Source organism: Aeromonas sp. 25-248, from assembly GCF_053005425.1.
Map to the genome: position 1 here is coordinate 1 of NZ_JBRKTB010000017.1, position 56,265 is coordinate 56,265.

The following is a 56,265-nucleotide window of genomic DNA, read 5'->3' on the forward strand; positions in this document are numbered from 1 at the left end:
AGAATACCGGCCTGTCACGCCGGGGGTCGCGGGTTCGAGTCCCGTCCGCTCCGCCACTAAATTGAAAGGCCTTCCCTATCGGGAAGGCCTTTTTGCTTTCTGGCGTCGGGATAAGAGCTCAGGGAACAAGAGGCAACCACCAGGGCTGCGATTTGCCACTGGCAACTTTGTCCCGCTCCTGTTGTCCCTTGTACTTGAGTTGGACTTTGTCCGTCTCTGCGTCCGTTATGCCACTAACAAGAAGCCCAGTCGACAGACTGGGCTTTTTTTCGTCTCCACGCTCTCCTCTTCGATCTTCACAGCAGAAGCCATGGCCTTCTGGAGTCGTAAGCTTGCTAGTAATAGACGCAGAGCCAGATGGTTGTCTCGGTCGGATGGGTCCACTCCACCCTGTGCTGAAGGTGCGCCGGGATGTTGATGTAATCCCCCGGCCCCAGATGGACGCGTTCCTGTACCCCGGTATCCGGTGTGATGAAGACCAGGATGGCCTCTCCCTGCACCAGCAATACCCATTCGTGTTCATCCTGATCGAACCACTCTCCGGTAGGGGTCTGCTGCCCCTGGGAGAGGATGCGCTCGATACGAACATTGTTGGTACTGACCAGATCCGCGAACACTTCACTGGGCAGGGGGGAGGGGATCTGGCCAAGCAGGTTGCCTGTGTGCATGGGCTTCTCTCCGGTAGATGGGAACGTGGCTAGCTAAGAGTGTAGAAGCTTGGGATGGGCCGCTCTCATGGAAAATGAGGCCTCCAATGAGCCCTTTTATGAAAAACTTCGGGGAAATGGGGGCTTATCCGCTGCAATCTCGCCAAATTCTTGCTATTTTGCGCGCCAGCAAGCAAACGATTTCCTTCACACTTTCAGGATGAACTATGGCAACGCAACAAACGACGGCCCGCGCCGGCAATGGCGGGTTTCTGGATTCCTATTTCTCCATCAGCCAGCGTGGCAGCACGGTGCGACAGGAGCTGCTGGCCGGGTTGACCACCTTCCTGGCGATGGTCTACAGCATCATCGTCGTGCCGAACATGCTGGGCGCAGCCGGTTTTGAGCAGGGCCCGGTGTTTGTGGCGACCTGTCTGATCGCCGCCTTCGGCTCCCTGCTGATGGGGCTCTGGGCCAAGCTGCCGATGGCCATCGGTTGTGCCATCTCTCTCACCGCCTTTACCGCCTTCAGCCTGGTGCTGGGTCAGGGGCTGAGCATTCCGGTTGCCCTTGGCGCCATCTTCCTGATGGGGGTGCTGTTCACCCTGATCAGTGTCACCGGCGTGCGCCAGTGGATCCTGGACAACCTCCCCTCCGGCATCGCCCACGGTACCGGCATCGGTATCGGCCTGTTCCTGCTGCTGATCGCCACCAACGGGGTCGGCATGGTGATCAAGAATGAAGGGGCTGGCCTGCCGGTGCAGCTCGGCGAGATCACCGCCTTCCCGGTCATCATGACGGTGCTGGGTCTGGCTGCCATCTTCGGCCTGGAGCGCCGCAAGGTGCCGGGCGGCATCCTGATGGTGATCATCGCCATCTCCATCCTCGGCCTTATCTTCGATCCGAAAGTGACCTGGCAGGGCTTCTTCGCCATGCCGAGCCTGAGTGGCGAGAATGGCTCCCTGGTGGGCAGCATGGATCTGCTGGGCGCCCTCAATCCGGTGGTGATTCCGACCGTGTTGGCCCTGGTGATGACCGCCGTGTTTGACGCCACCGGCACCATCCGTGCCGTGGCCGGTCAGGCTGGCCTCATCAACGAGCGTGGTCACATCATCAGCGGTGGCAAGGCCCTGACTGCGGACTCCGTCAGCAGCATGGTGGCGGGCGTGGTAGGTGGTGCTCCGGCAGCCGTCTACATCGAATCCGCCGCAGGGACCGCTGCCGGCGGCAAGACAGGTCTGACCGCCACCCTGGTCGGCGTGCTCTTCCTGCTGATGATCTTCCTCTCCCCGCTGAGCTATCTGGTACCGGCCTACGCCACCGCACCGGCCCTGATGTATGTGGGCCTGCTGATGCTGGGCAACGTCACCAAGCTGGACTTCAACGACTCGGTCGATGCCCTCTCCGGCATGCTGTGCGCCGTCTTCATCGTGCTCACCTGCAACATCGTCACCGGCATCATGCTGGGCTTCGTGGCCCTGGTGGTCGGCCGCCTGTTTGCCGCCGAGTGGAAGAAGCTCAACATCGGTACCGTCATCATCGCCGTGGCCCTGGTGATCTTCTACGCCGGTGGCTGGGCCATCTAATCTTCATACTATCGAGAAGGGCCCTGCGGGGCCCTTTTTCATGGCTGTGAGGCGGCTAACACTTTCCTGGATCTTCCCCATCCGCTCGTTTCAGATTGAAACGTCAGGCTTTGTTTGCTGTTTCAGATCCGAACCGAAACCCCTGTCATTTTTATCCCCCTATGGCTCGCTAGACTGGCTCCATCAACCATCTGTCCACCCGTGTGGTGGCAAGCCAAGGAGTGAGCCATGAAGAAGCTGATCAACGCCGTCGATGCCGTGGTCCGTGAACAACTGATGGGGATGGCCGCTGCCCACCCCGAGCTCAAGGTGCGAATCGAACCCCACTACATCACCCGCGCCGATTCCCCCGTGACGGGCAAGGTGGCGCTGGTCTCCGGTGGCGGCAGCGGCCACGAGCCCATGCACGGTGGCCTGGTGGGCAAAGGAATGCTGGATGGTGCCTGCCCCGGCGAGATCTTCACGTCCCCGACCCCGGATCAGATGTACGAGTGCGGTCAGGCCGTCGACGGCGGCGCCGGTGTGCTGTTTCTGGTGAAGAACTACACCGGCGACGTGCTCAACTTCGAGACCGCGGTCGAGCTGCTGCACGGTGACGGGGTCAAGGTGGGCTTCGCCCTCATCGATGACGACGTGGCGGTGAAGGACAGCCTCTACACCGCAGGCCGCCGCGGGGTTGCCACGACAGTGCTGTGCGAGAAGCTGGTCGGTGCCGCCGCCGAGGCGGGCTACGATCTGGCGCGCTGCGAGGCGTTGGCCCGTCGCATCAACAACCAGAGCCGCACCATAGGCGTGGCCATGCACGCCTGCACCGTGCCTGCTGCCGGCAAGCCCTCCTTCACCCTGGCTGACAACGAGGTGGAGTTCGGCGTTGGCATCCACGGCGAGCCGGGCATCGAGCGCCGTCCCTTCACCGACCTCAACGCCCTGGTGGACGACATGTTCAAGGAGCTGACCGACAACAGCCCCTATGGCCGCACCCTGCGCCACTGGGACAGAGCCACCGGCAGCTGGCAGGAGGAGCACACCTTTATCGAGCCGCTCAATGGGGGTGACAGGGTCATCGTCCTGGTCAACAGCCTCGGCGGCACCCCCATCTCCGAGCTCTACGGCGTCTATGGCCGCCTCGCCACCCTGTGCGAAGAGGCGGGCATCCACCTGGTGCGCAACCTCATCGGCCCCTACTGTACCTCCCTCGACATGACCGGCATCTCCATCACCCTGCTCAAGGTGGATGACGAGCTGATGACCCTGTGGGATGCCCCCGTTCACACCCCCGCCCTGCGGCGCGGCTGCTGAGGAATATTCATGTTAAGCAAGCATCAGATCGTCAACTGGCTGCTCGACTGCGAGCACATCTTCACCGAGCAGCGTGACTACCTCACGGCGCTGGATACCGACATCGGCGACGGCGACCACGGCCTCAACATGCAGCGTGGCTTTACCAAGGTGGCGGAGAAGCTGCCCGCGGTGGCGGACAAAGACATCGGCCAGGTGCTCAAAACCACCGGTATGACATTGCTCTCCTCGGTCGGCGGCGCCAGCGGACCCCTCTACGGCACCTTCTTCATCCGGGCGGCAGCCAGCAGCGATGCCTGCCAGAGCCTGACCCTCGGCCAGCTCGGCAAGATGCTGAGCGACGGGGTGGAGGGGATCGTCTCCCGTGGCCGTGCCGAGCCGGGTGACAAGACCATGTGCGACGCCTGGTGGCCCGCTTTGGCCGCCCTGCAGCAGGCTGAACAACAGGGCCTGCCGCTCCCCGAGGCGCTGGACAAGGCGGTGGCTGCCGCCGCAGCCGGCACCGAGGCCACCATCCAGATGCAGGCCCGCAAGGGGCGCGCCAGCTATCTTGGTGAGCGCAGCATCGGTCATCAGGATGCGGGGGCCACCTCGACCCTGCTGCTGCTGACTGCCCTGCGTGACAGAGCGAGGTTGTGACATGATCGGCATCGTAGTGGTCTCTCACAGCGCCATGCTTGCGGCCGGTTTGAAAGCCCTGGCCGATCAGCTCGGCAGCCCGGCGAAACTGTTGCTGGCGGCCGGGGTCGATGACCCCGCCCATCCCATCGGCACTGACGCCATCGCCGTGATGAGTGCGATGGAAGAGGCGGATGACGGCAGCGGCGTGCTGGTGCTGATGGACTTGGGCAGCGCCCTCCTGAGTGCGGAGACCGCCCTCGAGCTGCTGCCCCCCGAGCTGAGCGCCCGGGTGCGGCTCAGCCCCGCCCCGCTGGTCGAGGGCACTCTGGCGGCGGTGGTGGCCGCTGGCGCAGGCCTGACGCTGGACGAGGTAGCCGCCGAGGCGCTTGGCGCCCTGGGCCCGAAACAGGGAATGCTGCCTGCCAGTGCGGCGCAGGCCACCACGGAGGCAGCCCCCGTTGCCGACGACGGCTGGTTGCGCTGCGAGGTGGTAGTCGATAACCCCCACGGCCTGCATGTGCGCCCCGCCGCCCGGCTGGTCGCGGCACTCAAGCCCTTTGCCGCTGAACTCAGGCTGCAAAAGGGGGAGAAAGAGGCGAATCCCCGCAGCCTGAGCCGGCTCGCCATGCTCGATGTGCGCCAGGGGGACAGGCTCATCCTGCTGGCGCGAGGGGAGGATGCCGGGGCGGCGCTGAGCTGCTTCCAGCAACTGGCGCGAGATCGCTTCGGCGACTGAAACATTCCCCCATCCGGGCCCCGTCACGACGGGGCCCGCTTTTTTTGAGGGGCGTTCTGGTCAGTGGTGGTAGTCGGCGGGATCGATGTCGAGCAGTTTGAGTCGCCGCCAGAGGGTGGTGCGGCTGATCCCGAGCTGGCGCGCCATCTGGCTGACCTGGCCCTTGCTGGCACGGGCGGCCCGCAGGATTGCCTGATGCTCCAGCTCCGCCAGGGTGAGCAGCGGCTGTCCCACCACCTCGTCCGCCAGCAGGCAATGACCCTGGCGGATGGCGGCCGGGAGCGCCCGGGGCGGGATCTGTGCCTCACTGCAATGCAGCAGGGCGTACTCGATGGCGCTGCGCAGCTCCCCCAGGTTGCCGGGCCAGGGGTAGGCCAGCAGGCAGTCGAGGGCGTCAGGGGTGAACTGGCGCCCCGATTCGCCCCCCTGCACCGTCAGGTGCTGGCGGATGAGGCCAGGCAGATCAGCGCTGCGCTCCCGCAGGCTCGGCAGCCAGAGTTCGCACCCTTGCAGCGCATAGAGCAGCTGGCGCCCGAATCCCCCCTCCTGCACCCGCTGCTCCAGCGGGGCGCTGCTGGTCGCGATGATCCTCACCCTGAGGGGCAGGATGCGGGCGGAGTCGAAGCGCTGGATGCGCCCCGTCTTGAGCAGTTGCAGCAGGGCGGCCTGCATGGGGGCGGGCAGGCACTCCACCTGCTCCAGCACTAGCGTGCCACCGTGAGCCAGCTCGAACTTGCCTGCCCGCTCCTGCCCCGCCTCGTCGGACCCCATGAGTTCCAGCGCCATCCGCTCCCTCGGCCATGCCTGGCAGTTGAAGATGACCAGGGGGCCGGCGGCTCGCTCGCTGCCAAAGTGGATGGCCTCCGCCAGCTGGGCCTTGCCCACCTCCTCTTCCCCTCGCAGCAGGACGGGGCCCTGTCCCCTGGCTGCCTGGCGGGCGTGGCGCAGCAGTTTGCGCATGGCGCTCGACTCCCCCACCAGGGCGGAGAGCTCGGGCACCGTCTGGCGCAATTGATGAATGGCGCGCAGCCGATCGGTGGGATGGAGCAGGACGATGAAGCTAACCCCGTCCGGCCCCGGCAGGGGCTTGAGGCTCACCAGGGCGTCGATGAAGGCCTCGCCCCGGGTCTCCCGCCGCTCCAGCGTCACCTCCACATGGCTCAGGGGGGTCATCTCCGCGATGGCCAGACGCAGGCGCTGGGGCATCAGCAGATGGTGATCGAGGGGCTGGCCCAGGCAGACAGCCGGGTCGAGTTGCAGCCGACTGGCCGCCAGGGCGTTGAGGTAGCGCAGCCGCCCCTGGGGATCCCAGGCCAGCACGCCGTCTTCCATGCCATCCAACAGGGCATAGAGCTCGCTCAAATGGTGCTGGGACTCCTGCATCAGGCGCTCCATCTGCAGCAGATTGGCCAGCTCACGGCCGGCGCTGACGGTGAGCGCGAGATCCCCCGGCGCGGCCTCTTCCACCCGGCAGATCAGGGCCACGATCGCCACCTGGCGACCGGTGCTGTTGTAGACGGGGCTGGCACAGCAGTGCCAGGGGTGGAGACGCTGGTTGAAGTGCTGGGGGCCGCTGACGCAGAGCGGCACCCCCTCCAGGGCCGCCAGGTTGACGGCATTGGTGCCGATGCGTCCCTCGCTGAAAAACGCGCCTGGGCCAAAACCGAGTGCCGCCAGCGCCTGCAGGGTATCGGGGTGGCCGGTCCGGGCCAGCAGGCAACCGCTCTCGTCGGTGAGCAGCAGGGCGCAGGGGCGCCCCTCCATGAACTCGTAGAGATCCTCCAGCGCCATCTCGCCGGTAGTGAGCAGGTCCCGTTTGCGCTGGCGCAGGCTCTCCAGGGTCTGCCCTCTGGCACAGTGGGGAGGATGCCAGAGGGACGCGCTGGTCTGGTGGGCACAGCGCAGCCAGGAGGCCTGCAGGTGCTCGGGCCAGGACGAGAGGGGCTGGGGAACGGATGGCATGGTCACGGCGATATCCGGCAAAAGGGAAGGGGCCATTTAATCACCCTTGCCGCCCCGATTCAGTGACCGCTCTCAGAGTGTCGCGTCCTGGTCCCGGGTGGCAGCCTCTGCGGCAAACTGCTGCTGGAGCCATTGGCTCACCGCCCGGCACTGGGGGCTGCCTTCGCTCTCCTGATGGATCAGCATGTTCCAGTTCGGCCCGGCCACCCGGTGGGACGAGAGGGGCAGCAGCAACCCCTGTCGGCGTGCGTCGCGAGAGAGCAGCTCGCTCGCCAGCGCCACCCCGAGCCCGGCGCTGGCCGCATCCTGCAACAAGCCGGGATCGGAGAAGTTGAGCCCCTGGGTCTGCAGGTGCAGATCGTCGCCGCCCTTGAGGGTCCAGTGGTGCCAGTCCATCTCCCGCTCCCCGTGCAGGGTGGTGCGCTCCTGCGCGGGCTGTGACAGCACGGCCGGGCTCGCCACCGGCAGCAGCCGATCCGCCAGCAGCGGCTGATGGCGGCATTCCGCCTGGGGAGCCAGCCCCCAGCGCAGCGAAATGTCGATGGTCTGCTCGGCCATGTTCGGCGTGTCGTCGCTGGTGAACAGCCAGAGATCGATGCCCGGATGCTGGGTGTGAAGGTCGGCCAGCCGGGGCAGCAGCCAGAGGCGGGCGATGGCGGTACTGGTGTTGAGCACCAGCTGGTTCGGCTTGCGGTACTGCTCGAGGCGCTGTATTCCCACCGCCAGTTGCAGCAGCACCTGCTGGGTCGTCTCCAGCAGATCCTGGCCCGCGTCGGTCAGGGCGACGGAACGTCCCTGGCGGTGAAACAGAGGCTGGCCAAGCAGCTCCTCCAGCGAGCGGATCTGCTGACTGATGGCAGACTGGGTGAGGTGCAGCTCCTGGGCCGCCTGATGAAAGCTGCCGAGCCTGGCCGCCGCCTCGAAGCCGCGCAGCACGTTGAGAGGGGGCCAGTGTTTGAACATCATTGATTAGCTCCGCTTATCACTTTTATCAAAAATCGATCGTTTGTTACCCATCAACGGGGAGAATAGTCTATTCCCATCGTCAATAACCTTAATAGTACCTAATCAGAGAGGCTGAGATGCGCGAGCAGGGAATGAGGGCTGTGGGCTGGTTCATGCCAGCGGAGTGGTGCCGGCACGCGGCGACCTGGATGGTCTGGCCGCACAACAAGGCGCTGTGGGAAAACGGTTGGGGCGTAACCCTGTCCCAGGTCCAGCAGGACTTCGCCCGGGTGGTCAATGCCATCGCCCGCTTCGAACCGGTGAACCTGGTGGTGGATCCCGCCGCACAGGCCGAGGCTCGCGCCCTGTGCGGCGACGGGGTGCGCTTCATTCCCCTGCCGGTGGATGACAGCTGGTGCCGTGACTCCGGCCCCACCTTCATCTGCCATCCCGAGCTTGGCACCGCCGGGATCAGCTGGCGTTTCAACGCCTGGGGCGGCAAGTCGGCCCACGGTCTGGACGAGGGGCTGGCGCGGCGCGTTCTCAACAGCCTGGAGCTGGAGTGCATCGGCAGCTTCCTCGCCAACGAAGGGGGCGCCATCCATGTGGATGGGGAGGGCACCCTGATCACCACGGAGTCGGTGCTGCTCAACAGCAACCGCAACCCCGGCATGACCAAAGTGGAGATCGAACGGATCTTCAGCCGCCTGCTCGGCATCGAGAAGACTATCTGGCTGCCGGGGGATCCGGACCACGTCACCGGCGACATGACGGACGGTCATGTGGACGGGGTCTGCGCCTTCAGCCGCCCCGGCCACCTGCTGGTGGACGCCACCCTGGACGGGCACTCCACCTATGACCGCGTGGTGCGGGAGAACCGCCGAGCCCTGGCCCTGGCCACCGATGCGAGAGGTCGCTCCTTCGAGTGCCTCGAGCTGTTCGAGGCGAGCGAGGCGGTGGACGCCGAGGCGGAGGTGTTCTGCGCCTCCTACACCAACTTCTACATCGCCAACGGCGCCATCATCATGCCCGCCTACGGCGTAGGCGCGGACGAGGCGGCGGGGGAAGTGCTGAGGCGCGCCTTCCCGAACAGGCAGCTGGTGCCGGTGCGCATCAACCAGTTGGCCCACGGCGGGGGTGGCATTCACTGCATCACCCAGCAGCAGCCGGCCTGGCCGGTGCAGGGGTAAGCGTTTGGAGCGGCCTCGTCAGGCGTCTGCGAGGCCTCATGACGGGATCAGGGAGAAGAGATTCATGAACAAGGTCGTCGCAACCATGCAGTTTGCCTGTCAGGGGGAACGCGTGTCAGGGAGGGTATCCGGATGAGCAAGATCGTCGTCGCCACCACACAATTCGCTTGCAACTGGGAGCTGGAGCGCAATCTGGACACAGCGGAGAGCCTGGTACGGGACGCCGCCGCCAGGGGGGCCAACCTGGTGCTGTTGCAGGAGCTCTTCGCCACCCCCTATTTCTGCATCGAGCAATACCACGGCCATCTGGCGCTGGCGGAGTCGTTCGAGCAGAGCCGGGTGCTGCGCCGCTTCTCGGCCCTGGCGCGGGAGCTGGGGGTGGTGTTGCCCATCAGCTGGTTCGAGCGTGCGGGCAACGCCTGCTTCAACTCCCTGGCGATGGCGGATGCGGATGGTCGCCTGCTCGGGGTCTATCGCAAGACCCATATCCCGAACGCCATCGGCTATCAGGAGAAGGAGTATTTCAGCCCGGGGGATACGGGGTTTCGGGTCTGGGACACGGCCGCTGGCCGCATCGGGGTCGGCATCTGCTGGGATCAGTGGTTCCCGGAGGCGGCCCGCGCCATGGCGCTGCAGGGGGCCGAGCTGCTGCTCTATCCCACCGCCATCGGCTCGGAGCCGGGGGCAGAGGGGCTCGATTCCCGGGATCACTGGCAGCTGACCCAGCGCGGCCACGCCGCCGCCAACATCATGCCGGTGATCGCCGCCAACCGCATCGGACGCGAGGTGGCGACCCGGGATCCCGAGTTGCAGATGCGCTTCTATGGCTCCTCCTTCATCACGGATCACAAGGGGGTCCTGCTGGCCGAGGCGGACAGGGATACCCCGGGCGTGCTGGTGCGGGAGCTGGATCTCGCCGCCATGGCCGAGGAGCGGCTGACCTGGGGCATCTACCGGGATCGCCGCCCCGAGATGTATGGCGCCTTGCTGAGCCTGGATGGGCAGGGCCAGCGGGGAGGGCGTCCATCATGAGCGCCTTGACCAAGATAGCCACGGCACTGGCCCTGCTGCTGGGTCTGGGGGCCCAGGCCGCAGAAGGGGCGGGGGAGGCGACAGAGGAGAAGGTGCTGCGCCTCTACAACTGGTCCGATTATTTCGCCCCCGATACCCTGAGCGAATTCACCCGGGAGACCGGGATCCGGGTCATCTACGACGTGATGGACAGCAGCGAGACCCTGGAGGCCAAGCTGATGGCGGGTCGCAGCGGGTATGACCTCATCTTCCCGGGGGACACGGTGGCGGAGCGGCTGATGCGGGCGGGCAGCCTGCAGCCCCTCGACAAGGGCAAGCTGCAACTCCTGGGGGACATAGACCCCGGCCTGGCGCGGTTGCAGCAGGCCTATCCCCATGCGAAGGAGGCCGTGGTGCCCTACACCTGGGGCACCATAGGGCTCACCTACAATGCGGACGCTATCAAGCAGCGGATGCCGGATGCCCCGGTCAGCAGCCTGGACATGCTGTTCAAGCCCGAGCTGGCGGCGAAATTTGCAGATTGCGGCATCTCGGTCATCGACTCCCCGGACGAGGTGCTGGCGGTGGTGCTGCACTATCTTGGGCGGGATCCCCGCAGCGGCAAGGCGGACGATCTGGAGGCGGCCCTGGCCCTGCTCAAGGGGATCAAGCCCTATATCCGCAAGTTCCAGTCCCAGCCGGTGACTCAGCTGGTGAACGGGGATCTCTGCCTCTCCCTGGGCTACAGCGGCGACATGACCCAGGCCAGGCGCGCCGCCGCCGAGGCGGGCAAGCGGGTCGACTTCGAATACCGATTGCCGAAGGAGGGGAGCACCATCTGGATGGACACCATGGCGATCCCGGCGGATGCCCCCCATCCTGACTATGCCTATGCCTTTATCAACTTCGTGATGCGCCCGGCCAACATGGCGGCCATCACCAACAGCACCGGTTATCCGACTGCCAGTGCCAAGGCCAGACCCATGGTGGATGCCACCATGACGGCCAACCCGGATATCTACCTGGACGAGGCCAGCTACCAGCGGCTCATTCCGGGTCAGGATATAGCACAATCCCAGATGCGTGCCCGCATGCGAGCCTGGACTCGCTTCAAGAGCAGCCTCTGAACCCAGGAGTAGAACGATGTTTTCCCGACGCCACGTATTGAAACAACTGGTCGCCCTCGGCGCCATTGCCGGGTTTGGCAGCCTGCCCGGTGCCCGCGCGGCCTTCGCCGCCGGCGAACCCGGCGCCGCTGCTCGCTACCACATGCCGGAGGAGTCCTCCCCCCAGGCCCTGGTGTGGGTGGCCTTCGGGGCCACCAGCGAGATCTGGGGTCGCCACTACAAGGAGGTGCAGGCCACCATAGGGCGGCTGGTGCAGGCCATGGTGCCCTACACCCGGGTCAACGTGCTCTGCCATGAGGATGACGAGGCGCTGGCGCGCCAGTTGTGCGGCGAGCGCAACACCCACTTCGTCCACGCCGAGATGGATGACATCTGGCTGCGGGATACCGGCGGCGTCTTCGTGCAGGACGAGCAGGGGGCGCTCGGGCTGGTGGACTTCAACTTCAACGGCTGGGGTGACAAGCAGGAGCACAGCCATGACGCCAGGGTCGCCGCCCTGGTGGGCCGGCAGACCGATGCCTATTACCTGCAGAGCGAGCTCATCGGTGAGGGGGGCGGCATCGAGGTGGATGGCAACGGCACCGCCATCATGACCGAGAGCAGCTGGATCAACAGCAACCGCAACCCCGGCCTCACCAAGGCGCAGGTGGAGGCGGAGCTCAAGGCCAACCTGGGGCTGCGCAAGATCATCTGGCTGCCGGGGATCAAGGGCCGCGACATCACGGATGCCCACGTGGACTTCTACGCCCGCTTCGTGCGCCCCGGGGTGGTGGTGATCAACATGGACAACGATCCCGACTCCTACGACTACAAGGTGACCCGCCAGCACCTCGCCATCCTGCAGCAGGCGACGGACGCCGACGGCAACAAGCTGGAGCTGCATCAGCTGCCGCCGCCTCTGGGCGGGCGGGACAACAAGTTCAGCCGCAGCCCGGACTTTGCCGCCGGTTACATCAACTACCTGCCCATCAACGGCGCCGTCATCGCCCCCCAGTTCGGCGATGCCAAGGCCGATCGTCATTGCCGGGATCTGCTGGCCCGCCTCTATCCGGGCCGCAAGGTGGTGCAGATAGACATAGACCCGGTGGCCGCCGGGGGCGGCGGCATTCACTGCATCACATTGCATCAGCCTGCCTGACCATTATCTACAGACTCATGACCTGGGGCGTTGCGACGCCCCGGGTTATATCACCATGCCAATCCCCCCTCTGACCTGCTGCAGCCCTGTATCTTGACCAGCGATGCCATATTGTGTGTCACATCACTCACACTCCTGAGTTATTCAAGAAGAGGAGGTTGGGTGGTGCTTTCCATTGACGTTCCTTAAGTGTATTTTCCTCGGTAGTAAAAATAGAGCCAAAAGATGATATTGAGATAATACGTTCAGCACCAGAGGCAGGCCGGTAACATTGTGATTTAAAATAAATTTTTCGTGACAGTGATCAGGGCGGTCCGGAGTGATATGGAAGGTTCTATTATTGGATTAGTACCACCTTCCATCTAATCACTCTTATAAACTTCACTAGCATATTGTTCCATCAAGAAGGTAGTTGGATATGGTTATAGATATTCCAAGTAAGGACGATTTTTTCAACATGGGTGATTCGTTGTTGAATTCTGCATGGGACAATTTAATTGCTTTACTGAAAGATTACAGCGAGTACGAATTTGTAGGTTGTGAAGATGGGTTTGAAAAAGTCTTCTTTTTACATGCTAAACCCAAGCTAATGTCATCATTTACACTTGTTCAGCAAGCTGTCGAGTTTTACCTAAAAGGAAAAATCGCAGAAGTTTCACCTTATATACTAATTTCGAATGACTCACGGAATTGGCCAAAAGCCGCTGACAAATCTGATATTGATTTTTCAGAATTTAGGACAATAGATGCTCAAGATTTAGTGAAGATACATAATACATTTTCAGAAACCAAACTAAATGAACCATTCAAGGAATGGTTTAACGAAATGCGAAGTATCCGTAACAAGATCATGCATTCCGTCAGTTCACAAGAATTTATCAAGCCTACTAATCTGGCCGAAGCGATTTTAACTGCTCACAGTCATTTTTTCGGTGCAAAGCAATGGATAAGGTCTCGTTTTATCTACCACCTAAACTCTCCAAGTAATCGAATAGAGTTTATGACAGAGCATGAGAAAGAAGGCTACAGGTATTTCGAAATTCACGAAGAGATATCTATCGCAGTAAAAGCCCTAAAGCCAAGCGCAGTTGAAAAGTTTTTTGGCTTTAACAAAAAAGCTAAAGCCATGGAGTGTAATTTTTGTGAGGAACACTTCGAAAACATTGCGTTTTATGATCATGGGCGCTGGCGAACTCACTTAATTGATACGCTGATACAATCTGACATCAATAAACATTCATATACCTGTATTATTTGCGAAAATACTCTGGATGTTTTTGATGCGCAGTGTGTCGAATGTAGGAATACAAAAATTAATGTTGAAAGCGGACTTTGTGTCTGGTGTAAAAACGATCTTTGAAATAGGACTGCAAGATTAATTACAGCCCGTAGGTTCGATTAGCCGTAAGGGGTAATCGGACGTTCGCGTAAATCAATTCTCCCGCTATAACAGCCATCCAGATTTCCCTGCTGACAGATGCCGATGATTCATGGACACACCGGACAGCGGCATCTCGATCGTCCGATTACGCTTCGCTAATCGAACCTGCATGGGACGGTAATAAACAAAAGAGCCGCCCTGGGGCGGCTCTTTGCATCGGGGATGAATGAATCGTCACGGCGCCTTGGGAGGCTCCACCAGAGCGCTCGCCGGTTGGTCATCTTCCTTGATCCAGGCATCCAGCAGGGTGTAACCCACCGCCAGCACCACGGGGCCGATGAAGAGCCCGATGATCCCCATGGCCAGCAGGCCGCCGATGACCCCCACCAGAATGAGGATGAGGGGGAGGTCGGCCCCGCGCTTGATGAGGAAGGGGCGCAGGAAGTTGTCCATGGTGCCCGCCAGCAGGGACCAGACCAGCAGGAAGGTGCCCCAGGTGGTGTCCCCGCTCCAGTAGAGGTAGCCGACGCTGGCCAGCAGCACCGGGAAGGGGCCTATCTGGGCGACGATCAGCAGGAACATCAGCACCACCAGCACCATGACATAGGGAATGCCGGCGATGAGCAGGCCCAGGCCCGCCACCGAGGATTGCACCAGGGCGGTCACCACCACCCCCATGGCGACGGCACGGATGGCCTGGGAGGCGAGCACCACCGCATTGTCACCGCGCTGGCCCGCCAGACGGTGGGCGAAGCGGCGAATGCCTTCTGCCGCCTTCTCCCCCGAGTGGTAGAGCAGGCCGCAGATGGCCACGGTCAGCAGGAAGTGGACGAACAGCAGGCCGAGGTTGCCCGCCTGGGCCGCCAGCCAGCGGGCGGTCTGGCCGAAGTAGGGGGCCAGCTTGGTGAACAGTACCTGGCCGCCGCTCGCCAGGATCTGCTGCCAGAAGTCGTAGAGTTTGTCGCCCACCAGGGGCACTTGTTGCAACCAGAGCAGCTCGGGGGGCGGGGATTGGCTGAGCTCGGTGCCCAGCTCGATGAGCATGGGGGCCTTCTCCGCCACGTTGGCCAGCGTCATGAAGAGGGGAATGACAAAGATGAGCAGCAAGATGCTGGTCATCAGCAACGCCGCCAGGGTGCGCTTGCCCCACAGCAGGCGCTGGGCCATCTGCATCAGGGGCCAGGTGGCGATGGTGATCATGGTGGACCACACCAGGGCGGGCAGGAAGGGGCGCAAGACCATGAAGCACGAGATGATGAGCAGGCTGAGGAACAGCAAGCCCAGGGTGATCTTGGCCAAATCCACTTTTTTCATATTCATGGCATTCCCTTAACGAGGGGTTGAGCGCCCGGTTCGGGCACCGTGACGGATAGCGGACAACGACCACCAGAGCCCGGCGCTGAGCCAGAACCCCAGGCAGCCAAAGAGCCACCCTTGTCCCGCGAGGATCAGCAGAGAGCTGCTGGTGAGCGCGGGCACCAGGAACAGGAGCCCTGCCACGACCAGCCCCCCTGCCAGGGTCAGCAGCGCGGCGGGCAGGGCGGGGGTGGGGCTCCGTTCGAGTGATAGCAGATTACCCGATACCAGCCCCAGGGTGAACATGGCAAGCCCGGCCAGGGCGGTGGACTGGGTGAGCCAGGCCGAGAGGGCGCTGGCGATGAGCACCCCGGCCCAGGGGATCGGGCGTGCCGCCAGCTTCGCCAGCGGGGCGCGCAGTGCCAGCAGCAGGGCCCCCAGGGCAAGGCCGGCCACCACATCCGAGAGGAAGTGGACCCCCAGCCAGACTCGGGCCAGCCCGGCCACGCCGGCCAGCAACAGGGCCAGCAGGGCCCCCTGCCAAACCCGCAGTGCCGGCAGCCAGCCAAGCAGCAGGCCCCAGTAGAGCAGGGTCGAGGCGGCGTGGCCGCTCGGCATGCCGAAGCCCTGGGCACTCTGGCGGGCCAGCTCGGGTTGCAGGTGGAAGGGCCTGGGCCAGCCGATGCCCGCCTTGAGCAGGTTCACCACCAGGGTGAGCAGCACCATGGCAAACAGCAGGTGGCGCAGCCTGGACCAGCCGAGCAGGGGCAGCAGCAAGGGCAGCAGCGCCAGCTGGAAGGGGGCCGAGCCCAGCAGATTGCCCGCCCTGGGCCAGAGCGCATCCGGCCCTAGCCACCGTTGCAGGCGCTGGTTCAGTGGCAACTCGGCGCGGTGCAGCGCACTGGCCGCGTCGCTGAAATCCGTCACCCACAGCACCTGGCTCTCGGGCACCTCAGCCAGCCTCGGGGCTATCCAGTCGAGCTGCGCCGGGAAGCGACGCTGGTCAGGGGGCAGGTCGGCGGCCGCGATCAGCCTGGCGTTCAGGATCTCGCCACCGAGATCCGGGGCCTGGAGCAGGGAGACAAACCCCGTCCCCCGCTGGACCCGCAGGGGCTCCAGGGTCTGGCAGGCGAACACCCTGGCCCGTTGCCAGCGCCCCAGCTCGCCGGTGACGCGACCCTGCAGGCCGGTCTCCTCGAACAGCTCGCGCAGGGCCGCCTGCTCCGGGGTCTCCCCCCTGTCGATGTAACCGCCGCTCAGGCTGTAGCGCGAGGAGAGCCTGTCCTGCACCAGCAGGATCCCTTGCTGGTGGCGGATCACGCAGGCGGCCGCAGAGGGAGGGGATTCGGCGCGGGAGGTGGGCAGGGCACCGCCCAGCAACAGCAGCAGGCAGAAGACGACTCGAAACATGATGACACCCAGGGGCAAGGAGTGGGGACAAGGGTCACAGAAATCAGACGGCCGGGCAATGGCTTGCAGGGGGCACCGACCCTGTGGGGGACGCAAGGATTGCCGTCTGCGCGGGCAGTCCCTAGTATTGGCGGCTATTGTTCTTCTCATTCACTACATTGTGGGGCTCTTCATGCGACAGTTCGGTTTCTTTCTGGGGATTGCCATCGGCGTCATCCTGATACTGTTTGGCAGCATCGTCATCTTCCAGGCCCTGCCTGCGGCGCTGGACGTGCTGGAGATGCCGAGCCGGATCCCCTTCGTGCGCGAGGTGTACACCTGGCTGATGAGCAGCGCCAACGGGCTAACCGCCCAGCTGGAGCAGAACTTCCTGGAGGCCTTCCAGACGGTGCTCAAGCTGATCCTGCTCATCACCTTCATGTGGGTCTGCGTCAAGCTGGTCAACATGGGGGTGCTGATCATCCGGGCCGGCGTCGACCTTATCCGCACCGCCATCGAGCACAGCGAAGAGAAGGGTGCCAAGCCCACCGAGCAGGACCGCCATTTCTGATCTTCCCCTGCCACGGGTCAGATAAACAACAGGCCATCATGTGATGGCCTGTTTTTATGGTGGCATGACGCTTAAATAAGTCAGTTAAGCAGTTTTTCCAGCTCCGCTTCGGCATCCGCCCTGGCCTGATCGCTCAGGGTGCCGGAGGTCGCTTCCCGCTTCTCGCCCTGTTGCTGCACCGCCTTTTCGGCTTGCTGCTGTGCACTGGTCACGGTACTGATGGTTTCGGCGCTGCTGGCGGCCTGTTTGGCGCTGTCGCTCACCGCCTTGGCGGCTTGCTGCTGCGCCGTGGTGGCGGCACTGATGGTCGCTGCGCTGCTGACGGCCTGCTTGGCGCTGTCTCTCACCGCCTTGGCGGCTTGTTGCTGCGCCGTGGTTGCGGCACTGATGGCGGCGGCGCTGCTGGCGGCCTGTTTGGCGCTGTCACTCACCGCCTTGGCGGCTTGCTGCTGCGCCGTGGTGGCGGCGCTGATGGTGGTGGCGCTGCTGGCAGCCTGCTTGGCGCTGTCGCTCACCGCCTTGGTGGCTTGTTGCTGCGCCGTGGTGGCGGCACTGCCGATCACCTGTCTGGTGGAGTCGGACAGGGCCTTGCTGGCGCTCTGTTGCAGGCCCCCCATCATGGTGCCCAGCAGAGAACTGCCAGCGCCCGTGAGCCCCTGACCGGCACCGGTCAGGGCCGTGGCGGCCGGGGTGGCCTGGGACTGCCAGCCCTGCATGGCGCTGGGCCAGGTCGGGGTGGCGGCCGTCAGGTTTTCCCCGAAGACCTGGGTCGCCCCGTCACCTTTTTGCACCATGACGGCGAGCTGGTTGGTGTCGGCGTTCCAGACCATGCCGGCCTGTTTGGCCACGTCCGGCACGGGGGCGTAGCGGGAGACCACGTAAAAGAGCGGTCCCTCCTGTTGCAGCTCGTCGGCGGTCTTGAGCAGTTGCATGGTGCTCTCGTAGTTGGGCCCCAGCATGGCGGTCATTCTGTCCTTGATCAGCGGCTGCTCGAACAGGTTGGCCTCGTTCGGATCGAAACCGACCAGCGGCTTGAGCAGGGCCCACATCAGCTGGCTGGTGGGGCTCATCATCAGCAGGGGGGCGACACAGGCGGACAACATCAGGCTCAGGCAGGCAGCCTTGAGCAACGGCATGATACGCATTGACAACATATCCAGTTAATTATCTGATTATTAAGGGTTATTCATTACCGCATCCCGGCGATGCCGGTGGGGGCCCACGGCAGAACCCTGACAGGCCTTGGCGGGCGCAGGCAGGCTATCATATTGCTTCCGGAATGCCAGATGAGCCGACATTTATTGGTCAAGTCGAGGGCTCTGCTGGTCGCTTTACACTTTCACTCCCCCGTGACAGGAATTCCCATGATCCGTTGTGCAGGTTGTCTGCTGGCCCTTGGCTGGCTCTTCCCCGCGTTGGCCGCCCCGGCGTCCAACACCCTCAGCCACTCGGTGGGCACCGAGCTGGTGCTGCCCCTTGGTTCGCTGCCCGAGCGGTTGTGCTGGTATCAGGATCAGAAATACTCCCAGGGGGCCCGTATCCAGCAGGGGGGGCTCTGGCTGGAGTGCGCGCCGCAACAGGCGATGGAGACCAATGGCCCCCTGATCTGGCGAGAGGTGACGACGCCGTCACAGAGTGGTGAACCGGAGGGCAACCAGCGGACGATCCGGGTGGGCCAGTGAGCCTTTTCTTGATCCAGCTACAGACACGGGCGTGATCTCTATCGCATAATGCGGCTCTTTCTTCTCTTGACTGGGATCTAAGCAATGGCTCGTCGCTCTTCCAATGCACAACGTCGTCGCAGTAGCTGGTGGTACAAACGCTTGTTGGCAAGGGAGCGGGAAGAGCGCGAAGCGCGTTCCGTCCGGGATTGATACCGCATTGAACAACGGAGCCTCGGGCTCCGTTTTTATTGGTGACTAAACGTGCATTACCGCAGGCAGGTTTATTACCACAGGTGGACAATGGTGCCGCTCTGCCAGTGCACAACGTCGTTGCAGTCGTGAGCTGGCGGTACCAACCCTTGTTGGCAAGGGAGCGGGAAGCGCGCGAGGGCGCTGCGCCCGGGATGGATACTGCATTGAAAAACGGAGCCTCGGGCTCCGTTTTTATTGGTGACTAAACGTGCATTACCGTAGGCAGGTTTATTACCACAGGTGGATAATGATGCCGATCTGCCAGTGCACAACGTCGTTGCCGTCGTGAGCTGGTGGTACAAACCCTTGTTGGCAAGGGTCGGGAAGCGCGCGAGGGCGCAGCGGCCGGGATGGATACTGCATTGAAAAACGGAGCCTCGGGCTCCGTTTTTATTGGTGACTAAACGTGCATTACCACAGACAGGTTTATTACCACAGGTGGACAATGGTGCCGCTCTGCCAGTGCACAACGTCGTTGCCGTCGTGAGCTGGCGGTGCAAATCCTTGTTGGCAAGGGAGGGAAGCGCGCGAGGGCGCTGCGTCCGGGATGGATACGGCATGGAAGAACGGAGCCTCGGGCTCCGTTTTTATTGGTGACTAAAAGTGCATTACCGCAGGCAGGTTTATTACCAAAGGTGGACAATGGTGCCGCTCTGCCAATGCACAACGTCGTTGCCGCCGTGAGCTGGCGGTACAACCCCTTCATTCAGCAAAGACCGTCATGCGAGAACGGGGGCCATCAGGCCCCCGTTTTGCTTTTGCAGAGGTTGGCTGCCTGCGACTCAGCGCTGCAGGGCGGCCAGGGCCAGCTCGACCCGTTTGGCGTACTCGGGGTCGGCCTGCTCGAAGTGCCTGAGCTGGGCCGCGACGATGGCGTCATCCTCCACATTGATGAGGGAGCGGGCCAGGTTGGCGGCGAGGCGGGCGCGCTGTCCCTCGTCCATCAGGCGGAAGAGATCCCCCGGCTGGCTGTAGTAGTCGCTGTCGTAGTCGCGAAAATCGTAGTGCAGGGCAGCCCCTTCCAGACTCAGGGCCGGTTCGTGCTGCTCGCTCGGCTGCTGGGTGCCGAAGCGGTTCGGTTGGTAGTTGGGGCTGGCGCCACCGTTGCTGTCGGCCCGCATGGCGCCGTCGCGGTGGGCGCCGTGGTGGAACGGGCAGCGCGGGGCGTTGACCGGCAGCAGGCCGTGGTTGACGCCGAGGCGGTAGCGCTGGGTGTCACCGTAGGAGAACAGGCGACCCTGCAACATGCGATCCGGCGAGAAGCCGATGCCGGGCACCACGTTGGCCGGGGTGAAGGCGGCCTGCTCCACGTGGGCGAAGTAGTTGTCCGGGTTCTGGTTGAGCTCCAGCACGCCCACCGGGATGAGCGGGTAGTCCTTGTGGGGCCACACCTTGGTGAGATCGAACGGGTGGATCGAGTAGGTCTGGGCCTCGGCCTCTGGCATCACCTGCACATAGACCTTCCAGCGCGGGAAGTCCCCCCGCTCGATGGCGTTGAACAGATCTACCTGGCTGGTCTCTCTGTCCTGACCGACGGCGGTGGCGGCCTCTTCATCGGTGTAGAAGCGGTGGCCCTGCTCGGTCTTGAAGTGGAACTTGACCCAGAAGCGCTCGTTGGCCGAGTTGATGAAGCTGAAGGTGTGGCTACCGTAGCCGTTCATCTCCCGCAGGCTCCTGGGGATGCCGCGATCGCTGAACAGTATGGTGACCTGATGCAGGGATTCCGGATGGCGGGACCAGAAGTCCCAGGCGGCGGTGGCGCTGCGCAGGTTGGTGCGCGGATCCCGCTTCTGGGTGTGGATGAAGTCAGGGAATTTCAGGGGATCGCGGATGAAGAACACCGGGGTGTTGTTGCCCACCAGATCCCAGTTGCCCTGCTCGGTGTAGAACTTGAGGGCGAAGCCGCGCACGTCCCGCTCGGCATCGGCGGCCCCCTTCTCACCGGCCACGGTGGAGAAGCGCAGGAACACCGGGGTCTGCTTGCCGACGGCGTTGAACAGGTCGGCCTTGCTGAAGGCGCTGATGTCGTGGGTCACGGTGAAGGTACCGTAGGCGCCCGAGCCTTTGGCGTGCACCACCCGCTCGGGAATGCGCTCGCGGTCGAAGTGGGCGAGTTTCTCCATCAACCAGATGTCTTGCATCAGGACGGGGCCGCGGGGGCCGGCGGTGAGGCTGTTGTTGTTGTCGACGACGGGGGCGCCGTTGGCGCTGCGCAGGGTCTTGTCGGTCATGGCGGGTCTCCTTGTGATGAGTCGCCAGACTAGGTGAAGTGGGGGAGCGGCTCCAATGGAGTGTGCCTAACCCTTTGATTGGTTTCGCTGATGGGGGTGGAAACAGACGCCAGCCTTGCGGCAAGATGGGATTCAGCCAATCAGGAGGTCTCATGTCCATCACCATTCGCCGCGCCGGGCCGGAAGATGCCGCCGCCCTGCGGGATCTTCACGCCATGCCCCATGCCCAGGCGGGCACCCTGCAACTTCCCTTCCCCTCCTTGCAGCAGTGGGAGCAGAAGCTGACCCCGCGGGATGGCATCTACAGCCTGCTGGCGGAGTGGGAGGGGGAGGTGGCGGGCGCGCTGGTCCTGATGGTGGAGCCTGCCCCCCGCCGCCGCCACGTGGCGAGCATCGGCATGGCGGTACACGATGACTGGGCCGGGCGCGGGGTGGGCACCGCCCTGATGCAGGCTGCGCTGGATCTGGCGGACAACTGGCTCGGCTTGACGCGGGTGGAGCTGACGGTCTGGGCCGACAATCAGGCGGCCCTGGCCCTCTATCGCAAGGCGGGCTTTGTGGAGGAGGGCGTAGCCCGGGATTACGGCCTGCGTCATGGGGTGCTGGTGGATGCCCTCTACATGGCCAGGGTGCGCCGATGATCGACTATCGCGAGCGCCTGACGCCGGTGCTGCGGGCACTGGAGCAGGATCCGGATCTCTCCATCGAGGCGCTGGCGAGTCGCGCCTGTCTCTCCCTCTACCATTTCCACCGGGTGTTCACCGCCGTGGTGGGGGAGGCCCCCGGCGAGATGTGCCGCCGCCTGCGGATGCAGCGGGCGGCCTGGCAGCTCTGCTACACCGATGCCAGCGTCACCGCCATCGCTCTGGGGGCGGGGCTTGGCAGCTCCCAGGCCTTCGCCAAGGCGTTTCGCCGCCACTATGGCTGCACCCCGGGGGCGTTTCGCCGCGACAAGGGCAAGAACGGACACCTGGATCGCAAGGAAGGACACGCATGGCAAGGGGCACTCCCTTATGCTGAAGGCCACTCATCAGCAAGGAGCAACACCATGAACACCGTCGAGATGGACGCCCGCACCCTGGCCTATATCCGCGTGACCGGCCCCTATGGCGAAGGGTATGACGCCGTCTGCCATCGCCTTCACCAGTGGGCCGCGCCCCGTGGCCTGGAAGGGGGAGAGTGGATCTTCATCTACCACGACAACCCCGAGGTGACGCCGCCGGCCCAGTGCCGCACCGACATCGGCATCAGCGTGCCGGTGGGCACCCTGGGGACGGGGGAGGTGGAAATTCAGCACATCCCCGCCGGGCGCTACGCCCAGTCCCGCTACCTCATCACGGATCGCAGCCAGTACGGGGAGCGCTGGCAGGAGCACATCGGCGATATCGTCGCGGCTGGGCTCGCCTTTGGGGACGGCCCCTGCTTCGAGCTCTATCACAGCGTGAGCAATGACCCCCTGCGCGATGACGTGAGCTTCTGCTCCAGCGTGCGCTAGGCAGGCGGCAATAAAACGAGGCGCCCAAGGGCGCCTCGTTCAATTTGGGGTCCATGACCACCGCAGATATCAGGGCTGGCTGGGCACCTTGTCCCGACGGGACTTCCACCACCAGCGCAGGCGGATCTGGGAGATGAGCATCCCCGCCAGCATCAGGGCGCAGCCGACCACGGCCCGTTCGTCCAGATGTTCCCCCAGCAGCAGGACACCGCCAATGGCGGCGAACACCGTCTCCAGGCTGAGGATGATGGCGGCATGGGCCGGATGGGCACCGCGCTGCCCCACCACCTGCAGGGTATAGCCGATGCCGACCGAGACCAGACCTGCATAGAGCAGCGCCTGCCAGCCCGCGACGGCACCACTCGCCGTCGGGGTCTCGATGACGAAGGCCGTGGCCAGGCTGAGCAGGCCGCACACCACGAACTGCACCCCGGCAAGGCGAATGGGGGCGACCCGGTTCGAGTAGTGATCCAGCACCAGCAGATGCACGGCCCAGAACAGGGCCCCGATCACTTGCAGCAGATCGCCGTAGCCGATGGTGAACTCCTCGGTGACGCTGAGGTAGTAGAGCCCGGCCATGGCGATGAGGGCGCCTACCCAGGTGTTGGCCCCGGTCTTGTGGCGCAGGGCCAGGCCGATGACGGGGACCAGGATGATGTAGAGGCCGGTGATGAAGCCCGCCTTGGCGGCCGTGGTGTAGAGCAGCCCCACCTGTTGCAGGGAGGCGGCGGAGAAGAGCACGGTGCCGGCGATGAGGCCCCCGGTCAGCAGCAGGCGGTGATCACCGGCAGGCTGGGGCGGCTGGCGTGACTTGAGCCACCACAAGAGCGGCAGCAGGGAGAGGGCGCCCAGCAGGAAGCGCAGGCCGTTGAAGGTGAAGGGCCCCATGTGATCCATCCCCAGACGCTGGGCGACGAAGCCCAGCCCCCAGATGGCGGCGGCCATCAATAACATCATGTTTGAACGCATACGGAATCATCCCTGAGAAAGAGTCTCGGCGGCACTCGGGCCCCGCCATTACGATACCTGCGAGAAGGGGCGTTTGTCGTCAGCCATTTGTTGCCGGGCGAGGGCAGGATCAGCGGCTGGCCAGCTTGGCGAGCAGGGGCAGCAGGGCGAGCAGCAGCAGGTTGCCCCTCAGGATCCAGATCACCCAGAACTGCTGCTGGGTGGAGACAAGGGGAGCCCGTCCCTGGCGCAAGGATCGGCGCCAGTGGTGGAACAGCCGGCTGGGGTAGCCAAAGCTGATGGCCATGGCGAAGAACATCAGCAGCTTGGTGCGGTAACCCGGATTGGCAAACAGGATGGCCGGTGGCTGGGGATGGGCGACCACCAGCAGCACGCCCGTGATGAAGATGAGCAGCAGGGCCAGGGCGGCCAGGCTGTCAGCCAGCAGCAGCTTGCGCACCTGCTCGATGGACATGCCGCGCCGGAACAGGAAATACTCCGAGGTGATGGCACCGGTCAGGGTGATCACGGCGCAGTAATGGAGGGCAGTCAGCAGTTCCGGTTTCAACATCCAGGCCAATTCCTTCTCGTTGGCCACCTGATGCGCTTCCCTTTGGACGCCATCAGGTGGGGCTGATATTCTGACACTACACGATGTCAGGGGATAGCATGGAGTCAGGGTTGGATAAGCGAGCAGTCTCCAAAAAGACCTGGTCCCTGGTGGCACGGATGCGCCTGGGCCTGCTTCTGCTCTTCATTCCCGTCCTGATGCTGGGCGCCATCTACTACCTGCACATGGAGCGCAGCCTGCAGCGAGAGCTGCAACAGCGCCTGCTCGCCACCAATCACCAGTTGCGCCACGTCTTCATCGAACCCTACCTGAACGAGATGGAGCGTCAGTTCTCCCTCATCTACGACCAGGTCAAGGTGGAGGACATCAGCGGCCCCCGTCTGCGCAACACCGACTCCTATCTCAGGGAGTGGCGTCTCTACAAGGGGGTGATGGCGGATCTCATCTACATCTATGTGGGCACCGCCGAGCGCCAGATGCTGATCTACCCCGAATGGCAGGCGGATGCGGACTTCGACCCCAGGGTGCGCCCCTGGTATCAGCTGGCCAGCCAGCATGTGGGCAAGATGGTCTGGACCGAACCCTACTACGACTACACCAACGGCACGCTGGTGATCGCCCTGGCGCGGGCCATCACCGACAAGGAGGGCAAGGTGCGGGGGGTCTTCGCGGTGGATGCCATCCTGGCCCCCTTCTCCGCACAGCTGAACCGGCAGTGGAACAGCGGCTACCAGATGATCGTCAACCAGTCGGGCAAGGTGCTGGCCCACCCCGATCCCTCACAACTGCTCAAGCCCATGACCCACCCGACCTGGCTCTCCCGCTTCAGCGGAGAGGACGGCATCTTCCTGGATCAGGCGTCTCGCCAGTTCGTGGCCTACAGCCGCCTGCCTGACCACAACTGGGTGCTGATCAGCGTGTTGCCCGCCTCCAGCATCCAGGCGGTGGTGGCGAGTGCCTCCCTCAACGTGCTCGGGATCATCGTGCTGGCCAGCGTGCTCTACATGGTGCTGGCACTGATCTGGTCCCGTTATTTCAGGCGGATGCTGGACGAGATCTCCACCGTGATCCGGGCCAGCCGGACCCAGCCTGACGAGGTGCACCAGGGGGGGATGCGCGAGCTCAGGCACGTCTATGCCGAGCTGGCGGAGGTGAGCAAGGATTATCACGAGGTGCGCCAGCAGGCGAACCTCGACAAGCTGACCGGCCTTTACAACCGGCGCTTCTTCGACGAGCGGTTGAATCGGCTGCTGCTCGATCAGGACCGCTTCTGCCTGGCCATGATCGATCTGGACGGTTTCAAGCGGATCAATGACACCTATGGTCACCAGACCGGGGACGTGGTGCTCAAGCGGGTGGCCAGCTTTGGCGCCAAGCTGCTGGGGGATCATGGCTGGGTATGCCGCTATGGCGGGGAAGAGCTGGTGGTGCTGTTTGCCAATCCCGATATCCACTTCTGCCAGATGCTGCTGGAGCAGTACAGGATTGGGGTGGCCTCCCTGCACTGGCGTGAACCCGGTCTTGGGATCACCTTCAGCGGCGGCCTGGTGGCGAGTGCCCCCGGGCTTGGGGCCAGGAGCCTGTTGACCATGGTCGATGCCGAGGTCTATCGCGCCAAGGGTGACGGCAAGAATCGCATCTACATGGTGGATCCCCTGGCTCCCCGGGACGACTCGCCCTCAGGGGATGGCATGTTGAGCAAAGAAGAGGCCTGAGGGCCTCTTCTTCATTGCGGGGATCAAGGGTGCAACTGCCAGGTCCAGAGGGGCCAGCCCAGCTCCTCGGCGCACTGGCGCAGGGCGGGGGCCGGATTGACCGCATGGGGATGGCTCACCGCCTGCAGCATGGGCAGATCGTTGTGGGAATCGCTGTAGCCGAAGCTCTCCTGCCAGAGGTGTTCCTTTCCGGCAAAGAGCTGGTTGATGCGGGCCACCTTGCCTTCGCGAAAACTCAGGGTGCCGCGGGTCTGGCCGGTCAGCATGCCGGCTTCCTCGTCGAGCAGGATGGCCACGCAGTGATCCATCCCCAGCATCTGCGCCATGGGGGCCACCAGATGCTCGCCGGAGGCGGAGATGAGCACCAGCTCGTCGCCACGCTGGCGGTGCCACTCGATGCGGGCCCGCCCCTCGGGGTAGAGGCGCTCCCGCAGCACCTGTTCGGCAAAGCGGGTGCAGAGGGAGTCGAGCCACTGGCGCGTCCTGCCTGCCAGCGGTTGCAGGGTGAAGGCCATGTACTGGTGCATGTCCATCTTGCCCTGATGGTAGAGGGACATCATGGCCTGCTCCTCGGCCACCATGCCCGCCGGGGCCAGCTCCTGGGCCACCATGTACTCCAGCCAGAGGCTGGCGGAATCCCCGGCAATAAGGGTCTCGTCCAGATCAAACAGTGCCAGGGCCATGGCTGCTCCTCGGGTTGGCTGCCAGCATCGGAGTACTGGCTGAAAAATGAATGGGATTCATGGCGTTATGCTACCTCACAGAGTTGATCTCGGGCCACCACCAGGGTCACGGCGCTGCCCACCGGCAGCAGATCGCCGGCACGGCGGTTGAGGCAATCCACCGTCAACAGCCCTGCCTCGCACTCCACCTGATAGCGGATGACGTTGCCGAGCAGCTGCTGCTGGCGAACGATGCCGGGCAGGCTGGGCTCGTGGCTGACCGCCCCGGCGGGCAGCAGGGTGATGGACTCCGGCCGCAGCGCCAGCTTGCCGCGAAAGCGCGGGCCGAACAGGGATTTGGCCTGCTCGCCACCCAGCAGGTTGTAGTTGCCGATAAAGCCCGCCACGAACTCGCTGGCGGGGCGGGTGTAGATCTGCTCCGGTGTGCCGCTCTGGACGATGGACCCCTTGTTCATCAGGAAGATCCGATCCGACAGGGTCAGCGCCTCCTCCTGATCGTGGGTCACGAAGATGGTGGTGAGCTCGAGGCGCTGCTGGATCGCGCGGATCTGCTGGCGCAGGCTGCGGCGGATGCGGGCATCCAGCGCCGATAGCGGCTCATCCAGCAAGAGGATCCGGGGTTGCACCACCAGGGCGCGGGCCAGGGCCACTCGCTGGCGCTGGCCGCCGGAGAGCTCGCTCGGATAGCGGCGCTCGAAGCCGGTCAGCTCCACCAGCGCCAGCGCCTCCTGTACGCTGGCGGCGAGATCCCGCCCCGGCTGGGGCTTCATCTTGAGGCCGAAGGCGACGTTGTCCCACACCGTCATGTTGGGGAAGAGCGCATAACTCTGGAACACCATGCCGATGCCCCGCTTCTGGGGCTCCTGCCAGGTAATGTCCTCACCGGCCACCCGCACCTGACCGCCATCCACCGGGGTGAGCCCGGCCAGCGCCCGCAGCAGGGTGGATTTGCCGCAGCCGGAGGGGCCGAGCAGGGTCACCAGCTCCCCCTTGCGGATGCCGAATTCAATCCCCTCGAACACCTTGGTGTCGCCGTAGAATTTGTGCAGTTGATTCACTTCTAGATGGAACATGTTGATTCACCGATGAAATCTGTTGGCTGCCCAGGTGAGCAGCAGGGTCAGCAGGAAGTAGCTCATCACCAGTGCGCTGGTGAAGTGGCCCGAGGTGGCACGCATGTTGTAGAGGTAGACCTGCAGGGTCTCGTAACGGGTGCCCACCAGCATGTTGGCAAACACGAACTCGCCGAGCAGGAAGGAGAGGGAGAGAAACAGTGCCGCCAGCAGCCCCTTGCGCAGGCAGGGGATCACCACCAGCAGGAAGGCGCGGGCACTGCTCGCCCCCAGCAGATGAGCGGCATCCATCAGATCCTTGAGCGGCACCCCTTGCAGGCTGTTGGCCAGCGCCCGGTACATGAAGGGGAGCACCACGGTGAACCAGGTCCCGATCAGGATCCACGGCGTGCCGATAATCGGCAGCACGCCGTCAGCGTAGATCTGCAGCAGCCCCACCGACGAGACCACGGGCGGCACCGCGAAGGGGAGCAGGATCAAGAGGTTCATCCAGGGATCCAGCCTGGGGAAGTAGTAGGCCACCACCAGCACGGTGGGCACCAGCACCAGGGTCCCCAGCAGCAGGGTGGCGAAACAGACCAGGAGGCTGCGGCCAAAGGCCGCCAGAAAGCGCGGATCGCCCCAGAGCTTGAGATACCAGTCGAGGGTAAAGCCATCCGGCAGCAGGGTCGCCCCCCAGCGGGTGGAGATGGAGTAGAGAAAGGTGGCCAGCAGCGGCAGCAGCAGGGTGGCGACCAGCGCCCCCAGCACCCATCTGGGCCAGCGCGGCGTCAAATCATGCATGGGATTGCCCCCTGTTCACATAGCTCTTTTTCAGCAGCCACTGGTTGGCGGCTGTCACCACCCCCAGCAGCACCATCAGGATCACCGCCAGCGCCGCCGCGAGATTCGGCTCGAGGAAGATGTCGCCGGAGACCAGACTGGCCACCCTGATGGTCACCAGGTTGAAGTTGCCGGTGGTGAGGGCGTAGGCGGAGGCATAGGCTCCCACCGCGTTGGCAAACAGGATGATCAGGGTGCCGAGCAAGGCGGGCGTCAGCACCGGCAGCGCCACGTGCCACACATACTGGCCCTTGCTGGCGCCAAGCAGGGCGGCGGCCTGGGGCCACTCATCCTGCAGGGCGTCGAACGCCGGGTAGAGCAGCAGCAGGGCAAGCGGGATCTGGAAGTAGGTGTAAATCAGGATAAGACCGCTGCCCGAATAGAGGTTGAAGCCGTCGATGAGGCCCCAGGATTTGAGCAGCAGGGTCACCGCGCCATTGATGCCGAGCACGATGATGAAGGCGAACGCCAGCGGCACGCCGCTGAAGTTGCCCGTCATGGTGACGAAGGCCAGCAGCACCCGCTTGACCCGCTCGCCGCTGTGGCGCAGCGCCGCCGCCCCGAGGGTGCCGATGGCGAGCCCCGCCAGGCTGGCGATGCCGGCGATGCGCAAGGAGTTGCCGAAGGATTGCAGATAGAAGGGGGAGCTCAAAATCTCCCGGTAATGGTCGAGACCCCAGCCATCGGTTGTCTGGACGCTGCCCACCAGTACCCACACCATGGGGGCGAGCTGAAACAGGATCATCAATAGGACAAAGGGCAGCAGCACCAGGGCCGGCAGCCAGTGGCGGCGCACCCGGCGTGGCTTCACCTGTTGATCCGCGAGGATCTCGGTGGTGGCAGGCATCATCAGTGCACCTCGCGCATAAAGGCCGCCTTGAGCAGCGGGGGGGCTGCCGGCTTGTCGTGGGGAACTCCCAGCAGATCCGCCATCAGGGCGCAGAGCTGGGTCTGGGCGATCGCCACCCCATCCGGCCAGCGCTCGACGAAGGCGTCGCCAAAGAGCCAGAGTGGCACGGTGCGCTCCTCGGCCAGGGTGCCGCCATGGCTGAGATCGTTGTTCATGCCGTGATCCGAGGTGATCACCACCTGATACCCCTCTGCCAGCCACTGGGGCAGCAGGTCGGCCAGCAGGCTGTCCATGCGGCGCGCCTGATTGCGGTACTGGCGGGAATCAAGGCCAAACTGGTGGCCCGCATCGTCCACTCCCATGGGGTGGATCAGCAGAAAATCGGGGTCGTACTGGCTGCGCAACCACTCGCCGTCCATCAGCAGGTGGCTGTCGGGGTAGCCGTCATCCCAGTAGAAGCAGCCGTGCTGGATGGGCAGTTGCTCATCGTGAGTGAAGCGATCGCGGGCCGCCAGCCAGGGGCTCTGGTTGTAGAGCTCGCTCACCCAGTGGTAGGCCGCCGCTGCGGTGCGTTTACCCGCGGCCCGGGCCAGATGGAAGATGGAGTCGTGTTGGCTCAGGCGCGTCACCCCGTTGTGGGTGATGCCGCTCGCCACCGGCGGCAGGCCGGTCAGGATGCACTCGTAGAGAGGGCGGGAGAGGGAGGGCAGGGCGGCACTCAGGGTCGTATGCAGGCCGCGCTCTGCCTCCACCATGCCACAGAGGTAGCCCATGCAATGGGCTACCTCTGCTGCCAGGCCATCCACAAGTACCACTATCACCTTGTGTTGCACTGGCCACTCCTTACTGCATGTTGATCATGACGGTTTCCTGCCACTGGCGCGGCAGGGCCTTGGAGCTCTGCTCCCAGGCGGCGTGATCCTGCACCGGCTTGGCGTTGGCATACTGCTCGGCCGGCAGCAGCTTGGCCTTGACGTCATCCGGCAGGGTCACGTTGCTGCGAATGGGGCGGGCGTAGCCACGGGCCAGGTTGATTTGACCGGCATCGGAGAGGATGTATTCCCGCGCCAACTTGGCGGCGTTGGGGTTCTTGGCCCACTTGTTGATGATGGTGGTGTAGCCGGCGATGACGGAGCCGTCGCTCGGGATCACCACATCAAACTTCTTGGGGTCGATCTGGTCGCGGTAGTTGAGGGCGTTGAAGTCCCACAGCACCCCCACTTCCACTTCGCCCTTCTCGATGTTGGCGATGGTCGGGTCATTCAGCGACAGACGGCCCTGCTTGGCCAGCTTGCCGAACAGATCCAGGGCGGGTTTCAGATTCTTCTCGCTGCCGCCGGTGGCATAGGCCGCCGCCAGCACGCCGTTGTTGGCCTGGGAGGCGACGCCCACGTCACCCAGGGTCACCTTGTAGTCGCCACCCAGCAGGGATTGCCAGCTGGTGGGGGCGGCCTTGACCAGATCCTTGTTGATCAGGAAGGCGATGGTGCCGGTATAGGCCAGCATCCAGTGGCCGTCCGCATCCTTGGCCCAGTTCGGAATGTCGGCCCAGGTGGAGGGCTTGTAGGGCTGGGTGACCCCCTGCTTGACCGCGACCGGGCCGAAGGCACCGCCCACGTCGCCGATGTCGGCGGTGGCATTGGCCTTCTCGGCGGCGAACTTGGCGATCTCCTGGGCGGAGCTCATGTCGGTATCCTGATGCTTGATGCCGTAGATGCTGCCGAGCTGCTGCCAGGTATCCTTCCAGTTGGCCCAGCTGTCCGGCATGCCGACGCTCTGGAGCTGGCCTTCACCGCGGGCGGCTTTTTCGAGATCCGCGATGTTCTCGGCGGCAAACAGCGGTTGACTGATGGCCACCAGGGCCAGTGCACTTGCGATCACGCTTTTCATCATCCCATCCCTCTGGACTAGGTCAGTTAAGGTTCGAGAGGGATGCTAGAGGGGAAATATGACGGTGGCGGGGCGCTTTGATGGCAGTTTCGTGACAATCGCCCTGTCATGGCGCTGTCATCAGGGGCGGTTACAACTCGGGGTCGACAACCTCTGGTCTACTCCAGTGGTGTGCAAACCCGAATGACCGACAGGGATGTGACAGTGACAGAGCGATTGAGTGAACAGGGGATGGCCGATGGCCGCATACCCTCCAAGTGCGAACAGATTTGCCGGACCCTGCGCCGCTATATCGGCAGCGGACACCTGGCGGCGGGGCAGCAGCTGCCCGCCGAACGGGCGCTGAGCGAGCGATTCGCCACCACCCGCATCACCATCAAGGAGGCACTCTCCAGCCTCGAGGCGGACGGCCTCATCTACCGGGCCGAGCGGCGTGGCTGGTTCGTGGCGCCGCCTCGCCTCACCTACGATCCCGCCATCCATACCCACTTTCACCAGTGGATTGGCGAGCAGCAGCGCACCGCCGAGACCCGGGTGCTGGCTCATGGCAACCAGCTTGCCAGCAGCGAGTTGTGCCGCTGGATGGGTCTGGAACCCTTTACGCCGCTCTACGAAATCCGCCGCCAGCGGCTGATCGACGGTCGCCCCGTGCTCCACGTCAGCCATCACCTGCTGGCGAGCCGCTTCCCCGGCATCGCCAGCGCTCCCCTGGCCAGCTCCCTCACCGAGCTCTACCGGCAGCGCTATGGCATAGGCCAGGGCTGGGCGAGCCTCGAGATCACCCCGTCGGCGGCCCGGGGAGAGATAGCCCGCGCCCTCAACCTGGCCCAGGGGAGTGCCGTGCTGCGGTTGGTGCGGGTCAATCATGACGAGGAAGGGAAGCTGGTGGATTGCGACATCGAGCACTGGCGACCGGATGCCATCCGCATCTGCCTGGATACCCGGGCACTGCAACCGCTCACCACCGGCGCGCGGCAGGTGCAGCTGGCAGAGTAGCGGCGTTCTGGCGACCTGACATGGCGGATCCCGCAGGATCCACCGGGATCAGTTGTCGATGTTGGGGATCAGATCGTCGAAGCTCTGGTAGCCGCAGTCGGCCAGTTGCAGCGACATGGTGTAGGTCTTGCTGCCCTCCCGCTGGCCGATGGCGGGGCGGTTGAGCTTGAGCTCCTGATGCCAGTACTCCTTCATGCGATCGATCAGCGCCATGGCCTCGCTCTCCCCCAGATGGAGCTGGCACAGGGCCATGTAGTTGTTGGGCCTGTGCATGTTCTCCACCAGATAGTCCCCCAGCACCGACATGGCCTGGCGCGCCTGTTGGCGGGCGAAACGGCTGTGCTGCTCGAAGCTGATGCGCTCGCTGATGAGGAAGTGGTAGCTGTTGTCGATGCCAAGCTGCAGGATGCCGAGCTTCTCCAGCTTGCGCAGATAGAGGTAGCAGGAGGCATCGGTCAGGCCGTACTCCCGCTTGAGATCGATAAGGGTCTTGTCGCGCCAGAAGATGTTGGCGAGAAAGGCATAGAGCCCCGGCTCCTTGTGAAACGCCTCATCCTGCTCCTGGGTAAAGACGGCCCGGCGGCTCTGGGCATCCTGGGTCCGGTCCAGCAGCTCTTCGAAGGAGAGTCCCACCAGATGGCAGATCTCCAGCAGGGTGTCGAACGGCAGGGAGGGCTTGTTCATCATGCGCTTCACGGTGGCGATGGAAACCCCCATGGCTTCTGCCAGGGTCTGATAGCGGATCCCCTTGTCGGTCAGGGTTTTCTTCAGGGTGTCGAGGATGTGATTGGCCAGTGTCTGGCTGTAGGTCATGCAACTATTCCTTTATCTGCATTTTTAGTCGTGTCAGAAATTGAGTGGTTTGTCTGTATCGGGCTCAAATTTTGACACCTAGAAAAACCAGAGGAGGGTAACCCGGTGATAATGGCGGAAATGGCCTGACCAGTTGTGGTGCAAGGTGGCAGAAAGTGACACTCGGTGGTGCATATCCTTCAACCTTTCAACATTTTGCTGGTGATGCATATTACATCGCACATAATTCAACACGAATCGGATTCAATACCTTCCTGGTTGAGAAAACGATTGTTTGCTTCCAATTTAAGGGTTTTTTTAACCGCAAGGTTTTATTCTTTCCTGGCATTGAGCGGAACTCGCAAGAGGTCCGCTTTTTTTCTTTTCTCCGAATCTGAGCCCGTCGTCAAGAATGGGGCGCAGTTTTGGTACTTCCTGCGCCACCGACCCCGGAAGGCAGTCCTTTATTCCCCCTGACCGGCAAACAGCTTGGGGATCTCCCGCACCAGCCAGCTCTTGGCCTTGCCCATGGTGTCTCGCCGCCAGGCCAGCACGACCTGGATCTGGTGGCGATATTCGGGACTGATCACCTTGAGTCTGCCCGCCTTGATGTCCTCTTCAATCCAGCGTTGCGGCATGGTGCCGATGCCGAGCCCCGCCAGCAGGGCGTCCCGCTTCTCCCCCATGGTGCTGACGGTCAGGCGCGGCTGCTTGTCGAGCAGGCGGTAGGTGAGCACCGGCTTGCGCAGTGCCGTGTCGGCCACCGCGATGGCGCGATAGCGGCGCAGGGTCTCGTCCGCCAGGGGCTCGGGTTCCTGATGCAGGGGGTGATCGGGGTGGGCGACGTAGAGCATCACCTCCTCCCTGAGCACCTGGTGCTTGATGCCGGACATGGCGATATCGGCATTGAGGGAGGAGATGAGCAGGTCGGCGCGGCCATCTTCCAGGCACTCCCAACTGCCCGCCAGCACCTCGGCGCGAAACCTCAGCCGGGTATCGGTCTGTTCGGCCAGCCGATCCACCAGGGGGTAGAGAGCCTGTACCGGCATCAAGGCATCGACGGCGATGGTGATGTCGGTCTCCCAGCCACGGGAGAGGGCCCGGGTCTCCCCCACCAGGTGCTCGGCCGCCTCCAGCAGCACCCGGCCCCGCTCCAGCAGCATGCGGCCCGCCGGGGTGAACTTGGTCCTGTGGCCGCTGCGGTCGAACAGCATGGCGTCCAGCTCGTCTTCCAGCTTTTGTACCGTGTAGCTCAGCGCCGAAGGCACCTTGCCCAGCTCGTCGGCCGCCGCCGCGAAGCTGCCACGACGGTCGATGGCGTCCAGCACCCGGATCGCCTCCAGGGTCAGCGCCCGCTCCTTGTTCGATTCCTTGGCCATATCCAACCTTCAATTTTTTTGAATGTGTTTACCAGATTATCTCGCTAACAACTTAGGGGAAGTCACTTTAATATTCAATCAACGCTTAGGCAGGAACGCCTGGCAGCCAAATAAAAGGTAGTTCCGGGCTGAGACATCCCCAAACACGATGTCTGATGTCAGCAAAAGAACAACATAGTATTTGAATGATCTCTTGCATGGATGCATTGATTCGGGCCCAAGGGGCCTTGGCAATGACATAAAACCCAAGAGAGTGAATGAACATGAAAAACGTAATCAAGATGCTGGCCGTTGCAGGCCTGATGACCGCAGGTGCCGCCCAGGCTTCCGTTCCCGCTGACTTCAATGCCGCCCCGGGCGTGCTGTTCGTCAACTGGAGCGCCACCGCCGCGATGGACGGCAAGGCCAACCCCATGCTGGAGGTGCGCGACGAGTCCGGTGATCTGCTGGCTTCCGTCCACGCCAACCTGATGGGCACCCAGCAGGTCGCCATCCCGAGCCGCACCCAGGGCAAGCTGACGGTGAGCCTGGGCAACGAAAGCAGCAGCTACCGCATCCCCTTCGGTCTGGGTGACGGTCGCCAGCGTTAATGAACCAACTTGGTCAGTGAGGAGCACACCATGATGAAATTGAGAGCCGCAGAAGCACGGGGCAAGGCCAACTTTGGCTGGCTGGATGCCCGTCACAGCTTCTCCTTCGGTCACTACTATGACCCGGAATGGATGGGACACTCTGCCCTGCGAGTCATCAATCAGGATCGGGTGGCGCCGGGTGGCGGTTTCGCGACCCACCCTCACGCCAACATGGAGATCCTCACCTGCGTGCTGCAAGGCACCATAGAGCACAAGGACAGCCTCGGCCACGCCGAGCAGATCCCGGCGGGGGATTTCCAGCTGATGAGCGCAGGGTCCGGCATCCGGCACAGCGAGTACAACCCCTCGCAGACCGAGCCGCTCTCCCTGCTGCAAATCTGGATCGAGCCGAATGAACACGGCACGACCCCGGGTTATCAGCAGAAGAAGATTGAAAACAAGCCCGGGATGACGCTGGTGGCGTCACCGGACGGCGAGGCGGGATCCTTCAGGATCCGCCAGCAGGCCCGCGTATGGCGGCTGCAGCTTGCCGAAGGGGAGACCCTCGAGTGGGTATTGCAAGGGCGTCATGGTTACCTGCACATGATTTCAGGGGAGCTGACCGGCAACGGTCTGGCTGCCCGACCCGGCGACGGGCTGCTCAGCCGCGACGAGTCGAGCTGGGTGCTCACCGCCTCCAGGGGGAGTGAAGCCCTGCTGTTTGACCTGCCTTGATAGAAAAATCTTGGCGAAATGAATGAGTTAACAATTAGCTTTTACACTGTAAATACCATGATGGTAAGCAAAGGAATATGACGATGGACAAGATGAAAGATGTGGCACTGCTGGTGGGTCGTGTACTGCTGGCGCTGATGTTCGTGATGGCTGGCTGGGGCAAGATAGGCGGTTACGCCGGTACCCAGGGTTACATGGAAGCCATGGGCGTGCCCGGGTTCATGCTGCCCCTGGTGATCCTGCTGGAGCTGGGTGGCGGTCTTGCCATCATGCTGGGCCTGTTTACCCGCAGCCTCTCCGTGCTGCTGGCCGGTTTCACCCTGATGGCCGCCTTCATCTTCCACTATCAGCCTGCCGAGCAGATGCAGATGCTGATGTTCATGAAGAACGTCTCCGTGGCCGGTGGTTTCCTGGCCCTGGCGGCGGCCGGTGCAGGGGCTTTCAGCCTGGATGCCCGCCTCGGCAAGCACTGGTAATACCCTGACGTTTCAAGTTTTCCAACGCCTTTTGGCCGGTGCCCTGCACCGGCTTTTTTGTGCCCGCTTCCCGGGGATGTCATCTGTGTGACGGCGCGCAGTCCGGACGCCACAAGTGCCTTTTGCATCTTATCCCCCGATCCCCGACAATCCCGATTCGCGTGCCGTGACGGGAATGCCAGAGAGTGTTCCCCCGCGCACCCCCTCTTCATGAAATTGGCGGGAGTCGTCCATGTTTACCCTCTACCACTCCAATCAGCTGGATCTGCTCAAAGAGCTGCTGGTGAGCCGCATCCGGCAGGCTCCGCTCTCCCACCCCTTCGATCGGGAGCAGATCCTGGTGCAGAGTCCCGGCATGGCCCAGTGGCTCAAGCTGGAGCTGGCCAAGGCGTTCGGCATCGCCGCCAACATCGACTTTCCCCTGCCCGCGAGTTTCATCTGGGAGATGTTCACCCGGGTGCTGGCGGACGTGCCCCGCCAGAGCCCCTACAACAAGGGGGCCATGAGCTGGCACCTGATGACCATTCTGCCCACTCTGCTCGGCAGACCCGCCTTTGCGCCCCTCGCGGCCTATCTGGGGGGCAGTGACGGGGCGGTGCCGGAGCAGGTGCGGCTCTGGCAGCTCTGCCAGAAGGTGGCGGATCTGTTCGACCAGTATCTGGTCTACCGGCCGGACTGGATCGCCCGCTGGGAAGAGGGGGAAGGATTGAGCCAGGAGCTGGCCGGGGTGAGCGGTCAGGATTGGCAGCCCGAGCTCTGGCGCGAGCTGGTGGCCCGCACCCTGGCCCTCAGCCCCAGCGGCTACCACCGCGCCAACCTCTACGAGGCCTTCATCCACGAGCTGGAGCGCACCCGGGATCTGCCGGGCAGGCTGCCGCAACGGGTCTTCGTGTTCGGCATCTCGGCCCTGCCGCCCCGCTACGTGGAGGCCCTGCTGGCCCTCGGCAGCCGCCCCGAGGTGGAGGTGCACCTGTTTGTGACCAACCCCTGCCGTTACTACTGGGGGGACTTGCTCGATCGCAAGACCCTGGCGCGCCTCGAAAACAAGCTCAAGCCCGGCACGGATCTCGAGACCCTGCAGGGTCCCGCCAACCCCTTGCTCGCCTCCATGGGCAAGCTGGGGCGCGACTACCTGCACCAGCTGATGGAGCTGGAGGTGCCGCAGATCGAGGCCTTCGTCGACATCGAGGATCGCGACGATGAGGGCAAGGTCACCTTGCTGCGGGCCATCCAGAAAGACGTGCTGGAGCTGGCGGAACGGGGGGCCGGCGAGTTCAATCTCGATGCCAGCCACCACAAGAGCCCTGTCAGCCTGGATGACGGCACCCTGCAGATCCACGCCTGCCACGGCCCCATGCGGGAGCTCGAGGTGCTGCACGACCGGCTGCTGGCCCTGTTCGAGCAGGATCCCACCCTCACCCCCAAAGACGTGGTGGTGATGATGCCGGACGTCAACAGCTACGGCCCCTACATCCAGGCCGTCTTTGGCAAGGAGGGCGGCAAGGGGCGGAGCGGGGCCCGCGGCCAGATCCCCTTTGCGATCTCCGATCGGGCGGCGAGCCAGGAGAGCCCGCTGCTGCAAAGTTTCCTCGCCCTGCTCAGGCTGCCGAACGCCCGCTTCGGGGCGGGGGAGCTGCTCGCCATCCTGGAGGTGCCCGCCGTGCTGCGCCGCTTCGAGCTGGACGACGACGAGTTCAACGTGCTGCGGCGCTGGGTGCAGGAGACCGGCATCCGCTGGGGGCTGGATGACGACTATCCCGAGCGCTTCGCGCTGCCGCGTCTGTCCGGCAACAGCTGGCTGTTCGGCCTGCGGCGCATGCTGCTGGGTTTTGCCATGGGGGACGGGGAGCCGGTGGCGGGGATCCTGCCCTATGCGGACATCGAGGGTCAGCAGGGGCTGATCCTCGGCAAGCTCGCCTGGTTCGTCGACTCCCTGGCGGAGTTTCTGCCCCGGCTGCAACAGGCGCAGCCGCTGGCCGAATGGCACGCCTGCCTGCTGGCGCTGCTGGAGCGCTTCTATCTCGCCGACGAGGATGAAGAGCGCCAGCTCCAGCTCATCCGCAGCCAGCTCACCGACTGGCAGGCCCAGCTCGGCGAGGCCCGCTTCGAGCAGGCCATCAGTGCCGACCTGTTGCAGGACTACCTCGGCAGCGTGCTGGGGGAGTCTCGCTCCAGCCAGCGCTTCCTCGCCGGTCAGGTCAATTTCTGCACCCTGATGCCGATGCGCTCCATCCCCTTCCGCCAGGTCTGCCTGCTCGGCATGAACGACGGCGTCTACCCGCGCACCCTGCCTCCCATGGGCTTCGATCTGATGGCGGTGGCCTCGCGGCGAGGGGACCGATCCCGCCGGGATGACGACCGCTACCTCTTCCTCGAGGCGCTCCTCAGTGCCCAGCAGGGGCTCTACATCAGCTATCAGGGGTTCAGCGCCCAGGACAACAGCGAGAAGGTGCCCTCCGTGCTGCTGGCGGAGCTCATCGACTATGTGCGCCAGGGCTTCGTGCTGGCGGGGGATGAAGATCTCGACGACGACACCTCGGGCCGGCGGCTGCTCGAACACCTGATCGTGGCGCACCCCCTCACCCCCTACAGCCCGGCCTACTTTTATCCCGAACCCGGCTCCGGTCTCTTCACCTATGCCGCCGACTGGCTGCCGGCCCTGAGCCCGGAGCGGGGGGCCGCCAACTTCCAGAGCGGCGATCTGCCCCTGCCCGCGGAGTGGGGCAGGGAGCAGGGGCTGGAGCTGGCGGAGCTGCTGCGCTTCTATCGCCAGCCAGCCAGGTACTTCCTCAACCGCCGCCTCAAGGTGTGGTTCGAGTTGGAGGAGGCGACCATCGAAGACAGCGAGCCCTTCGAGCTGGACGGCCTGCAGCATTATCAGCTCAAGGCGCTGCTGCTGGATGCCCATCTGACCGAAGGGGAGAGCGAGGCCCGTCGCCACCGGCTGCAACTCTCCGGCCTGTTACCGCAAGGGTGGTTCGGCAGCCTGCTGCTGGAGGAGATCGACGGCGAGATGGGCAAGCTGGCGGCGCGGCTGCGTCCCTGGACGGGGGACAAACAGGCGGTGGAGATCGATATCGCCCTGGCCCAGGGGCAGCTTCAGGGCTGGATAGACACCCAGAAGGGACGAGCGCTGGTGGTCAAACCCGGCAGCTTCAACGGCAAGGATCTGCTGCTGGCCTGGATCCAGCACCTTTGCCTCTCATTGAGCAGCGCCCCCGGCGACACCCTGCTGTTCGATGCCAAACAGAGTCTGCGGCTGCCAAGGCTTGCGGCGGACGAGGCGCGGCCCAGGTTGGCGGCCCTGGTGGCCCTCTGGACCCAGGGGATGAAGCGGCCGCTGCCGTTCTTTCCGAGCACCGCCTGGGAGTGGCTCAAGGCGATCGAGAAGGATCCGGCAAAGCCGGAGGAGGCCGACAAGGCGGCGCTTGCCCGCTTCAACGGCGGCTACATGGTGACGGGAGAGGGGCAGGACGTCTATGTCGCCCGCTGCTTCCCGGAACTCGATGACGAGGTGCTGGCCCAGTTGCAGGGGCTGGCCCGTGAACACCTGACCCCGCTCCATCAGGCGCTGGAGGAGTTGCAATAATGGCTAACCCGCTCAATCCCCTGCGTTTTCCCCTCTATGGCGAGCGGCTGATCGAGGCCTCCGCCGGGACCGGCAAGACCTATACCATCGCGGGCCTCTACCTGCGCCTCTTGCTGGGCCACGGCCCGGTTATCGAACAAACAGGCGAGGAGGGGGGAGACGCCGGTCAGCCCTGTGCCCACGAGCGGCCCCTGTCGGTGACCGAGATCCTGGTGGTGACCTTTACCGAGGCGGCCACCGCCGAACTGAGGGGGCGGATCCGCGCCCGCATCCACGAGGCGCGCCTCGCCTTTATGCGCGGTCACAGCACGGATACCCTGCTGGCCCAACTGCTGGCGGAGGTGGAGGATCACGACCTGGCGGCCCGTCGCCTGCTGGCCGCCGAGCGGCAGATGGACGAGGCGGCGGTCTTCACCATCCACGGCTTCTGCCAGCGGATGCTCAGGCAGAATGCCTTCGAGTCGGGCGCCCTCTTTGAAACCGAATTTTTGACCGACGACAGCCGGCTCCGGCTGCAGGCGGTGAGTGACTACTGGCGCGCCGAGTTCTATCCGGTGGATCAGCCCCTGGCCCGGGCGGTGCGAAGGCTCTGGCCGAGCCCCGCCGCCCTGCTGCGGGAGATGGGGAGCTGGCTCGACAACGACGAGCTGGAGATCCGCCCGGTGGCGGGGGACGAGACCCTGGCGGCGCGGCACAGCGTCGCCATGGCCCGCATCGGGGCGGTGAAAGCCGGGTGGCTGGCGCAGACGGACGAGATCCGCCGCCAGACCGAGGGGCAGATCAGCCGCTACACCGGCAAGAACTACGAGGGGTGGCTTGCCAAGATTGGCGACTGGGCGCAGGACGAGACCAGCGGCTACGTCCTGCCCAAGGAGCTGGAGCGCTTCGGCCAGCAGGCGCTGGAGGAGAACCTCAAGAAGGGGGGAACGGTGCCCACCCTGCCGCTCTTTGGCGAGATAGACGCCCTGCTGGCGAGCCGACCCGGCATCCGGGATCTCGTCTTGCAGCGGGCGGCCAGGGTGGTGCGCAGCCGGATGCAGGAGAGCAAGCGCCAGGCCCATCAGCTCTCCTTCGACGATCTGCTGCGGGATCTCGACGGGGCGCTCGGCTCGGGCCTGGGGGAGCGGCTGTGCGAGCGCATCCGCGCCACCTACCGGGTCGCCATGATCGATGAATTCCAGGATACCGACCCCCAGCAGTACCGCATCTTCCATCGCCTTTACGGCGGTCACCAGGACACGGCGCTCCTGATGATCGGCGACCCCAAGCAGGCCATCTACGGCTTTCGTGGCGCGGACATCTTCACCTACATCCAGGCGCGGCGAAATGTGAGCGCCCACTACACCCTCGGGCGCAACTGGCGCTCAAGCCGCGCCCTGGTGGCGGCGGTCAACGGCCTGTTCGAGCGGGCGAAGGATCCCTTCATCTACGAGGCGGACATCCCCTTCCTGCCGGTGGAGGCGCAGGGCAAGAGCCGGGCACTGCTGATCGAGGGGCAGAGCGCCCCCGTGCTGCACTGCTGGCAGCTCACCGGTCAGCCCACCTTCAACAAAGGGGAGTACCAGAGCAGGATGGCCCGCGCCACGGCGGCGGAGATCCATCGCCTGCTCACGCTGGCCCGGGAGGGCAAGGCGATGCTCGGCAGCGAGCCGGTCAGGGCCGGGGATATCGCCGTGCTGGTGCGCACCGGCGCCGAGGGCAAGCTGGTGCAGCAGGAGCTGGCGCGCCTTGCCATCGCCTCCGTCTATCTGTCGAACCGCGAGAGCGTGCTGGCCCAGGTGGAGGCGCGGGAGATCCTGCTGATCCTGCACGCCTGCCAGAACCCGAGCGATGAGCGAAGCCTGCGGGCAGCGCTCGCCACCGGCCTGTTCGATCTCGATGCCAGGGCCCTGGACGCGCTGGCCTCGGACGAGCGGGCCTGGGAGAGCGCGGTGCAGGAGTTCATGGGATACCGCGCGGTCTGGCATCGCCACGGGGTGCTGGCCATGCTGCGGGCCCTGATGCACGGGCGCAACCTCGCCGCCTCCCTGCTGGCGAGCCCCTACGGGGAGCGGCGGCTGACCAATTTCCTCCATCTCGGCGAACTGCTGCAACAGGCGAGCGGCGAGCTGGACGGGGAGTACGCCCTGCTGCGCTGGCTCGGGGAGGCGGTGAGCCAGCCCAACGGCCAGGACGGGGAGCAGATACTTCGCCTGGAGTCCGAGCGCAAGCTGGTGCAGATCGTCACCATCCACAAATCCAAGGGGCTGGAGTACCCGCTGGTCTTCCTGCCGTTCATTTGCAGCCACCGCGCCGCCGACACCCCCCTGTTCCACGAAACGGGGGAGGCGGGCAATCGCACCGTGCTCGATCTCACCGGTGCCGAGGAGTCCCTGGCCGAGGCCGACAAGGAGCGCCTCGCCGAGGACTTGCGCCTGCTCTACGTGGCCCTGACCCGGGGGGTCTATGCCACCTGGCTCGGGCTGGCGCCGGTGCGCTCCGGGGCGGGCAAGTCGGAGAAGACCGACCTGCACCGCACCGCCATCGGCTACCTGCTGCAAAAGGGGGAGGAGGGGGACGCCGGGACACTGGCGGCCGCCCTCACCGACCTGGCCCAGGCCCTGCCGGGGGTGGCCGTCGGTGAGCCCTCGCTCACCCGCCCGGCCCCGCTGCCCGCCGAAGCGGAGAAACCGGGTGAGCCCACCGTGCGCGCGTTCCAGGGGCAGCTTGAGCGGGACTGGTGGATCAGCTCCTACTCCGGGCTCGCGGCCCAGGGCAACGGCCACGGCAAGGGGGTGCTGGCCAACCCCGGCTTCGACGACGAGGTGGCCACCGAGGCCGCCGTCACCGTGCAGGAAGAGGAGGCGCCCGCCCCTTCCATCTTCACCTTCCCCAAGGGGGCGCGTCCCGGCACCCTGCTCCACAGCCTGTTCGAGACCATCGACTTCGAGCACGCGAAGGGCGAGTCGCTGGCACAGCACATCGCCGCCCTGCTGGCCCAGGAGGGGTTCGACGAAGGCTGGGCCCCCGTGCTGCAACAGCAGGTGGAGGCGGTGCTGGATACTCCCCTTGAGACCGGCCTTGGGGATCCGGTGCGGCTGCGGGATCTGGCCCCCGAGCGCAAACAGGTGGAGCTGGAGTTCTTTCTGCCCATGGGGCGGGTGACGGCACCGGCGCTGACCGCACTCTGCCAGCAGCACGACCCCCTGTCGCAGGGCGGCAAGCCGCTCGGTTTTGCCACCGTGCAGGGGATGCTCAAGGGCTTTATCGACCTGGTGTTCGAGTGGCAGGGGCGCTGGTATCTGCTCGACTACAAATCGAACCACCTTGGCATGAACCCCGCCGATTACGGCCGCCCGGCCCTGGAGCGGGCCATGCGCGAGCATCGCTACGATCTGCAATACCAGCTCTATTCGCTGGCCCTGCACCGGCTGCTCGCCTTGCGGCTGCCGGGCTACGATTTCGACCGGCATTTTGGCGGGGTCTTCTATCTCTTCCTGCGCGGCATGCCCCAGGGGGGCATTTTCCATGCCAGGCCCAGCCGGGAACTGGTGCTGGGGCTGGACGAGTTGTTTAGGAAAGGTGTGACGTCTGACGATCATCGTTTAGAAAAATCGAACAAGGCAGAGGCATGAGGGGCGAGATGAAGGGCGAAACCATGATAGAGCGGCTGAAAGCCTTGGCGCTGGCGGGGCGCATCCGCCAGCTTGACCTGCAATTTGCCAGGCTGGTGGCCGACCTTGGCGGCAGCCCCGAGCTGGTGCTGGGGGCCGCGCTCGCCTGCCATGAGCTGGGGCGCGGCCATGTCTGCCTGCCGCTGGCGATGCTCGCTCAGGGCGGTGACGGGCAGGGATCCTCGCGTCCCTTCGGGCTGGATCCGGATCAGAGCCGGGATCTGCTGGCGGATCTCGCGGATCCTGCGAGCTGGCCCGCCCTCTTTGCGGTAAGCCCCCTGGTGGGCACCGAGCAGGATGACGGGCTCGCCCCCCGCTGGCCCCTGCGGCTCTGGGGTGATCGCCTCTACCTCACCCGCTACCACGACTTTGAGCTGGGGGTGGCCCGCCACCTTAGCGCCTTGAGTGAACGGGCCGAATGGCCGGAGATTGCCCCGGCCCTGTCACGCCTCTTTGCCCGCGACTACGGCCTGGTATTCGGGGCCCTGCTCAAGGCCCGCCTCGCACCGGACTTCTCCGTCCGCCACTTTGTGGAGAAGTACCTGGATCTGGTCTTCCCCCATGAGGTGGAGTGGCCCGCCGTCGAGACCCTGCTAAAGAACGCCCAGGCAGCCAGCGAGCTGGAGCGGCTGGATACTCTGGTGCCCGAGGCGCTCTGCTGCAATGGCCAGAAGCTGGCGGCGGCCACGGCGGCGGCGCGCCCCTTCGCGGTCATCTCCGGCGGCCCCGGCACCGGCAAGACCACCACGGTGGCCAAGCTCCTCGCCATCCTGGTGGAGACAGGCCTGCAAGGGGGCAAGGCCCCGGCGATCCGGCTGGTGGCCCCCACCGGCAAGGCGGCGGCGCGTCTGACCGAGAGTATCGGCGCTGCCCTGCAGGCGCTGGACTTGCCCCCCGAGTGGGTGGAGGCCATCCCCACCGAGGCGGGCACCCTGCACCGGCTGCTCGGGGTGATCCCCGGGCGCAGTCAGTTCCGCCATCACAGAGGCAACCCGCTGCACCTCGACCTGCTGGTGGTGGACGAGGCCTCCATGGTGGACCTGCCCATGATGGCGCGCCTGCTGGATGCGCTGCCCCGCCACGCCCGCCTCATCCTGCTCGGCGACAAGGATCAGCTCGCCTCGGTGGAGGCGGGGGCCGTGCTCGGGGATATCTGCAGCTTTATCGAACAGGGCATCAGCCCGGCGCAGGCACACTGGCTCTCCCGCCAGACCGGCTATCGCCTGCAAGGCACGCCAGCGGGGGCCAGCGTGCGCGACAGCCTCTGTTTGCTCTCCAAGAGCTGGCGCTTTGACCAGCATTCGGGCATCGGCCAGTTGGCGCGGGCCTGCAACAGCGGCGACGGGGCGGCAGTGGAGGCGGTCTGGGGCGCAGGATTTGGCGACATCCGCCTGCACCCCTGGGCGGGGGAGGCTTACAACGCCTTGATCGCAGAGGGGGTGGCCGGTTATGGCAGCTACCTCAAGGCGGCCCGGGCCGGAGAAGATCCGGCGGCGGTGTTCAAGGCGTTCAACGGCTTCCAGATCCTCTGCGCCCTGCGGGACGGCCCCTTCGGGGTGACGGGGCTGAACGAGCGCCTCGAACTGGCCCTTGCCAAGGCAGGGCTGATCCAGCGTGACGGCGACTGGTATGCGGGCCGCCCGGTGATGGTGGTGCGCAACGACCACGGGGTCGGCCTCTACAACGGCGACATGGGGCTCTGCCTGCCCGATGACACCGGGCGCCTCAAGGTGTGGTTCGAGCAGCCGGACGGCACCCTGCGGGCCCTGTTGCCCAGCCGGTTGCCGCCCCATGAGACGGTCTACGCCATGACCATCCACAAATCCCAGGGCTCGGAGTTTGCCCATACCGTGCTGGTGCTGCCCGACAGCCCCAGCCCGCTCCTGACCCGCGAGCTGGTCTACACCGGTATCACCCGCGCCAAGGCCCGGCTCGACCTCTACGGCGATCGCGCCCTGCTGGCCCAGGCCGTGCGGAAAAAGACCGAGCGGTATTCCGGATTGGCGGAGAGGTTGGGGGAGTGAGCGATGGTACGGCGGTGAAGGGAGTTGCCGCCGTCAACGTATGTTTTTAGGAGTGAACAATTATTGCTCATTTATCTCTTTGAGCAGTCTCCCCCAAAGGGGTTTTAATTGCTTTTTGATCGCATTAGAACCCATTATATTTGCCGCTTTATGGCCATATGTAATGAAGTTTCGCTTGCTTAAATGCGAGTAACGCTCATAAATTTTCTTCTTAAATAGTGGTGTTTTGGCTACACCATTTTTCTCTTCGATAAGGTTAGCTTTTTGATGCGTCTTTTTAGCTAACCTAACCCCAGCTTTCATTCTGCCTGAAAACCTAGCTAGGGCTGCTGATCTAATTAGTTTTCTTTCGCCATCAAAAATGAACCCTAAATATTGTAGCGGCTTGTCGCATTTTTGAACTCCGCTATATACGTGGAAGTTTCTAACCTCTGTTTTCTTATCATTTATTTCTATCTTTAGCTCGGAGATGCTTTGTGTCACTATAGATATTAACTCGCTGGTTTTATCACTATCGATGATAAAAAGCATATCGTCACAGTAACGATAGTATTCTCCTGAAATAGATACCACCATGTCTTTTATTTTCTTGTCGAAATCTAGCATGTATATATTAGACAGAAGAGCGCTTATAGATGTTCCTTGTGGTATACCTCTTCCAGTCGAGTTGGTTTTTATTAGCCCTAGGCCTCGTATTTTATCTCTGAAGGTTTTTATATCGCAAAGCCTTGCCCCTGTAGATTTTGGATTGTTTCTCGATATTTTAAGCGCTGCATACAATAGGTCTCTATTGACTGTAGACGATTTGGTTAGAGAACAGTATATATTGAAATGGTCATCTGGTAATGAGTTTTCTTGGAGTAATTTGCACCACATTGATTTGAGTATTACATGATCTAAATTATCAAAGAAACCAGAGATATCCATCGCGATTGCAGTGCAATCACCATGAGCCTTTATTTTTTCAAAGGCCGTGTTAGCAAAATCAATATTACTTTTTCCAAGAGATCTGAAAGCAAGTACGGAGTCTTTTAATTGCAATTCGTGGAGAGCCTTCTCATATACATTAGACAATAACTCTGCATAGTAAGAGTAAATGTGAGAGTCGATGTGTGATGCATATGAAATTGGCCTTTCTTTGATTTTCTTTTGAACATTACCATCTTTGTCTATTGATATTTTAAAGCTGTGTATATCGTAACTTATTAGCGGGAGGAAAGCATGGTGGGCAACATTGAGAGGAGATTTTACAATTTGACAGGCTTTTCGTAATTTTACTGGAGAATCAAAATGTAAGTAACCACGACTCCGAAACCATTGATTTTCTGAGTTCATCATATTGAGCCTTAAATTGCAAAACCCGGAAAGGTAAAGGACTGTGGCCATCCGATTCCCAATCCGGGCTTAACAAACGTACTTAAATACGCATTCACAACACCGATATGATGTCGGCCACGAATGTCAGATATGATATATGATACCATCATCGCAGGAGTGTTCGACGTGAGTCTACTAGCCATCTGCGGCCATGCAAGTCGTCTGCTAGCCAGTGTACTGGTGCGCGTTCTACTTGACAGCTTGTGATACACCTTACTTCCTAAATAAGTAAGCGAAGTCATAATAAAGTGTGGTGGGAGCAAACACAATAAAATATTGGCTATATATATTGAGCTTTGCACTTTACCTCTAATATTTTTTTTATTTTTAAAATTTTGTAGGTTTGTCTTGCTTGGATCAATACAAACCTACCGATTGCTTTGTCATAGCTGAGCGTAGCGAAGCCCAACGTTTACCGCGAACTCTCTTTTTCCTGCCCCTTATCTCCAGCCCTTCTCCTCCTTTTTTAATAAACGGGAGAAGGGAGCAATGCCGTTACCGCTGTCCGATTACGCTTCGCTAATCGAACCTACGTGGCTGCCACATCGATGTTTTGAATGGCCGCTTGATTGCCCCTCCCCCTGCCAAGGGGGAGGCGGGGAGGGGGTTATGGCCCCATCCGTCAATCGGCACGGCATACCCCTACCTTCCCCTTGAAAAGGGGAGGGGCAAAGCAGAGGGTTCACCGGTTGCATGGCAGAGTGGCATCACTCGAACCGTCCTCCTGCCTTCAGGGGCGCCGAGCCGCCAAAAAAACGGGGCCCGAGGTGTCCCCCGGGCCCCGCAAGCAGATGGCGTGCTTAGATGCTGGATTTGACGCTGACGAACTCGGGGTAGGCATCGATGCCGCACTCGTGGACATCCACACCCATCATCTCTTCCTCTTCGCTGACCCGCAGGCCCATGGTGGCCTTGAGCAGGCTCCAGACCACGAGGGAGACGACAAAGACCCAGCCGAAGATGGTGGCGGCCCCCAGCAACTGGGCGCCGAAGGTGGCGCTCGTGTTGGAGAAAGGCACCACCATCAGGCCGAACAGGCCGCAGACGCCGTGTACCGAGATGGCGCCGACCGGATCATCGATCTTCAGGCGATCGAAGGCGACGATGGCGTAGACCACCAGGGCACCGGCCAGGGCGCCGATCAGGCTGGCGAACAGCGGGCTGGGGGAGGCCGGGTCGGCGGTGATGGCGACCAGACCGCCGAGGGCGCCGTTGAGGATCATGGTGAGATCCGCCTTGCCCCAGGTGAGCTTGCTGACCAGCAGGGCGCCGACCACACCGGCGGCCGCGGCGGCGTTGGTGTTGACGAACACGGTGCCGATGGCGGTGGCATCAGCGGCGCTGGAGAGCGCCAGTTGGGAGCCACCGTTGAAGCCGAACCAGCCCATCCAGAGGATCAGGGTGCCCAGGGTCGCGAGCGGCAGGTTGGAGCCGGGGATGGGGTAGATCTCCCCTTGCTTGCCATATTTGCCGCGACGGGGGCCGAGCAGCAGCACGGCGGCCAGGGCAGCGGCAGCGCCTGCCATGTGGACGATGCCGGAGCCTGCGAAGTCGGAGAAGCCCGCCTCCTTCAGGAAGCCACCACCCCAGCTCCAGTAGCCTTCCACGGGGTAGATGAAGCCGGTCATCACCACGCAGAACAGCAGGAAGGACCAGAGCTTCATCCGCTCTGCCACCGCACCTGAGATGATGGAGGTGGCGGTGGCGACGAACACCACCTGGAAGAAGAAGTCGGAGTGCAGGGAGTGGCCCGCGTCGTCCGCCTGGCTGCCCATCAGGCTGCCAAAGCTCGGCAGCCAGCCGCCGGCGCTGTTGTCCACGTACATGATGTTGTAGCCGACCAGCAGGAACATGATGCAGGCGATGGCATAGAGCAGGATGTTCTTGGTCAGGATCTCGGTGGTGTTCTTGGCGCGGACCAGGCCGGCTTCGAGCATGGCGAACCCGGCGGCCATCCACATGACGAGCACGCCGGAGATCAGCAGGTAGAAGGTGTCGAGTGCATAGCGCAGCTCGCTGACGGATGTGATCAACTCTTCCATGTCGTATTCCTCAGTTCCAGTCGTATCAAAGGGCGTCTGCGTCGGTCTCGCCGGTGCGGATGCGCACGGCGGCCTGCAGGTCATAAACGAAGATCTTGCCGTCACCTATCTTGCCGGTGTGGGCGGCCTTGCTGATGGCTTCGATGATCTGCTCGACGTTGTCGGCCAGGGTGGCGATCTCCAGCTTTACCTTGGGCAGGAAATCCACCTGGTATTCGGCACCCCGGTACAGCTCGGTGTGCCCCTTCTGGCGGCCAAACCCCTTGACCTCGGAAACCGTCAGCCCCTCGACGCCGAGGTTGGCGATGGCTTCGCGCACGTCGTCGAGTTTGAACGGCTTGATGATGGCGGTGATTAATTTCATGCAATATCCCCAATCCTTGTGGCTCACCCAGATAAAGGCAAATATTGCGCCAGAAAAGTATTTTTCTTTTTATTCATGCACTTACTTATTAATCGCAGCCCTGGTCAGCGAGGCTTGCCCAATATGGGCAGGGCTGCGCCAAAGGTGTGCACCGCCGTGGTGCAATCTGGCCGGCAGAAGAACGGAAGGGAGCGTGACGGCGCGCAAGACTCGAAAGTGTGCGGGCTGCTACTGTTGTTCAACAAGAGAGCAACCTGGCCGATAACCCGTCATGACGGGGTGTCGAGGCCAGTCGCCCCCTTGAAGGCTCGACCGGCAGGCCCGGTTTTCCCGCCAGGTCAACAAGCGGATCCGTGGCGCCGAGTAGCAGAACAAGGAAGGTTTTCATGCTGCATGACAATGAGATGACAAGGCAACCGGCCCTCGACGAGGCCGTGATGAGCGGCATGCTGGAGGTCGTGAGCGATGGTCTCTGGGACTGGAATGCCAACACCGGCTATGTCCATCGCTATCCCGGCTGGTATCAGATGCTGGGGTATGAGCCCCACTCCCTCGACAACACCGTCTTCACCTGGGAGAACCTGATCCACCCGGACGATCTGGCGCAGGTCATGGAGAGCTTCGATGCCTGCCTGAGTGGGCGGGCGGCGGACTACCGGGCCGAATACCGCTGCCGTTGCCGTAACGGTGACTACCTCTGGGTGGCGGATTGTGGCCGCATCGTCGCACGCAACCCGGACGGCAGTGTCGCCAGGATGGTGGGGGCACACCGCAACATCCACGCCCAGCGGGAACTCTACGCCAGGCTGGAGCTGCAAAACCGCACCCTGGAGCAGCAGGTGGCGCAGCGTACCGCCGAACTGGAGCGGCTCAACCAGGCATTGCAGTTCCAGGTGGAGGAAAACCGCCGCCTGGCGGAGACGGACTCCCTGACCGGCGCGGCCAGCCGCTATCGGCTGGAGCAGGCGGTGCGGCTGGAGCATGAGCGCGCCAAGCGCTTCAAGGAGCCCTTTGCCGTGATCGCCATGGACGTGGACGACTTCAAGCAGATCAACGATCGCCATGGCCACGGGGTGGGGGACCAGACCCTGATCGATATCGTGCAGCTGACCCGGGGCTGCATCCGCGAGATCGATCTGCTGGCCCGCTGGGGGGGTGACGAGTTCATGCTGGTGCTTCCCAATACCCGGTTGCCCGACGCCCGGGTGGTGGCCGAAAAGCTGAGGCAGCGCCTGAGTCATGCCAGGGTCAAGGGGATCGAGCCCGTGACCTTGAGTTTCGGGCTGGTGGAGTCCGACCCCGACGAGCAGGTGTCCCACCTGATGGCACGGGTCGACAGGGCGCTCTACCGGGCCAAGCTGGCGGGCAAGGACCAGCTCAGCGGCTGACAAGGGCACTGGTCGGAGCCGCTACGGGGCTTTTCCCCCCCGAATACGGCTTGACCAAGGGATTTTCTTGACTCCAATTCATCCCGCTGGTTTCATGCGCGCTCTTTTCATTCTTGCGAGATGTATCTTCATGAAAAAGTCCTTGCTGATTGCCCTGACCGCCCTGCCTCTGGTTGCCCACGCCGGCCTGATGGATTCCCTGACCGACACCGTGACCAGCAGTGTCACCAGCACCGCCAAAGAGATGGCTGGCAACGCCATGGACACCGCTTCCAACGAAGCGATCAAGAAGGCTCTGGACATCAAGGAAGGCGGCTCCAACAAGCAGGCCATCAAGGACAAGCTGGGCGCCCCGGCCAGCACCAAGACCGACGCCGGTCTGGAAGTGTGGACCTATGACCTGGACGCACTGAACAAGGCCTCCCCGCTGCTGGCCGAGACCACCAAGTCCCTGCTGAAAGACTCCGAAGTGGCCCAGAAGAACGTGGTCATCAAGTTCGAAGGCGAGACCGTGAAGACCCTGAACCTGGCCAACAAGGCCTGAGTCCTGGCAAAGTGAATGAAAAAGGGGCCCGCGGGCCCCTTTTTGCTGTCTGGTGTTCAGGCTCACACCTTGAAGCGGTGCACCAGGGCCAGCAACTGGCGGTTGGACCCCAGCAGGGTGGCGGCGCTCTGCTCCGTGTTGCCGCCGTTCTCCACCAGGAGGTTCAGCATGTCGCGAATGCTCACCATGTTGCGGTTGATCTCCTCGGTCACCCGGCTCTGCTCCTCGGCAGCGGTGGCGATCTGGCTGCTGAGATCGTGGATCTGCACCACGGCGTCGGCCATGGTGTCGAGGCCGCCGGTGACCTGCCCCGTGGTGTCGGCCGCCGCCTGGCAACTGCGCTTGGTCTGCTCCATGGCGACCACGGCCTCGGCGACCCCCTGGGTGAGCCGTGACAACATGCTGCCCACTTCGGCGGTGCTGTTCTGGGTGCGTGCCGCGAGGGCACGCACCTCGTCGGCCACCACCGCGAAGCCCCGGCCCTGTTCACCGGCCCGGGCCGCCTCGATGGCGGCGTTGAGCGCCAGCAGGTTGGTCTGGGCGGCGATGCCGCCGATCACCCCGAGCACGCTGCCGATCTGCTGGGCATCTTCCTGCATCTCCAGCACCTTGGCGGCGGCGAGATCCACCTCGTCGATGAGGGCCACCACGCTGGCGGAGGCTGACCCCACCACCTTGCGGGAGCTGGCCGCCTGACCGTTGGCGGCCTCGGTGAAGCTGGCGGAGTCGTTGGCGTGGCGGGCAACGCTGTCGGCGGTGGAGCTGAGTTCGTTGAGGGCGGTGACGACCTGATCGGTTTCGCTGGCGTGTTCTCCCAGGATCCGCCTGGCCTGCCCGGTCTGCTGATCGAGCTGGGCCAGCTCGCGGGTGATGAGGTCGGTGGCGGCGGTCACCTGCACCATCATCTGTTGCAGGAAGGCGATGAAGCGGTTGACCGACAGGGCGATGTTGTCCAGCTCGTCATGCCCTTTCACCTGGATGCGGGCGGTCAGATCGGCGTCGCCGGCGCTGAGGGCGTCGATGTTGAGCTTGAGGGTCTGCAGGCGGCTGCCAAGCTGGCTGATGGCCAGCACCATGAGCACGAACAGCAGCCCCGCCAGGGGGAGCTGGATGCTCGCCAGGGTGGCGAGCACATCCCGGCTGTCCTGGGTCAGGGTGCGGGTCGGCAGGGCGGCGGCCAGCAGCCAGGGGGTCCCTTCGATGGCCTCCATCAGCAGGGTCTGTTCTTCACCCTGATCCTGGAAGGTGGTGCGCAGCTGCCCCTTGCTCGCATCCTGGCCCAGCAGGCCGCTGATGGCGAGGGCGAAGGGATAGTCGGCGTGGGCGGAGAGGTTGCCGAGCACCACATCCCCGGTCAGACGGGCGTTGCGGCTCAGGATCTTGCCGTCAGCCTCGATGATCATCACCTGACCGCCGATCTCCTGCTCTTTCTTGGCCACCAGGTCGTTGAAGAAGCCCAGGGTGACGTCTATGGTCGACACCCCGTAGAGGGCGCCATCCTGGTAGATCCCCATGGCGCAGTTGGTTCTCGGCTGCTGGCTCGCGCCATCCTTGTAGGCGGCGGCCCAGGCACAGACGCCACGGGGCGCCTGCTGGCCAGCCTTGTGCCAGGGCTGATCGAAATAGTTGGGCGCCTCTGCCGAGTTCCAGTAGGTGTTGGGAATGAGGGCGTTGGAGGCATCCCTGTGGAAAAAGGTGCTGAACTTGGCGCGCCCCGCCTCCCGCTTGTCCGGCAGGGGCCAGATGCCGCCACCGAAGACCATGCCGTTGCCGTACTGGTCGATGAGGGCCGGGAGCTGGGCATCTATCTGCTCGCTCGGCAGTTGTGCCACCAGTTGGGTAATGCTGCGCGACTGGGTCTGCACCCCGTTGAGCTGGTCACGGATATCGGTCGCTATCTCGCCGACTCGCAGCGCCACGTTCTCCTCCCCCGCTTTTTGCAGGGCGGGGGTGATCCAGATCTGGATGCCGATCACCGTCAGGGCGCACACCAGCGCCATGAAGCCCAGAAAAACGGCGGTATAGCGCCCCTTGATTGTGCCCAGATTCCATCCCATAACGACTCCTGTCCACTGTGTCCGGGATCGTGCCCGCGTCTGTTGTGTGAAGGGCCATTATGATTTATTTCGAAAGTGAAACGTTTGTTATCGCTCACATAACATGATGCGGCCAGGCAGGAAAAGGTGAAAAACTGGGGGGGGGAGACAAAAAAAGGGTGGCTTGCGCCACCCTGTCGTTTTCGCCGGTGTCGGGGCAGGGCCCCGCCGGATCACGGGTCTGCTTCGGCAAACCGCTTCATTACGTCGACTTACTGGTTTGCTTCTGCGAACAGCTTGATCATCTCGACTTACTGGTCTGCTTCGGCAAACGGCTTCATTACGTCGATTTACTGGTTTGCTTCTGCGAACAGCTTGATCATCTCGACTTACTGGTCTGCTTCGGCAAACGGCTTCATTACTTCGATTTACTGGTTTGCTTCTGCGAACTGCTTCATCACCTCGGCGTGCTTGATCATACCGTCGGCACGCAGACCAAGGTTCTTCACGAACTCAGCCTTCTTGGCCGGATCTTCAATCTTGTCGTAGCGCTGTTGCAGATGGGCCTGGATCTGTTCCGGGGTCATGTTCTTCATGCGGGCCATCTTGTCGTGGCGGCCGCCATGATGCTTGCCGCCCATCATGCCGGTACCGTCCATGGGGCAACCGGTCGCCGTGGCCTGGGTCGGCTGGGCGGTGGAGACGGCCTCGCTGGCGGCATAGGCACCGAGGGGCAGGCCGAGGATCAGGGTGGCGGTCAGCAGGGTCTTGGTCAGCTTTTTCATGGGTAACTCCTGTCGGATGTGTACGGGTAGAGGCTCTTTCGCCTTGGTATCCAGTAAACACCGTGGAAGTGTCTGAAATTTGCCAGTAGAGGCCTATTTTGTAGCAGAGTGTGGCACAGGGGCGTGCTGGCACACTTTGACACAACCCGCCCGGTTGATTTTCGTATAATCGCCCCAGCCCGATAACGGAGAGATGATGATGAACCAAGGCAGCCCTCATATTCTGGTGGTCGATGACCACAGCGAGATCCGCGATCTGCTCAAGCGCTTTCTGGAGCAGCATGGCATGCGCGTCAGTTGCGCCCGCGATGGCAAGGAGATGAAGCGGCTGCTGGATGAGCGGGAGTTCGACCTGCTGGTGCTGGATCTGATGATGCCGGGGGAGGATGGCCTCACCCTGTGCCGCGAGCTCAGGGTCAAATCCCGTCTGCCGATCATCATGCTGACCGCCATGGGGGAGGAGACGGACCGCATCATCGGCCTGGAGATGGGGGCGGACGACTACCTCTCCAAGCCGTTCAACCCGCGGGAGCTGCTGGCCCGCATCAAGGCGGTGATGCGCCGTACCCAGGCAGAGAGCCTGCCCGTGCCGGAGACCTTGACCCGGGATCTGCGCTTCGATCGCTGGCTGCTCGACGTCAATCGCCGTGAGCTGGTGGACGAGGAGGGGGTGGGGATGAGCCTCTCCACCGCCGAGTTCGATCTGCTCAAGGTGTTTCTGGAGCGGCCCCAGCGGGTGCTGAGCCGGGATCAGTTGCTGGATCTGGCCCGTGGCCGGGAGGCGGTGGCCTTCGATCGCGCCATCGATACCCTGGTGAGCCGACTGCGGCGCAAGCTGGAGCGGGATCCCAAGAATCCCGAGCTCATCAAGACCATCTGGGGTGGCGGTTACCTGTTCGCCGCCGACGTGACCCAGGAGTGAGGCCGACATGATCAAGCGCGTCTTCGCCAGGCTGCTGCCCAAGGGGTTGACCGGCCAGATAGTGCTGGTGGCCCTGGCGGGGCTGGTGCTGATCCAGCTGCTCAGTATACAGATCTACCGCTCGGACAGGGAGGAGGCCCTCGGTTACGTCAACAGCCGCAACGCCATGCAGCGCATCATCTCCGTGGTGCGCCTGCTCTCCCTCTCCCCTCCTTCCCTCTATCATGAGATCCTCAAGGCGAGCCGCAGCGAGACCCTGCTGCTGCGTCTGGCCGACGAGCCGTTGCAGCCGGACAACCGCAGCCCCCGCTTCGAGAAGCTGGTGCGGGCCAAGCTCGGCTATCCATCCTCCCTGGCGGTGGAGATCAGCGCCGAGCTGAAGCAGGACATCCAGCGCAGCCGGGCCTGGCAGCACCACAACCGCATGATGAAGGATCGCAACGGCATGCCGCCGCCCCAGGACATGCGGCTCTACGGCTCCATCGAACTGCCCAACGGCGGCTGGCTCCAGTTCAGCTCCCTGGTGGACAAGGAGACGGCGAGCTGGTCCTGGCAGACGACCCTCAACCTGCTGCTGGTGGCGAGCCTGGTGATCGGCCTGATGATCTGGCTGTTCCGCCGGGCGACCCGTCCCCTCAAGCAACTGGCGGCCAACGCCGACAGGCTGGGGCGTGGTGAGGACATCGAGCCCCTGCGCGAGGAGGGGCCCACCGAGATCCGCGAGTCCATCCAGGCCTTCAACCGGATGCACACCCGGCTCGATCGCTTCGTGCAGGACAGAACCCGGATGCTGGCCGCCATCTCCCACGACCTGCGCACCCCCATCACCAGCCTGCGGCTGCGCAGCGAGTTTCTGGCGGACGGGGAGGACAAGGAGCGCTTCCAGCAGACCCTGCAGCAGATGGAGCAGATGCTGGCGGCGACCCTGAGCTTTGCCCGGGAGGAGGGGCAGCAGGAGGCGACCCGGGAGCTGGATCTGGTCAGCCTGCTGGAGAGCCTGTGTGACGACTATGCCGACATGGGCCAGCCCGTCACCTGCCTGGCCGAGGGTAAACAGGTTTACGCCTGCCGCGCCAACACCCTGCGCCGGGTGCTGCAAAACCTCATCGGCAACGCCATCAAGTACGCAGGGGGGGCCGAGGTCTCTCTGGTGCGCGGTGACGGCGAGTTGCTGATCCTGGTTCGCGATCAGGGGCCGGGGATTGCGGAGAGTCAGTTGGAGGAGGTGTTCAAGCCCTTCGTGCGCCTGGATGAAGCCCGCAACACCGAGTCTGGCAGCGTGGGACTGGGGCTCGCCATCGCCCGCACCCTGGTGCACCAGCACGGCGGTGAGCTCAGCCTCCACAATCGCCAGGAGGGGGGGCTGGAGGCGCGGATCAGCCTGCCCCTGTAAGGAACCTGACCAGGAAATGGGGCACCACCAGGGGGCCCTTTTTGCTCCCCGTGGCGAAAGGGAAGCAGGGCAACACGCCGGTCACCCGGAAACGGGCAACAAAAA

Annotated in this window: 47 protein-coding genes; 25 read left to right on the forward strand and 22 right to left on the reverse strand. The window is 63.4% G+C overall.

The window, feature by feature from the left end; genetic code table 11:
- Positions 1-335: 335 nt before the first annotated feature.
- Complete coding sequence (locus ACVDHI_RS18345; protein ID WP_041214071.1) at positions 336-668, reverse strand: cupin domain-containing protein; 333 nt, start codon at positions 666-668, stop codon at positions 336-338.
- 206 nt (positions 669-874) lie between these two features.
- Here ACVDHI_RS18345 and ACVDHI_RS18350 point away from each other — a divergent pair, with 206 nt between their 5' ends.
- From ACVDHI_RS18350 to dhaM, 4 genes are all read left to right on the forward strand, one after another.
- Positions 875-2,233, forward strand: coding sequence for an NCS2 family permease (locus ACVDHI_RS18350; RefSeq protein ID WP_010675944.1), 1,359 nt, complete (start codon positions 875-877; stop codon positions 2,231-2,233).
- A gap of 228 nt (positions 2,234-2,461) precedes the next feature.
- On the forward strand, positions 2,462-3,532 hold the full coding sequence (gene dhaK, locus ACVDHI_RS18355; RefSeq protein ID WP_202016945.1) for a dihydroxyacetone kinase subunit DhaK: 1,071 nt from the start codon (positions 2,462-2,464) through the stop codon (positions 3,530-3,532).
- Between the two features lie 9 nt (positions 3,533-3,541).
- Positions 3,542-4,171 carry a dihydroxyacetone kinase subunit DhaL gene (gene dhaL, locus ACVDHI_RS18360; RefSeq protein WP_016352257.1) on the forward strand — a complete coding sequence of 210 codons (630 nt, stop codon included), beginning with the start codon at positions 3,542-3,544 and terminating at the stop codon, positions 4,169-4,171.
- Between the two features lies 1 nt (position 4,172).
- Positions 4,173-4,889: a dihydroxyacetone kinase phosphoryl donor subunit DhaM gene (dhaM, locus tag ACVDHI_RS18365; protein ID WP_114523232.1), complete on the forward strand. Its 717-nt coding sequence runs from the start codon at positions 4,173-4,175 to the stop codon at positions 4,887-4,889.
- A gap of 60 nt (positions 4,890-4,949) precedes the next feature.
- Here the strand turns inward: dhaM and dhaR are convergent, their stop codons facing one another.
- Together dhaR and ACVDHI_RS18375 are read right to left on the reverse strand one after the other, a co-directional pair.
- The gene (gene dhaR, locus ACVDHI_RS18370) at positions 4,950-6,851 is read right to left on the reverse strand and encodes a dihydroxyacetone kinase operon transcriptional regulator DhaR (RefSeq protein ID WP_290435540.1); all 1,902 of its coding nucleotides are present in this window, start codon (positions 6,849-6,851) and stop codon (positions 4,950-4,952) included.
- Positions 6,852-6,923: 72 nt separating this feature from the next.
- Entirely contained in the window at positions 6,924-7,817 is an 894-nt protein-coding gene (locus ACVDHI_RS18375; RefSeq protein WP_010675939.1) for a LysR family transcriptional regulator, read from the reverse strand.
- Positions 7,818-7,933: 116 nt separating this feature from the next.
- Here ACVDHI_RS18375 and ACVDHI_RS18380 point away from each other — a divergent pair, with 116 nt between their 5' ends.
- The 5 genes from ACVDHI_RS18380 to ACVDHI_RS18400 all read left to right on the forward strand — a co-directional run bounded on the left by ACVDHI_RS18380 (position 7,934) and on the right by ACVDHI_RS18400 (position 13,622).
- Positions 7,934-8,986: an agmatine deiminase family protein gene (locus ACVDHI_RS18380; RefSeq protein ID WP_447212379.1), complete on the forward strand. Its 1,053-nt coding sequence runs from the start codon at positions 7,934-7,936 to the stop codon at positions 8,984-8,986.
- Positions 8,987-9,118: 132 nt separating this feature from the next.
- A complete protein-coding gene (aguB, locus tag ACVDHI_RS18385; protein ID WP_447212380.1) occupies positions 9,119-10,018 on the forward strand; it encodes an N-carbamoylputrescine amidase in 900 nt (299 codons plus the stop codon).
- Positions 10,015-11,124 (forward strand): extracellular solute-binding protein, encoded by a 1,110-nt coding sequence (locus ACVDHI_RS18390; RefSeq protein WP_447212381.1) that lies wholly within the window; start codon positions 10,015-10,017, stop codon positions 11,122-11,124. Before aguB ends, ACVDHI_RS18390 begins: the two co-directional genes overlap by 4 nt.
- A gap of 16 nt (positions 11,125-11,140) precedes the next feature.
- Positions 11,141-12,262 (forward strand): agmatine deiminase family protein, encoded by a 1,122-nt coding sequence (locus ACVDHI_RS18395; RefSeq protein WP_447212382.1) that lies wholly within the window; start codon positions 11,141-11,143, stop codon positions 12,260-12,262.
- A gap of 418 nt (positions 12,263-12,680) precedes the next feature.
- On the forward strand, positions 12,681-13,622 hold the full coding sequence (locus ACVDHI_RS18400) for a hypothetical protein (protein ID WP_447212383.1): 942 nt from the start codon (positions 12,681-12,683) through the stop codon (positions 13,620-13,622).
- A gap of 255 nt (positions 13,623-13,877) precedes the next feature.
- Here ACVDHI_RS18400 and ydiK read toward each other — a convergent pair whose 3' ends face one another.
- Together ydiK and ACVDHI_RS18410 are read right to left on the reverse strand one after the other, a co-directional pair.
- Positions 13,878-14,963 carry an AI-2E family transporter YdiK gene (ydiK, locus tag ACVDHI_RS18405; RefSeq protein WP_164884708.1) on the reverse strand — a complete coding sequence of 362 codons (1,086 nt, stop codon included), beginning with the start codon at positions 14,961-14,963 and terminating at the stop codon, positions 13,878-13,880.
- A 9-nt stretch (positions 14,964-14,972) separates the two neighbouring features.
- Positions 14,973-16,349 (reverse strand): bifunctional NUDIX hydrolase/phosphatase PAP2 family protein, encoded by a 1,377-nt coding sequence (locus tag ACVDHI_RS18410; RefSeq protein ID WP_447212384.1) that lies wholly within the window; start codon positions 16,347-16,349, stop codon positions 14,973-14,975.
- Between the two features lie 172 nt (positions 16,350-16,521).
- Here ACVDHI_RS18410 and ACVDHI_RS18415 point away from each other — a divergent pair, with 172 nt between their 5' ends.
- Complete coding sequence (locus ACVDHI_RS18415; protein WP_010675931.1) at positions 16,522-16,899, forward strand: hypothetical protein; 378 nt, start codon at positions 16,522-16,524, stop codon at positions 16,897-16,899.
- A gap of 80 nt (positions 16,900-16,979) precedes the next feature.
- On the opposite strand, the gene ACVDHI_RS18420 is transcribed toward ACVDHI_RS18415, so the two are convergent.
- Positions 16,980-18,044, reverse strand: coding sequence for a hypothetical protein (locus tag ACVDHI_RS18420; RefSeq protein WP_447212385.1), 1,065 nt, complete (start codon positions 18,042-18,044; stop codon positions 16,980-16,982).
- A 219-nt stretch (positions 18,045-18,263) separates the two neighbouring features.
- On the opposite strand from ACVDHI_RS18420, the gene ACVDHI_RS18425 reads away from it, so the two are divergent.
- Positions 18,264-18,581 carry a YnjH family protein gene (locus tag ACVDHI_RS18425; protein ID WP_447212386.1) on the forward strand — a complete coding sequence of 106 codons (318 nt, stop codon included), beginning with the start codon at positions 18,264-18,266 and terminating at the stop codon, positions 18,579-18,581.
- A gap of 1,016 nt (positions 18,582-19,597) precedes the next feature.
- Here the strand turns inward: ACVDHI_RS18425 and ACVDHI_RS18430 are convergent.
- Positions 19,598-21,046, reverse strand: a complete 1,449-nt coding sequence (locus ACVDHI_RS18430; RefSeq protein ID WP_447212387.1) for a catalase — start codon at positions 21,044-21,046, stop codon at positions 19,598-19,600.
- Between the two features lie 152 nt (positions 21,047-21,198).
- Between ACVDHI_RS18430 and ACVDHI_RS18435 the strand changes: the two genes are divergently transcribed.
- Positions 21,199-21,687 carry a GNAT family N-acetyltransferase gene (locus ACVDHI_RS18435; RefSeq protein ID WP_010675925.1) on the forward strand — a complete coding sequence of 163 codons (489 nt, stop codon included), beginning with the start codon at positions 21,199-21,201 and terminating at the stop codon, positions 21,685-21,687.
- Complete coding sequence (locus tag ACVDHI_RS18440) at positions 21,684-22,541, forward strand: AraC family transcriptional regulator (protein ID WP_109112076.1); 858 nt, start codon at positions 21,684-21,686, stop codon at positions 22,539-22,541. The genes ACVDHI_RS18435 and ACVDHI_RS18440 overlap by 4 nt, the downstream gene beginning before the upstream one ends.
- A gap of 69 nt (positions 22,542-22,610) precedes the next feature.
- Here ACVDHI_RS18440 and ACVDHI_RS18445 read toward each other — a convergent pair whose 3' ends face one another.
- Complete coding sequence (locus tag ACVDHI_RS18445; RefSeq protein WP_043154992.1) at positions 22,611-23,510, reverse strand: DMT family transporter; 900 nt, start codon at positions 23,508-23,510, stop codon at positions 22,611-22,613.
- 109 nt (positions 23,511-23,619) lie between these two features.
- Positions 23,620-24,060: a DUF2214 family protein gene (locus ACVDHI_RS18450; RefSeq protein WP_029314852.1), complete on the reverse strand. Its 441-nt coding sequence runs from the start codon at positions 24,058-24,060 to the stop codon at positions 23,620-23,622.
- 110 nt (positions 24,061-24,170) lie between these two features.
- On the opposite strand from ACVDHI_RS18450, the gene ACVDHI_RS18455 reads away from it, so the two are divergent.
- Positions 24,171-25,775 (forward strand): sensor domain-containing diguanylate cyclase, encoded by a 1,605-nt coding sequence (locus tag ACVDHI_RS18455; protein ID WP_010675921.1) that lies wholly within the window; start codon positions 24,171-24,173, stop codon positions 25,773-25,775.
- Between the two features lie 23 nt (positions 25,776-25,798).
- Here ACVDHI_RS18455 and ACVDHI_RS18460 read toward each other — a convergent pair whose 3' ends face one another.
- The 6 genes from ACVDHI_RS18460 to ACVDHI_RS18485 all read right to left on the reverse strand — a co-directional run bounded on the left by ACVDHI_RS18460 (position 25,799) and on the right by ACVDHI_RS18485 (position 31,093).
- Positions 25,799-26,458: an HAD family hydrolase gene (locus tag ACVDHI_RS18460; protein ID WP_323942662.1), complete on the reverse strand. Its 660-nt coding sequence runs from the start codon at positions 26,456-26,458 to the stop codon at positions 25,799-25,801.
- Between the two features lie 65 nt (positions 26,459-26,523).
- Positions 26,524-27,531, reverse strand: coding sequence for an ABC transporter ATP-binding protein (locus ACVDHI_RS18465; protein ID WP_447212388.1), 1,008 nt, complete (start codon positions 27,529-27,531; stop codon positions 26,524-26,526).
- Between the two features lie 6 nt (positions 27,532-27,537).
- Entirely contained in the window at positions 27,538-28,314 is a 777-nt protein-coding gene (locus ACVDHI_RS18470; RefSeq protein ID WP_039040132.1) for an ABC transporter permease, read from the reverse strand.
- Positions 28,307-29,203 carry an ABC transporter permease gene (locus tag ACVDHI_RS18475; protein ID WP_319886152.1) on the reverse strand — a complete coding sequence of 299 codons (897 nt, stop codon included), beginning with the start codon at positions 29,201-29,203 and terminating at the stop codon, positions 28,307-28,309. The genes ACVDHI_RS18470 and ACVDHI_RS18475 overlap by 8 nt, the downstream gene beginning before the upstream one ends.
- Entirely contained in the window at positions 29,203-30,036 is an 834-nt protein-coding gene (locus tag ACVDHI_RS18480) for an alkaline phosphatase family protein (protein ID WP_049636429.1), read from the reverse strand. The genes ACVDHI_RS18475 and ACVDHI_RS18480 overlap by 1 nt, the downstream gene beginning before the upstream one ends.
- A gap of 10 nt (positions 30,037-30,046) precedes the next feature.
- On the reverse strand, positions 30,047-31,093 hold the full coding sequence (locus tag ACVDHI_RS18485) for an ABC transporter substrate-binding protein (protein WP_010675915.1): 1,047 nt from the start codon (positions 31,091-31,093) through the stop codon (positions 30,047-30,049).
- A gap of 183 nt (positions 31,094-31,276) precedes the next feature.
- Between ACVDHI_RS18485 and ACVDHI_RS18490 the strand changes: the two genes are divergently transcribed.
- The gene (locus ACVDHI_RS18490; RefSeq protein WP_164882904.1) at positions 31,277-32,089 is read left to right on the forward strand and encodes a UTRA domain-containing protein; all 813 of its coding nucleotides are present in this window, start codon (positions 31,277-31,279) and stop codon (positions 32,087-32,089) included.
- 48 nt (positions 32,090-32,137) lie between these two features.
- On the opposite strand, the gene ACVDHI_RS18495 is transcribed toward ACVDHI_RS18490, so the two are convergent.
- Positions 32,138-32,902, reverse strand: coding sequence for a helix-turn-helix domain-containing protein (locus ACVDHI_RS18495; RefSeq protein WP_010675913.1), 765 nt, complete (start codon positions 32,900-32,902; stop codon positions 32,138-32,140).
- 443 nt (positions 32,903-33,345) lie between these two features.
- Positions 33,346-34,260 carry a LysR family transcriptional regulator gene (locus tag ACVDHI_RS18500; protein WP_447212389.1) on the reverse strand — a complete coding sequence of 305 codons (915 nt, stop codon included), beginning with the start codon at positions 34,258-34,260 and terminating at the stop codon, positions 33,346-33,348.
- Positions 34,261-34,517: 257 nt separating this feature from the next.
- Here ACVDHI_RS18500 and ACVDHI_RS18505 point away from each other — a divergent pair, with 257 nt between their 5' ends.
- From ACVDHI_RS18505 to recD, 6 genes are all read left to right on the forward strand, one after another.
- Positions 34,518-34,850 (forward strand): hypothetical protein, encoded by a 333-nt coding sequence (locus ACVDHI_RS18505; RefSeq protein ID WP_041211883.1) that lies wholly within the window; start codon positions 34,518-34,520, stop codon positions 34,848-34,850.
- A 30-nt stretch (positions 34,851-34,880) separates the two neighbouring features.
- Positions 34,881-35,567, forward strand: coding sequence for a pirin family protein (locus tag ACVDHI_RS18510; RefSeq protein WP_263309491.1), 687 nt, complete (start codon positions 34,881-34,883; stop codon positions 35,565-35,567).
- An 83-nt stretch (positions 35,568-35,650) separates the two neighbouring features.
- The gene (locus ACVDHI_RS18515) at positions 35,651-36,043 is read left to right on the forward strand and encodes a DoxX family protein (protein ID WP_010675909.1); all 393 of its coding nucleotides are present in this window, start codon (positions 35,651-35,653) and stop codon (positions 36,041-36,043) included.
- Positions 36,044-36,275: 232 nt separating this feature from the next.
- Positions 36,276-39,632, forward strand: a complete 3,357-nt coding sequence (recC, locus tag ACVDHI_RS18520) for an exodeoxyribonuclease V subunit gamma (protein ID WP_447212390.1) — start codon at positions 36,276-36,278, stop codon at positions 39,630-39,632.
- Positions 39,632-43,246, forward strand: a complete 3,615-nt coding sequence (recB, locus tag ACVDHI_RS18525; RefSeq protein ID WP_447212391.1) for an exodeoxyribonuclease V subunit beta — start codon at positions 39,632-39,634, stop codon at positions 43,244-43,246. Before recC ends, recB begins: the two co-directional genes overlap by 1 nt.
- A gap of 8 nt (positions 43,247-43,254) precedes the next feature.
- A complete protein-coding gene (gene recD, locus ACVDHI_RS18530; protein WP_447212392.1) occupies positions 43,255-45,309 on the forward strand; it encodes an exodeoxyribonuclease V subunit alpha in 2,055 nt (684 codons plus the stop codon).
- Between the two features lie 60 nt (positions 45,310-45,369).
- Here the strand turns inward: recD and drt2 are convergent, their stop codons facing one another.
- The 3 genes from drt2 to glnK all read right to left on the reverse strand — a co-directional run bounded on the left by drt2 (position 45,370) and on the right by glnK (position 49,092).
- Complete coding sequence (gene drt2, locus ACVDHI_RS18535; protein ID WP_041211910.1) at positions 45,370-46,647, reverse strand: antiviral reverse transcriptase Drt2; 1,278 nt, start codon at positions 46,645-46,647, stop codon at positions 45,370-45,372.
- Between the two features lie 839 nt (positions 46,648-47,486).
- Positions 47,487-48,728 carry an ammonium transporter gene (locus ACVDHI_RS18540; RefSeq protein ID WP_042864817.1) on the reverse strand — a complete coding sequence of 414 codons (1,242 nt, stop codon included), beginning with the start codon at positions 48,726-48,728 and terminating at the stop codon, positions 47,487-47,489.
- Positions 48,729-48,753: 25 nt separating this feature from the next.
- Positions 48,754-49,092 carry a P-II family nitrogen regulator gene (gene glnK, locus ACVDHI_RS18545; protein ID WP_010675904.1) on the reverse strand — a complete coding sequence of 113 codons (339 nt, stop codon included), beginning with the start codon at positions 49,090-49,092 and terminating at the stop codon, positions 48,754-48,756.
- 386 nt (positions 49,093-49,478) lie between these two features.
- Here glnK and ACVDHI_RS18550 point away from each other — a divergent pair, with 386 nt between their 5' ends.
- Both ACVDHI_RS18550 and ACVDHI_RS18555 read left to right on the forward strand, forming a co-directional pair.
- Positions 49,479-50,480, forward strand: coding sequence for a sensor domain-containing diguanylate cyclase (locus ACVDHI_RS18550; RefSeq protein ID WP_048209682.1), 1,002 nt, complete (start codon positions 49,479-49,481; stop codon positions 50,478-50,480).
- Between the two features lie 130 nt (positions 50,481-50,610).
- Positions 50,611-51,024, forward strand: coding sequence for a hypothetical protein (locus ACVDHI_RS18555; protein WP_010675902.1), 414 nt, complete (start codon positions 50,611-50,613; stop codon positions 51,022-51,024).
- A 62-nt stretch (positions 51,025-51,086) separates the two neighbouring features.
- On the opposite strand, the gene ACVDHI_RS18560 is transcribed toward ACVDHI_RS18555, so the two are convergent.
- On the reverse strand, positions 51,087-53,081 hold the full coding sequence (locus tag ACVDHI_RS18560; RefSeq protein WP_039040120.1) for a methyl-accepting chemotaxis protein: 1,995 nt from the start codon (positions 53,079-53,081) through the stop codon (positions 51,087-51,089).
- 407 nt (positions 53,082-53,488) lie between these two features.
- Positions 53,489-53,845, reverse strand: coding sequence for a hypothetical protein (locus ACVDHI_RS18565; RefSeq protein WP_010675900.1), 357 nt, complete (start codon positions 53,843-53,845; stop codon positions 53,489-53,491).
- A gap of 199 nt (positions 53,846-54,044) precedes the next feature.
- On the opposite strand from ACVDHI_RS18565, the gene ACVDHI_RS18570 reads away from it, so the two are divergent.
- On the forward strand, positions 54,045-54,767 hold the full coding sequence (locus ACVDHI_RS18570) for a response regulator (RefSeq protein ID WP_010675899.1): 723 nt from the start codon (positions 54,045-54,047) through the stop codon (positions 54,765-54,767).
- A gap of 7 nt (positions 54,768-54,774) precedes the next feature.
- Positions 54,775-56,160: an ATP-binding protein gene (locus ACVDHI_RS18575; protein ID WP_010675898.1), complete on the forward strand. Its 1,386-nt coding sequence runs from the start codon at positions 54,775-54,777 to the stop codon at positions 56,158-56,160.
- Positions 56,161-56,265 lie beyond the last annotated feature (105 nt).

What these genes read in the sequence shown, in the direction of transcription:
- ACVDHI_RS18345 (WP_041214071.1), bottom strand. Translation starts at nt 668, where the DNA reads ATGCACACAGGCAACCTGCTTGGCCAGATCCCCTCCCCCCTGCCCAGT.
- ACVDHI_RS18350 (WP_010675944.1), top strand. Translation starts at nt 875, where the DNA reads ATGGCAACGCAACAAACGACGGCCCGCGCCGGCAATGGCGGGTTTCTG.
- dhaK (WP_202016945.1), top strand. Translation starts at nt 2,462, where the DNA reads ATGAAGAAGCTGATCAACGCCGTCGATGCCGTGGTCCGTGAACAACTG.
- dhaL (WP_016352257.1), top strand. Translation starts at nt 3,542, where the DNA reads ATGTTAAGCAAGCATCAGATCGTCAACTGGCTGCTCGACTGCGAGCAC.
- dhaM (WP_114523232.1), top strand. Translation starts at nt 4,173, where the DNA reads ATGATCGGCATCGTAGTGGTCTCTCACAGCGCCATGCTTGCGGCCGGT.
- dhaR (WP_290435540.1), bottom strand. Translation starts at nt 6,851, where the DNA reads ATGCCATCCGTTCCCCAGCCCCTCTCGTCCTGGCCCGAGCACCTGCAG.
- ACVDHI_RS18375 (WP_010675939.1), bottom strand. Translation starts at nt 7,817, where the DNA reads ATGATGTTCAAACACTGGCCCCCTCTCAACGTGCTGCGCGGCTTCGAG.
- ACVDHI_RS18380 (WP_447212379.1), top strand. Translation starts at nt 7,934, where the DNA reads ATGCGCGAGCAGGGAATGAGGGCTGTGGGCTGGTTCATGCCAGCGGAG.
- aguB (WP_447212380.1), top strand. Translation starts at nt 9,119, where the DNA reads ATGAGCAAGATCGTCGTCGCCACCACACAATTCGCTTGCAACTGGGAG.
- ACVDHI_RS18390 (WP_447212381.1), top strand. Translation starts at nt 10,015, where the DNA reads ATGAGCGCCTTGACCAAGATAGCCACGGCACTGGCCCTGCTGCTGGGT.
- ACVDHI_RS18395 (WP_447212382.1), top strand. Translation starts at nt 11,141, where the DNA reads ATGTTTTCCCGACGCCACGTATTGAAACAACTGGTCGCCCTCGGCGCC.
- ACVDHI_RS18400 (WP_447212383.1), top strand. Translation starts at nt 12,681, where the DNA reads ATGGTTATAGATATTCCAAGTAAGGACGATTTTTTCAACATGGGTGAT.
- ydiK (WP_164884708.1), bottom strand. Translation starts at nt 14,963, where the DNA reads ATGAATATGAAAAAAGTGGATTTGGCCAAGATCACCCTGGGCTTGCTG.
- ACVDHI_RS18410 (WP_447212384.1), bottom strand. Translation starts at nt 16,349, where the DNA reads ATGTTTCGAGTCGTCTTCTGCCTGCTGCTGTTGCTGGGCGGTGCCCTG.
- ACVDHI_RS18415 (WP_010675931.1), top strand. Translation starts at nt 16,522, where the DNA reads ATGCGACAGTTCGGTTTCTTTCTGGGGATTGCCATCGGCGTCATCCTG.
- ACVDHI_RS18420 (WP_447212385.1), bottom strand. Translation starts at nt 18,044, where the DNA reads ATGCGTATCATGCCGTTGCTCAAGGCTGCCTGCCTGAGCCTGATGTTG.
- ACVDHI_RS18425 (WP_447212386.1), top strand. Translation starts at nt 18,264, where the DNA reads ATGATCCGTTGTGCAGGTTGTCTGCTGGCCCTTGGCTGGCTCTTCCCC.
- ACVDHI_RS18430 (WP_447212387.1), bottom strand. Translation starts at nt 21,046, where the DNA reads ATGACCGACAAGACCCTGCGCAGCGCCAACGGCGCCCCCGTCGTCGAC.
- ACVDHI_RS18435 (WP_010675925.1), top strand. Translation starts at nt 21,199, where the DNA reads ATGTCCATCACCATTCGCCGCGCCGGGCCGGAAGATGCCGCCGCCCTG.
- ACVDHI_RS18440 (WP_109112076.1), top strand. Translation starts at nt 21,684, where the DNA reads ATGATCGACTATCGCGAGCGCCTGACGCCGGTGCTGCGGGCACTGGAG.
- ACVDHI_RS18445 (WP_043154992.1), bottom strand. Translation starts at nt 23,510, where the DNA reads ATGCGTTCAAACATGATGTTATTGATGGCCGCCGCCATCTGGGGGCTG.
- ACVDHI_RS18450 (WP_029314852.1), bottom strand. Translation starts at nt 24,060, where the DNA reads ATGTTGAAACCGGAACTGCTGACTGCCCTCCATTACTGCGCCGTGATC.
- ACVDHI_RS18460 (WP_323942662.1), bottom strand. Translation starts at nt 26,458, where the DNA reads ATGGCCCTGGCACTGTTTGATCTGGACGAGACCCTTATTGCCGGGGAT.
- ACVDHI_RS18465 (WP_447212388.1), bottom strand. Translation starts at nt 27,531, where the DNA reads ATGTTCCATCTAGAAGTGAATCAACTGCACAAATTCTACGGCGACACC.
- ACVDHI_RS18470 (WP_039040132.1), bottom strand. Translation starts at nt 28,314, where the DNA reads ATGCATGATTTGACGCCGCGCTGGCCCAGATGGGTGCTGGGGGCGCTG.
- ACVDHI_RS18475 (WP_319886152.1), bottom strand. Translation starts at nt 29,203, where the DNA reads ATGATGCCTGCCACCACCGAGATCCTCGCGGATCAACAGGTGAAGCCA.
- ACVDHI_RS18485 (WP_010675915.1), bottom strand. Translation starts at nt 31,093, where the DNA reads ATGAAAAGCGTGATCGCAAGTGCACTGGCCCTGGTGGCCATCAGTCAA.
- ACVDHI_RS18490 (WP_164882904.1), top strand. Translation starts at nt 31,277, where the DNA reads ATGACCGACAGGGATGTGACAGTGACAGAGCGATTGAGTGAACAGGGG.
- ACVDHI_RS18495 (WP_010675913.1), bottom strand. Translation starts at nt 32,902, where the DNA reads ATGACCTACAGCCAGACACTGGCCAATCACATCCTCGACACCCTGAAG.
- ACVDHI_RS18500 (WP_447212389.1), bottom strand. Translation starts at nt 34,260, where the DNA reads ATGGCCAAGGAATCGAACAAGGAGCGGGCGCTGACCCTGGAGGCGATC.
- ACVDHI_RS18505 (WP_041211883.1), top strand. Translation starts at nt 34,518, where the DNA reads ATGAACATGAAAAACGTAATCAAGATGCTGGCCGTTGCAGGCCTGATG.
- ACVDHI_RS18510 (WP_263309491.1), top strand. Translation starts at nt 34,881, where the DNA reads ATGATGAAATTGAGAGCCGCAGAAGCACGGGGCAAGGCCAACTTTGGC.
- ACVDHI_RS18515 (WP_010675909.1), top strand. Translation starts at nt 35,651, where the DNA reads ATGGACAAGATGAAAGATGTGGCACTGCTGGTGGGTCGTGTACTGCTG.
- recC (WP_447212390.1), top strand. Translation starts at nt 36,276, where the DNA reads ATGTTTACCCTCTACCACTCCAATCAGCTGGATCTGCTCAAAGAGCTG.
- recB (WP_447212391.1), top strand. Translation starts at nt 39,632, where the DNA reads ATGGCTAACCCGCTCAATCCCCTGCGTTTTCCCCTCTATGGCGAGCGG.
- recD (WP_447212392.1), top strand. Translation starts at nt 43,255, where the DNA reads ATGAAGGGCGAAACCATGATAGAGCGGCTGAAAGCCTTGGCGCTGGCG.
- drt2 (WP_041211910.1), bottom strand. Translation starts at nt 46,647, where the DNA reads ATGATGAACTCAGAAAATCAATGGTTTCGGAGTCGTGGTTACTTACAT.
- ACVDHI_RS18540 (WP_042864817.1), bottom strand. Translation starts at nt 48,728, where the DNA reads ATGGAAGAGTTGATCACATCCGTCAGCGAGCTGCGCTATGCACTCGAC.
- glnK (WP_010675904.1), bottom strand. Translation starts at nt 49,092, where the DNA reads ATGAAATTAATCACCGCCATCATCAAGCCGTTCAAACTCGACGACGTG.
- ACVDHI_RS18550 (WP_048209682.1), top strand. Translation starts at nt 49,479, where the DNA reads ATGCTGCATGACAATGAGATGACAAGGCAACCGGCCCTCGACGAGGCC.
- ACVDHI_RS18555 (WP_010675902.1), top strand. Translation starts at nt 50,611, where the DNA reads ATGAAAAAGTCCTTGCTGATTGCCCTGACCGCCCTGCCTCTGGTTGCC.
- ACVDHI_RS18560 (WP_039040120.1), bottom strand. Translation starts at nt 53,081, where the DNA reads ATGGGATGGAATCTGGGCACAATCAAGGGGCGCTATACCGCCGTTTTT.
- ACVDHI_RS18565 (WP_010675900.1), bottom strand. Translation starts at nt 53,845, where the DNA reads ATGAAAAAGCTGACCAAGACCCTGCTGACCGCCACCCTGATCCTCGGC.
- ACVDHI_RS18570 (WP_010675899.1), top strand. Translation starts at nt 54,045, where the DNA reads ATGAACCAAGGCAGCCCTCATATTCTGGTGGTCGATGACCACAGCGAG.
- ACVDHI_RS18575 (WP_010675898.1), top strand. Translation starts at nt 54,775, where the DNA reads ATGATCAAGCGCGTCTTCGCCAGGCTGCTGCCCAAGGGGTTGACCGGC.